At 71.0% G+C, this 55,075-nt stretch carries 54 protein-coding genes and 1 other RNA gene; 35 read left to right on the forward strand and 20 right to left on the reverse strand.

Features of this window, described 5'->3' with window-relative positions:
- Positions 1-232: 232 nt before the first annotated feature.
- Together AC0IW9_RS19655 and AC0IW9_RS19660 are read right to left on the reverse strand one after the other, a co-directional pair.
- Positions 233-1,654: a bifunctional heptose 7-phosphate kinase/heptose 1-phosphate adenyltransferase gene (locus AC0IW9_RS19655; RefSeq protein WP_471649991.1), complete on the reverse strand. Its 1,422-nt coding sequence runs from the start codon at positions 1,652-1,654 to the stop codon at positions 233-235.
- A 100-nt stretch (positions 1,655-1,754) separates the two neighbouring features.
- Complete coding sequence (locus tag AC0IW9_RS19660; protein WP_471649992.1) at positions 1,755-2,486, reverse strand: metallophosphoesterase family protein; 732 nt, start codon at positions 2,484-2,486, stop codon at positions 1,755-1,757.
- Between the two features lie 100 nt (positions 2,487-2,586).
- Between AC0IW9_RS19660 and AC0IW9_RS19665 the strand changes: the two genes are divergently transcribed.
- The 7 genes from AC0IW9_RS19665 (at position 2,587) to AC0IW9_RS19695 (ending at position 8,732) form a co-directional block, all read left to right on the forward strand.
- Positions 2,587-3,624: a hypothetical protein gene (locus tag AC0IW9_RS19665; protein ID WP_471649993.1), complete on the forward strand. Its 1,038-nt coding sequence runs from the start codon at positions 2,587-2,589 to the stop codon at positions 3,622-3,624.
- Positions 3,621-4,805: a hypothetical protein gene (locus tag AC0IW9_RS19670; RefSeq protein WP_471649994.1), complete on the forward strand. Its 1,185-nt coding sequence runs from the start codon at positions 3,621-3,623 to the stop codon at positions 4,803-4,805. The genes AC0IW9_RS19665 and AC0IW9_RS19670 overlap by 4 nt, the downstream gene beginning before the upstream one ends.
- A 46-nt stretch (positions 4,806-4,851) precedes the next feature.
- Entirely contained in the window at positions 4,852-5,604 is a 753-nt protein-coding gene (locus tag AC0IW9_RS19675; protein WP_471649995.1) for an ABC transporter ATP-binding protein, read from the forward strand.
- A complete protein-coding gene (locus AC0IW9_RS19680; RefSeq protein WP_471649996.1) occupies positions 5,601-6,404 on the forward strand; it encodes an ABC transporter permease in 804 nt (267 codons plus the stop codon). The genes AC0IW9_RS19675 and AC0IW9_RS19680 overlap by 4 nt, the downstream gene beginning before the upstream one ends.
- Positions 6,405-6,429: 25 nt before the next feature.
- A complete protein-coding gene (locus AC0IW9_RS19685) occupies positions 6,430-7,065 on the forward strand; it encodes a histidine phosphatase family protein (RefSeq protein WP_471649997.1) in 636 nt (211 codons plus the stop codon).
- Between the two features lie 87 nt (positions 7,066-7,152).
- Positions 7,153-7,962, forward strand: a complete 810-nt coding sequence (locus tag AC0IW9_RS19690) for a lipid-binding SYLF domain-containing protein (RefSeq protein ID WP_471649998.1) — start codon at positions 7,153-7,155, stop codon at positions 7,960-7,962.
- A complete protein-coding gene (locus AC0IW9_RS19695) occupies positions 7,959-8,732 on the forward strand; it encodes a lipid-binding SYLF domain-containing protein (RefSeq protein WP_471649999.1) in 774 nt (257 codons plus the stop codon). The genes AC0IW9_RS19690 and AC0IW9_RS19695 overlap by 4 nt, the downstream gene beginning before the upstream one ends.
- 8 nt (positions 8,733-8,740) lie before the next feature.
- Here the strand turns inward: AC0IW9_RS19695 and AC0IW9_RS19700 are convergent, their stop codons facing one another.
- Complete coding sequence (locus AC0IW9_RS19700) at positions 8,741-10,789, reverse strand: methyl-accepting chemotaxis protein (protein ID WP_471650000.1); 2,049 nt, start codon at positions 10,787-10,789, stop codon at positions 8,741-8,743.
- 128 nt (positions 10,790-10,917) lie between these two features.
- Between AC0IW9_RS19700 and purH the strand changes: the two genes are divergently transcribed.
- Both purH and AC0IW9_RS19710 read left to right on the forward strand, forming a co-directional pair.
- Positions 10,918-12,495 (forward strand): bifunctional phosphoribosylaminoimidazolecarboxamide formyltransferase/IMP cyclohydrolase, encoded by a 1,578-nt coding sequence (gene purH / locus AC0IW9_RS19705; protein WP_471650001.1) that lies wholly within the window; start codon positions 10,918-10,920, stop codon positions 12,493-12,495.
- Between the two features lie 10 nt (positions 12,496-12,505).
- A complete protein-coding gene (locus tag AC0IW9_RS19710) occupies positions 12,506-13,111 on the forward strand; it encodes a carbonic anhydrase (protein WP_471650002.1) in 606 nt (201 codons plus the stop codon).
- 103 nt (positions 13,112-13,214) lie between these two features.
- Here the strand turns inward: AC0IW9_RS19710 and AC0IW9_RS19715 are convergent, their stop codons facing one another.
- The 3 genes from AC0IW9_RS19715 to nudC form a co-directional block, all read right to left on the reverse strand.
- Positions 13,215-13,877 (reverse strand): phosphorylase family protein, encoded by a 663-nt coding sequence (locus tag AC0IW9_RS19715; protein ID WP_471650003.1) that lies wholly within the window; start codon positions 13,875-13,877, stop codon positions 13,215-13,217.
- 95 nt (positions 13,878-13,972) lie between these two features.
- A complete protein-coding gene (locus AC0IW9_RS19720; protein WP_471650004.1) occupies positions 13,973-14,266 on the reverse strand; it encodes a phosphoribosylamine--glycine ligase in 294 nt (97 codons plus the stop codon).
- Positions 14,263-15,201 (reverse strand): NAD(+) diphosphatase, encoded by a 939-nt coding sequence (gene nudC, locus AC0IW9_RS19725; protein WP_471650076.1) that lies wholly within the window; start codon positions 15,199-15,201, stop codon positions 14,263-14,265. The genes AC0IW9_RS19720 and nudC overlap by 4 nt, the downstream gene beginning before the upstream one ends.
- Before the next feature lie 192 nt (positions 15,202-15,393).
- On the opposite strand from nudC, the gene AC0IW9_RS19730 reads away from it, so the two are divergent.
- Positions 15,394-16,140, forward strand: coding sequence for a hypothetical protein (locus AC0IW9_RS19730; protein WP_471650005.1), 747 nt, complete (start codon positions 15,394-15,396; stop codon positions 16,138-16,140).
- Between the two features lie 37 nt (positions 16,141-16,177).
- Here AC0IW9_RS19730 and AC0IW9_RS19735 read toward each other — a convergent pair whose 3' ends face one another.
- Positions 16,178-16,597: a cupin domain-containing protein gene (locus AC0IW9_RS19735; protein ID WP_471650006.1), complete on the reverse strand. Its 420-nt coding sequence runs from the start codon at positions 16,595-16,597 to the stop codon at positions 16,178-16,180.
- A gap of 139 nt (positions 16,598-16,736) precedes the next feature.
- On the opposite strand from AC0IW9_RS19735, the gene ffs reads away from it, so the two are divergent.
- The 6 genes from ffs (at position 16,737) to AC0IW9_RS19765 (ending at position 22,823) form a co-directional block, all read left to right on the forward strand.
- Positions 16,737-16,835, forward strand: an RNA gene (ffs, locus tag AC0IW9_RS19740) — signal recognition particle sRNA small type.
- A 45-nt stretch (positions 16,836-16,880) separates the two neighbouring features.
- Positions 16,881-18,806 carry a DNA polymerase III subunit gamma/tau gene (locus AC0IW9_RS19745; RefSeq protein WP_471650007.1) on the forward strand — a complete coding sequence of 642 codons (1,926 nt, stop codon included), beginning with the start codon at positions 16,881-16,883 and terminating at the stop codon, positions 18,804-18,806.
- Positions 18,807-18,815: 9 nt separating this feature from the next.
- A complete protein-coding gene (locus AC0IW9_RS19750) occupies positions 18,816-19,151 on the forward strand; it encodes a YbaB/EbfC family nucleoid-associated protein (RefSeq protein WP_471650008.1) in 336 nt (111 codons plus the stop codon).
- A gap of 8 nt (positions 19,152-19,159) precedes the next feature.
- Positions 19,160-19,753 (forward strand): recombination mediator RecR, encoded by a 594-nt coding sequence (gene recR / locus AC0IW9_RS19755; protein WP_471650009.1) that lies wholly within the window; start codon positions 19,160-19,162, stop codon positions 19,751-19,753.
- Positions 19,754-19,864: 111 nt separating this feature from the next.
- Positions 19,865-21,697 carry a calcium-binding protein gene (locus AC0IW9_RS19760; protein WP_471650010.1) on the forward strand — a complete coding sequence of 611 codons (1,833 nt, stop codon included), beginning with the start codon at positions 19,865-19,867 and terminating at the stop codon, positions 21,695-21,697.
- Positions 21,698-21,758: 61 nt separating this feature from the next.
- On the forward strand, positions 21,759-22,823 hold the full coding sequence (locus AC0IW9_RS19765; protein WP_471650011.1) for an SAM-dependent methyltransferase: 1,065 nt from the start codon (positions 21,759-21,761) through the stop codon (positions 22,821-22,823).
- A gap of 9 nt (positions 22,824-22,832) precedes the next feature.
- Here AC0IW9_RS19765 and AC0IW9_RS19770 read toward each other — a convergent pair whose 3' ends face one another.
- The 5 genes from AC0IW9_RS19770 to AC0IW9_RS19790 form a co-directional block, all read right to left on the reverse strand.
- Positions 22,833-23,717: an FkbM family methyltransferase gene (locus AC0IW9_RS19770; protein WP_471650012.1), complete on the reverse strand. Its 885-nt coding sequence runs from the start codon at positions 23,715-23,717 to the stop codon at positions 22,833-22,835.
- Between the two features lie 258 nt (positions 23,718-23,975).
- Positions 23,976-24,155 (reverse strand): CsbD family protein, encoded by a 180-nt coding sequence (locus tag AC0IW9_RS19775; protein WP_471650013.1) that lies wholly within the window; start codon positions 24,153-24,155, stop codon positions 23,976-23,978.
- Positions 24,156-24,243: 88 nt separating this feature from the next.
- Positions 24,244-25,251, reverse strand: coding sequence for an amino acid ABC transporter substrate-binding protein (locus AC0IW9_RS19780; RefSeq protein ID WP_471650014.1), 1,008 nt, complete (start codon positions 25,249-25,251; stop codon positions 24,244-24,246).
- 12 nt (positions 25,252-25,263) lie between these two features.
- On the reverse strand, positions 25,264-26,601 hold the full coding sequence (locus AC0IW9_RS19785) for an aspartate aminotransferase family protein (RefSeq protein WP_471650015.1): 1,338 nt from the start codon (positions 26,599-26,601) through the stop codon (positions 25,264-25,266).
- Between the two features lie 15 nt (positions 26,602-26,616).
- A complete protein-coding gene (locus tag AC0IW9_RS19790; RefSeq protein WP_471650016.1) occupies positions 26,617-27,441 on the reverse strand; it encodes a MurR/RpiR family transcriptional regulator in 825 nt (274 codons plus the stop codon).
- A 94-nt stretch (positions 27,442-27,535) separates the two neighbouring features.
- On the opposite strand from AC0IW9_RS19790, the gene AC0IW9_RS19795 reads away from it, so the two are divergent.
- Both AC0IW9_RS19795 and AC0IW9_RS19800 read left to right on the forward strand, forming a co-directional pair.
- The gene (locus AC0IW9_RS19795; RefSeq protein WP_471650017.1) at positions 27,536-29,380 is read left to right on the forward strand and encodes an extracellular solute-binding protein; all 1,845 of its coding nucleotides are present in this window, start codon (positions 27,536-27,538) and stop codon (positions 29,378-29,380) included.
- Positions 29,381-29,393: 13 nt separating this feature from the next.
- Complete coding sequence (locus AC0IW9_RS19800) at positions 29,394-30,494, forward strand: microcin C ABC transporter permease YejB (RefSeq protein ID WP_471650018.1); 1,101 nt, start codon at positions 29,394-29,396, stop codon at positions 30,492-30,494.
- Here the strand turns inward: AC0IW9_RS19800 and AC0IW9_RS19805 are convergent.
- Positions 30,483-31,142 carry a GntR family transcriptional regulator gene (locus AC0IW9_RS19805; RefSeq protein WP_471650019.1) on the reverse strand — a complete coding sequence of 220 codons (660 nt, stop codon included), beginning with the start codon at positions 31,140-31,142 and terminating at the stop codon, positions 30,483-30,485. The genes AC0IW9_RS19800 and AC0IW9_RS19805 overlap by 12 nt on opposite strands.
- Positions 31,143-31,307: 165 nt before the next feature.
- Between AC0IW9_RS19805 and AC0IW9_RS19810 the strand changes: the two genes are divergently transcribed.
- The 5 genes from AC0IW9_RS19810 (at position 31,308) to AC0IW9_RS19830 (ending at position 36,075) form a co-directional block, all read left to right on the forward strand.
- Positions 31,308-31,943: a glutathione S-transferase N-terminal domain-containing protein gene (locus AC0IW9_RS19810; protein WP_471650020.1), complete on the forward strand. Its 636-nt coding sequence runs from the start codon at positions 31,308-31,310 to the stop codon at positions 31,941-31,943.
- Positions 31,944-32,061: 118 nt separating this feature from the next.
- Entirely contained in the window at positions 32,062-33,084 is a 1,023-nt protein-coding gene (locus AC0IW9_RS19815) for an ABC transporter permease (protein WP_471650021.1), read from the forward strand.
- Positions 33,081-34,688, forward strand: coding sequence for an ABC transporter ATP-binding protein (locus AC0IW9_RS19820; protein ID WP_471650022.1), 1,608 nt, complete (start codon positions 33,081-33,083; stop codon positions 34,686-34,688). The genes AC0IW9_RS19815 and AC0IW9_RS19820 overlap by 4 nt, the downstream gene beginning before the upstream one ends.
- Positions 34,685-35,140 carry a hypothetical protein gene (locus AC0IW9_RS19825; RefSeq protein WP_471650023.1) on the forward strand — a complete coding sequence of 152 codons (456 nt, stop codon included), beginning with the start codon at positions 34,685-34,687 and terminating at the stop codon, positions 35,138-35,140. The genes AC0IW9_RS19820 and AC0IW9_RS19825 overlap by 4 nt, the downstream gene beginning before the upstream one ends.
- Positions 35,141-35,142: 2 nt before the next feature.
- Positions 35,143-36,075 (forward strand): 2-hydroxyacid dehydrogenase, encoded by a 933-nt coding sequence (locus AC0IW9_RS19830; protein WP_471650024.1) that lies wholly within the window; start codon positions 35,143-35,145, stop codon positions 36,073-36,075.
- 134 nt (positions 36,076-36,209) lie between these two features.
- Here the strand turns inward: AC0IW9_RS19830 and AC0IW9_RS19835 are convergent, their stop codons facing one another.
- From AC0IW9_RS19835 to AC0IW9_RS19865, 7 genes are all read right to left on the reverse strand, one after another.
- A complete protein-coding gene (locus tag AC0IW9_RS19835; RefSeq protein WP_471650077.1) occupies positions 36,210-36,617 on the reverse strand; it encodes a MarR family transcriptional regulator in 408 nt (135 codons plus the stop codon).
- Between the two features lie 231 nt (positions 36,618-36,848).
- Positions 36,849-38,213: a leucyl aminopeptidase family protein gene (locus AC0IW9_RS19840; protein WP_471650025.1), complete on the reverse strand. Its 1,365-nt coding sequence runs from the start codon at positions 38,211-38,213 to the stop codon at positions 36,849-36,851.
- Between the two features lie 236 nt (positions 38,214-38,449).
- Complete coding sequence (locus AC0IW9_RS19845) at positions 38,450-39,583, reverse strand: rhamnan synthesis F family protein (RefSeq protein WP_471650026.1); 1,134 nt, start codon at positions 39,581-39,583, stop codon at positions 38,450-38,452.
- A 61-nt stretch (positions 39,584-39,644) separates the two neighbouring features.
- Complete coding sequence (locus AC0IW9_RS19850) at positions 39,645-40,211, reverse strand: D-glycero-alpha-D-manno-heptose-1,7-bisphosphate 7-phosphatase (protein WP_471650027.1); 567 nt, start codon at positions 40,209-40,211, stop codon at positions 39,645-39,647.
- 8 nt (positions 40,212-40,219) lie between these two features.
- Entirely contained in the window at positions 40,220-40,804 is a 585-nt protein-coding gene (locus tag AC0IW9_RS19855; RefSeq protein WP_471650028.1) for a D-sedoheptulose-7-phosphate isomerase, read from the reverse strand.
- A 91-nt stretch (positions 40,805-40,895) separates the two neighbouring features.
- Entirely contained in the window at positions 40,896-41,627 is a 732-nt protein-coding gene (locus AC0IW9_RS19860; RefSeq protein ID WP_471650029.1) for an ABC transporter ATP-binding protein, read from the reverse strand.
- 117 nt (positions 41,628-41,744) lie between these two features.
- On the reverse strand, positions 41,745-42,614 hold the full coding sequence (locus AC0IW9_RS19865; RefSeq protein ID WP_471650030.1) for an ABC transporter permease: 870 nt from the start codon (positions 42,612-42,614) through the stop codon (positions 41,745-41,747).
- A 288-nt stretch (positions 42,615-42,902) separates the two neighbouring features.
- Between AC0IW9_RS19865 and AC0IW9_RS19870 the strand changes: the two genes are divergently transcribed.
- The 12 genes from AC0IW9_RS19870 (at position 42,903) to AC0IW9_RS19925 (ending at position 54,809) form a co-directional block, all read left to right on the forward strand.
- A complete protein-coding gene (locus AC0IW9_RS19870; protein WP_471650031.1) occupies positions 42,903-44,525 on the forward strand; it encodes a transglycosylase SLT domain-containing protein in 1,623 nt (540 codons plus the stop codon).
- A 152-nt stretch (positions 44,526-44,677) separates the two neighbouring features.
- On the forward strand, positions 44,678-44,932 hold the full coding sequence (locus AC0IW9_RS19875) for a hypothetical protein (protein WP_471650032.1): 255 nt from the start codon (positions 44,678-44,680) through the stop codon (positions 44,930-44,932).
- A 141-nt stretch (positions 44,933-45,073) separates the two neighbouring features.
- Positions 45,074-47,206, forward strand: a complete 2,133-nt coding sequence (locus tag AC0IW9_RS19880; RefSeq protein WP_471650033.1) for an acetate--CoA ligase family protein — start codon at positions 45,074-45,076, stop codon at positions 47,204-47,206.
- Positions 47,206-48,063, forward strand: coding sequence for a MaoC family dehydratase (locus AC0IW9_RS19885; protein WP_471650034.1), 858 nt, complete (start codon positions 47,206-47,208; stop codon positions 48,061-48,063). The genes AC0IW9_RS19880 and AC0IW9_RS19885 overlap by 1 nt, the downstream gene beginning before the upstream one ends.
- Complete coding sequence (locus AC0IW9_RS19890; RefSeq protein ID WP_471650035.1) at positions 48,060-48,683, forward strand: 3'-5' exonuclease; 624 nt, start codon at positions 48,060-48,062, stop codon at positions 48,681-48,683. Before AC0IW9_RS19885 ends, AC0IW9_RS19890 begins: the two co-directional genes overlap by 4 nt.
- 60 nt (positions 48,684-48,743) lie before the next feature.
- Entirely contained in the window at positions 48,744-49,439 is a 696-nt protein-coding gene (locus AC0IW9_RS19895) for a 3-oxoacid CoA-transferase subunit A (RefSeq protein ID WP_471650036.1), read from the forward strand.
- 16 nt (positions 49,440-49,455) lie between these two features.
- Positions 49,456-50,094, forward strand: a complete 639-nt coding sequence (locus tag AC0IW9_RS19900) for a 3-oxoacid CoA-transferase subunit B (RefSeq protein WP_471650037.1) — start codon at positions 49,456-49,458, stop codon at positions 50,092-50,094.
- A 13-nt stretch (positions 50,095-50,107) separates the two neighbouring features.
- The gene (locus AC0IW9_RS19905; RefSeq protein ID WP_471650038.1) at positions 50,108-51,175 is read left to right on the forward strand and encodes an acyl-CoA dehydrogenase family protein; all 1,068 of its coding nucleotides are present in this window, start codon (positions 50,108-50,110) and stop codon (positions 51,173-51,175) included.
- A complete protein-coding gene (locus AC0IW9_RS19910) occupies positions 51,172-51,945 on the forward strand; it encodes an enoyl-CoA hydratase/isomerase family protein (protein WP_471650039.1) in 774 nt (257 codons plus the stop codon). Before AC0IW9_RS19905 ends, AC0IW9_RS19910 begins: the two co-directional genes overlap by 4 nt.
- A 5-nt stretch (positions 51,946-51,950) precedes the next feature.
- Positions 51,951-53,120, forward strand: coding sequence for an acyl-CoA dehydrogenase family protein (locus tag AC0IW9_RS19915; protein ID WP_471650040.1), 1,170 nt, complete (start codon positions 51,951-51,953; stop codon positions 53,118-53,120).
- Positions 53,120-54,166: a phosphotriesterase family protein gene (locus tag AC0IW9_RS19920; protein WP_471650041.1), complete on the forward strand. Its 1,047-nt coding sequence runs from the start codon at positions 53,120-53,122 to the stop codon at positions 54,164-54,166. Before AC0IW9_RS19915 ends, AC0IW9_RS19920 begins: the two co-directional genes overlap by 1 nt.
- A 121-nt stretch (positions 54,167-54,287) precedes the next feature.
- Positions 54,288-54,809, forward strand: coding sequence for a TIGR00645 family protein (locus tag AC0IW9_RS19925; protein WP_471650042.1), 522 nt, complete (start codon positions 54,288-54,290; stop codon positions 54,807-54,809).
- Positions 54,810-55,075: the final 266 nt, after the last annotated feature.

Raw genomic sequence — 55,075 nt, forward strand, 5'->3', positions numbered from 1 at the left:
CCGCGCGGCGCAGGGCTGCGGCGCGGAGGGCATGGGCGGCGGCGTGGGCTGGGCCGTGGCGCGGGGCTGGGCCAGGGCCTGGGTGCCACCCAGCGCGGCGATCAGAAGGGCCGTCATGGTGCCCCGGACGAATGCGGACATGGTCCCCCCCCATAGCGCTGCGTTCGTCCAGGGCTGTAACGCGCGACCCTGCCCTGCACAACCCTGGCGTCAGTTGCGCAAATACCGGTGGTCAGAAGCCGCGATCGGGGTCCGGCACGGCGCGGCGCACGGTGCCGCCCCATTCCTGCATGATGTCGCCGCCTGCCACCGTTTCCGGCGCGCGGCCCGGGTCCTGCACCAGCACGTCCGGCCGCAGCAGGCGGATCAGGTCCACCGCCGTTTCCGTGCCGTAGCGGATCACCAGGTCGATCGCGGGATGCTCGGCCAACTCCTGCGCCGTCTCGTCGCCATCCGCCACGCCGATCACCAGCCGGTCGCACCAGCCGCGCGCGCGCTGCACGACCTCCGGGTCGCCGGCCGCGGTGGTGGCGGCGAGGAAGCCGACGCGGTGCCCGGCCCGGCGCCAGCCTTCCACCCGTTCCGCGCCCTGCCCGCGGGAGGCGAGCTTGCGCGCCGCCAGCCGGCCGGGGGTCAGCACCTCGACGAATTCGTCTTCCCGCACCACGCCGATGCCGGACTTGCCCATGGCGATGCCGGCCGCCAGCGCGCCGAGCCGGGCCACCACGGGCAGGGTCAGCCCCACCGCCAGCCCGGCGGCGGCGACCGCGATGACGGCATCGCCGGCCCCGGCCGGGTCGATCATCTCGGCCACGTCGGCGGGCAGGTGCCGGGCGGCATCGGCCGCATCGTCGGCATTGACCAGCGTGACCCCGGCTTCCCCACGGAGGACCAGGACGGCGCCGAAGCCATGCGCGGCGCGGAGGGCATGGGCGGCGGCGGCGATTTCCGCATCGGTGTCGCAGGGCAGGCCGGTGGACAGGGCCAGCTCGGCGCAATCGGGCATGATGAGGTCGGCGCCGGCGAAGCGGGCGGGGTCGCCGCCGCGCGGGTCCACCACCACGCGGCGCCCGGCGGTGCGGGCGGCGGCGATCAGCTTGGCCGCGGTATCCCCGGCGAGCACGCCCTTGCGGTAGTCGGACAGCACCATCACCGTGGTGGCCGCCACCGCATCGGCGGCGATCCGCACCAGCCGGTCCGCCAGCCGGGGATGGATGGGCACCGCCTGCTCATGGTCCGCCCGCAGCAACTGCTGGCCGCTGGCGACGAAACGGGTCTTGGTCGTGGTCGCCCGGCCGCCCTGGACCAGCAGCCAGGGCTCGACGCCCGGCTGGCCGCCGATCAGCCCGGTCAGGTCGCTGCCGGCCTGGTCGTCGCCCACGATGGAGACGAAGGCGACCGCGGCGCCGAGCGCCGTCAGGTTGCGGACCACGTTGCCGGCGCCGCCGGGCAGCGCCACCTCGCGCTCCACCGCCAGGACGGGCACCGGGGCCTCGGGGCTGATGCGCTCGACCCGGCCATAGACATAGCGGTCGAGCATGGCATCGCCGACGACGAGGACGGTGCCACGCTTCAATTGCCGGACAGCATCCAGCAGGTCGGCTGGAATCGCGCTGGATTGGGCTGGGCGGAGATCTGGCGCAGGGCCGTGCATCGCACTGCGGTAGCGCAAGCCAGGGCATAGGCGCAAGGCGCGTGTCGGGGATTCTCATCCCCCGGCGGGAATGTCTCGCATCCGACCCGATTTTGCCGGCTCAGGCCGTGAGGAAGCGGAGCCGGTGACCCTCCAGCACGAGGCAGGTCAGCGCCCCGCCGAAGCAAGCGCCGGTGTCGATTCCGATGCGGTGCGGCCGCACCGCCGGGACCTCCGCCGGGGTATGGCCATGCACCACCACCTGCGGCAGGTCGCCCTCGAAGGACAGGAAAGGCTCGCGGATCCAGAGCAGGTCGAAGGGGTCCTGCCGGTCGTTCGGGATGCCCGGCCGCACCCCGGCATGGACGAACAGGTAGTCGCCGGCCTCGTAGTGCAGCGGGCAGTGGCGCAGCAGCTCCAGGTGCTCCTCCGGCACGGCGCTGCAGGCGGCGGGGTCGGCCGGGTCGGCGCCGTAGCTGGCGAGCGTCTCGGCGCCGCCGTTGTCCAGCCAGAAGGGCAGGGCGCCGGGGTGCGACTGCGGGTCGCAGGCATCCAGCAGCATCACCTCGTGGTTGCCCAGCAGGGTGACGCTTTCGGCGCCCGCCAGGGGCCCCACCAGGGGGGTGGACTCGAGCAGGGTCCGCAGCACTGCGGCACTGTCCGGCCCGCGGTCCACGTAGTCGCCGAGGTGGATGAGCGTGGTGCGGGCCGCCGGCGCGCGGGCGGCATCCTCCGCGATCAGCGCATGCAGCGCCGTGAGCTGGTCGATGCAGCCATGGACATCGCCGATGGCATAGATCCGCCAGCCGGGCGGCAGGGCGCCGGGGGCGAGCTGGCCCGGATGCGGCCTCATGCCCACGGCTGCCGGCATCGGTGTGGGGTTAGCTGTTCGTTCAACATCCGGCGCGACTTTAGCGGATGATTTGCCGCCCCGCACCGCGCCAGGACAGCGCATGATCGTGACCAACCCCAAACCACCGGCCCCCAAGCCACCGGCGCCGCCGGCGCTGCTGCCCATCGTCCGCCAGGCCCTGCCCGGCGCCGCCGGACGGGTGGCGCTGCGGCTGCAGCCGCAGGGGCGGCTGGCCGGGCCGCCCGCCCGCCGCCGGCTGGCCCGGGCCATCCTGCAGGATGCGGCCGAGGTCGGCGGCGGCGCCGTCTTCGACACCACCTCCGGGGAGATGCTGCTGCTGGGCGCCATGGCGGGCGCGGGACGGCGGGCGGCGGCGGCGCTCACCGCCCTGGCCGCCGATGCCCCGCCGCCGGAGCTGTTCCTGCTGCCGCGGGATTCCGGCGCGCTACTGGGCTGGGCCGCCACCACCCAGGTCGCCGCGCCTGAGGCGGTGGCGCCGCCCCCCTCCCAGGGGCTGGAAGGGCTGGAGCCCCGGCTGGATGCGCTGCCGGCGGACCGTATCCTGCGGCATCGCGGCATCATCCGCCCCGGCGCGGCGGTGCCGGCACGCGGCCGCCGCCTGCGGCTGTCCCGACCGGCGCTGGCCGCCGAGCTGGGCCCGCTGGCCGAGGACGTGGATCTGCTCGTCCATGCCGCGGACCGGCTGGCGGCGCGGCTGCTGCCGGCGCTGGCGGTCTGGGCGCGGGACATGCCGGGCTGGCGCCTGCTGCCGCTGCCCCGGCGCGGCCTGCCGCCGCCCAGCGTGGTGCCCGGGCTGTTCGGCGTGCTGCCGCTGGCCGCCGCGGCCGACCCGGCCCTGGCCGAGCGTCACCGGGCGATGGCGGCGCGCGGCTGGGGCCTGGCGCTGGAAGGGCTGGATGCCGCGGCGCTGGCCCTGGTCCGCCCCGCCGGCCTGCCGGCCGACCTGCTGCTGCTGCGCTGGTCCCCGGCGCTGGAGGATCGCGCCCCGCTCGCCGCCCTGCGGGAGATGCCGGCCGGGCGGCTGCTGCTGACCGGCTGCGACGGCGCGGCGGCGCTGGCCTTCGCCGCGCATCTGGGGGTGGCGGCGACCGGGCCGGCGGTGGAGGCGGGCGGATGACGTCCGGCACGCTGAAGCCCTTCGGCCCGACGCGCGGCCCCGGCGGCGTCCCGGCCTCGGATGCGCTGGCGCTGGCGCATTTCGTCCGGGACGCGGTGGCGGCCGGGCTGGTGCGGGACGTGCTGCACCTGCGCCTCGGCAGCATGGCCGCCGGCCTGAAGCGCGGCCACCACCAGCGTCTGGTGCGGGAAGCGCTGGAGCCGCTGTTGCGGCCGACCCGGGCGCGGGTCTTCGAGTTGCCGAATGGCGACATCCTCGCCGTCGCCCCGCCCGAGGGCCGCCACCTCCGCACCGCGGAGGAACAGCTCGCCATCCTGTTCGCCGCCGAGGAGCGGCTGCCCTTCATCCGCCGCCGCCTGCCGGAGGAAGCGGCGGCGCTGCTGGCGGCGGTGGAGGAAAGCCTCGTCCCCACCCCCGCCGTGGCCGAGGCCGCCCCGGGGGCAGGCGGGGCGGCGCCCGGGGCGGAGCCCCCGGCCGAGGCGCTGCCGCTGTCGGTCACCGATCTCGCGGCGATGGAGCGGGGCCTGGGCAATGCCAGCCTGGCCCGCTTCCTGGTCCGCCGCCCGGTCTGCAGGCTGGCGCCGGGCGATGCCGGGCCGGAGGTCGCCTGGGAGGAATGGCAGCTCGGCTGGCCCGAGCTCTGCGGCGCGCTGCTGCCGGGGGCCGACCCGGCGCTGTCCCCGGCGCTGTTCCGCCGCCTGCGCCGGCTGGTGGACCGCCGCCTGCTGACCGAGCTGGGCCGGCCGGAGGAGGCGCGGCGGCTCGGCCGGGCCGGGCTGCGGCTGACGCTGGATACCATCGCGACGCCCGAATTCCTCCGCCTCGATGCCGCGCTGGGGCCGGAGGGGCGGGCGCGGATGACGCTCGGCCTGAGTGCCGAGGATGCCCTGGCGGACCCGGAGGGCTTCCGCTTCGCCCGGGACTTCTGCCGGGCGCGCGGCTGGCGGGTCGCCCTCGATATCGCCAGCGCCGGGCTGCTGCCCGCCCTGCCGGCCGAGGCGCTGGCGACCGACCTGATCCGGTTGCGCTGGTCGCCGGCCTTGCCCGCGATGCTGGAGGCCCTGCCAGCGGACCGCGGCAGCTTGGTGCTGATGGCGGCGGATCGCGCGGCGGCGATCGGCTGGGGCTGGGAGGCCGGGATCACGCTGTTCGAGGGGCGGCTGCTGCGCCCCAGGGGATGACCACCGGGGCTGACAAAACGGCGAGGCTGACTCATATGGCGGGCACATGGAAAACCCCGCCATCCACGCCGAGGCGCTGACCAAGCGCTATGCCCCGGACGCGCCCGCTGCCGTCGACAGCCTCAGCTTCCGCATGCCGCGCGGTGCTACCTGGGGCCTGCTGGGCGGCAATGGCGCCGGCAAGACCACGACCATCGCCATGCTGCTCGGCCTGCTGGTGCCGTCCGGCGGGCGGATCACCGTGCTGGGCCACGACATGGCGCGGGACCGCTTCAGCGCCCTGGCGCGGATGAACTTCTCCTCCCCCTATATCGCCCTGCCGGCGCGGTTGAGCGTGGCGGAGAACCTGCGGGTCTATGCCCATCTGTATGACGTGCCGCAGGCCGGGCGGCGCATCGCCGAGCTGGCCGAGCAGCTGCAGTTGACGGATCTGCTGGACCGCCCGGCCGGCCAGCTTTCCGCCGGGCAGAAGACCCGCGTCGCCCTGGCCAAGTCGCTGGTGAACCGGCCGGAGCTGCTGCTGCTGGACGAGCCGACCGCCAGCCTCGACCCCGATACCGGGGATTGGGTGCGGTCCTGGCTGGAACGCTACCGGGCGGAGACCGGCTGCTCCATCCTGCTCGCCAGCCACAATATGGCGGAGGTCGAGCGGCTCTGCGGCCATGTGCTGATGCTGAAGCAGGGGCGGATGGTGGATGCGGGCAGCCCGGCCGGGCTGCTGGAGAAGTACGGCCGGGGCGACCTGGAGCAGGTCTTCCTCGACATCGCCCGCGGCCGGGCGAAGGAGCCTGCGCTATGAACCGCGCCGCGCTGCGCCGCATCTGGGGCATGATCTACCGCCACCTCGCGCTCTACCGCCGGTCCTGGCCGCGGGTGCTGGAGCTGATGTACTGGCCGGTGCTGCAGATGGTCGTCTGGGGCTTCACCACCCGCTACCTGATCGGGCTGCAGGGCAATAGCGCAGCGCTGGCGGCGGGGACGCTGCTGGGCGGCGTGCTGCTCTGGGAGGTGGCGCTGCGCAGCCAGATGGGCTTCTCGCTGTCCTTCCTCGAGGAGATCTGGTCGCGCAACCTCGGCCATGTCTTCGTCAGCCCGCTGCGGCCGCGGGAGCTGGTGCTGGCGCTGATGGGGATGAGCGTCATCCGCGTGGTGGTCGGCGTGCTGCCGGCGGTGCTGCTGGCATATCTGCTGTACGCCTTCGGGCTGTTCGCCCTGGGGCCGGTGGTGGTCGCCTTTTTCGTGGCGCTGCTGGTGATGGGCTGGGCGGTGGCGCTCGGCGTCACCGCGCTGATCCTGCGGCATGGCGCGGGGGCCGAGGCGCTGGCCTGGTCCATCCTGTTCGGACTGACGCCGATCTCCGCGGTCTTCTATCCCGTCGGCGTGCTGCCGGGCTGGCTGCAGCCGGTGGCCCTGGCCCTGCCGGCGGCGCATGTCTTCGAGGGCATGCGCGCGGCGCTGCTGGACGGGACCATCGCCTGGGGCCATCTGGCCGCGGCCTTCGCGCTGGATGCGGGCTGGATGGCGGCGATGGCCTGGGTCTTCATGCGGCAGTTCGAAAGCGCGCGGGTCAGGGGTGCCTTGTTGAGCATTGGGGAATAGCCGGGTCCGGGCTAATCCTCCCGCCATGCCCGAAACCCGCCTCCACCTGATCCGCCATGCCCTGGTCGAGCCGAAGGCCCGTACCGTCTTCTACGGCGCCATGGATGTCCCGCTGTGTGACCTCGCGCTGAAGCAGGATGCCGCGCTGTTCCGCTGGCTGGCGGCGCGGCTGCCGCGGCCGGCGACCTGGGTGACCTCCAACCTCGCCCGCACCAAGGCGACGGCCGCCGCCATCTTCGCCGCCGGCTATCCCGAGCAGCCGCTGGCGACCGAGCCGGATCTGGCGGAACAGCACCTCGGCGAGTGGCAGGGCATCGCGCATGACGCGCTGGCCGGGATGCTGCGCCATCCCGCGCATCCCTTCTGGCCGCATGCGGCGGAGGAGGAGCCGCCGGGCGGCGAGAGCTTCGCCACGGTGCAGGCCCGCGTCGGCGCGGTGCTGGACCGGCTGGCGGCGGCGCATGCCGGTGAGGATATCGTGATCGTCGCCCATGGCGGCTCGATCCGTGCCGCGCTGGCGCATGCGCTGGGGCTGACCGGGCACCAGGCGCTGGCCTTTTCCATCCGCAACCTGGGCGTGACGCGGCTGGAACGGGTCGCCGGCGACTGGCGGGTGGCCGCGGTGAACGAGGAACCCTGGAACGCACCCGATTGGGAATGATCGGGCAAGAATTTGGACAGGCCGAACCGCAGCGGTTAGTGTCCCGCCAATTCACGGGGTTGGCGGGGGGGCTTGATGCGCCATCTGATGATGTTGGGCTTGCTGCTGGGGTCGCTGGCCGGTTGCGCCGGGACGCCGCAAGGCGGCGAGGAACAGACGCTGGTGGACCGCGCCACCCTCTCCGTGCAGGAGATTTTGGGCGAGGGGCATGACCGCCTGAAGGCGGCCGACCTGCTGCGCCGGGCGCGGGCCGTCATGGTCTGCCCGCGCATCTTCCGCGCCGGCTTCTTCTTCGGCGGCGAAGGCGGCGGCTGCGTCATGGTCGGGCGGGATGCCGCCGGGTCCTGGTCCTCGCCGGCCTTCTATTCGCTCGGCAGCGGCAGCTTCGGCCTGCAGGCGGGCATCCAGGACCTGCAGATCCTGATGCTGGTGATGAACGACAAGGCGCTGAACGCCCTGCTCGACAGCCAGCTCAAGCTCGGCGCCGATGCCTCGCTCGCCTTCGCCACCTTCGGCGGCTCGGTCGAGGCTTCCACCACCGCGGCCGTCGGGGCCGATATCGTCGCCTTCGCCCGGGCGCGCGGGCTTTATGCCGGGCTGACCCTGGAAGGCTCGCTCATCTCCTCCCGCAGCGAGTGGAACCGGGGCTATTACCGGCAGGAAGTCGGGCCGCGGCAGATCGTGGTGGCGATGCAGGCGCATAATCCGGGGGCGGACCCGCTGCGTGCCGCCCTGATGCGCTATGGCGCCGGGACGGCCGCGGCTGCGGCCCCGCCGCCGATGCCGAACCAGGCGCCGGGCGTCGCGCTGGGAAGTGGGCCGGTCACTGGCGGTCCGGTAACCGGGGGCCCGGCCGCCGGGGGCGTGCAGCGCTCCACCCTGCCGCCGCTCCGGTGAGGCTGCGCCACGCCCTGCTGGGGCTGCTGCTGCTCGCCACGCCGGCTTTCGCCCAGGAACGGGAGGAGCCGCAGGCGCTGGTCGATCGCGCCACCCTCTCGGTGCAGGAGATGCTGACCGAGGGCGATGCCCAGGCGGTGGAGGATGGCCGGCGGATGCTGCGCCGCGCCCGGGCGGTGGTCGTCTGCCCGCAGATCTTCCGCGCCGGCTTCATCCTCGGCGGCCAGGGCGGCGGCTGCGTCATGCTGGGCCGGGATGCGGCCGGGTCCTGGTCGGCGCCGGCCTTCTACGGCCTCGCCTCGGCCAGCCTGGGCCTGCAGATCGGCATGCAGGACATGCAGATCCTGATGCTGATCATGAACGACGCCGCGCTCAGTGCGCTGATGGACAGCCAGTTCAAATTCGGCGCCGATGCCTCGCTCTCGGTGGCGACGATCGGGGCCGGGATCGCCGGCGCCACCACCTCGGCGGCGGGGGCGGATATCGTCGCCATCGCCCGGGCCCGCGGGCTGTTCGCCGGCGTGGCGCTGGAGGGGTCGCTGCTGACGGCCCGCAGCGGCTGGAACCGCGCCTATTACGGGCAGGAAGCCGGGCCACGGCAGATCGTGCTGGCGATGCAGGTGAACAACCCGGGCGCCGACCCGCTGCGGAGCGTGCTGATGCGTTTCGGCGGCGGCGAGCCTGCCGCGCCGCCACCGCCCGCCTATGCGCCCCCGGCCCAGACAGGGCTCCCGCCCGGCTCGCTGCCGCCGGTCGCCCGCCCGCGCTGAGGCCGGCCTCAGGCGGCCCGGATCGAGGCGAGGAATCCGTCCACCCGCGCCCGCAGCGCCTCCGATTGCGCCGACAGGGCGGTGGAGGCGGCGCGGACTTCCCCGGCCGCGGTGCCGGTGCGGCCGGCATCCTCGCTCATGCCGCTCGCGTGCTGGGCGGACTCGGTGGTGCTGGCCGCGGCCTCGGCGATGGCGCGGCCGATTTCCTGGGTCGCCGCCGCCTGCTGCGCCGCGGTTTCCGCCACCTGGGCGGTGGTCGCATTCACCGTGCCGATGATCCGGCCGATGGCGCCGACCACCTCCACGGTGCGGCTGGTCTCGGCCTGCATGGCGCTGATCTGGGCGCCGATCTCGCCGGTGGCCCGCGCCGTCTGCGCCGCCAGGGCCTTCACCTCGCTGGCGACCACGGCGAAGCCCTTGCCGGCCTCCCCGGCCCGCGCCGCCTCGATCGTCGCGTTCAGCGCCAGCAGGTTGGCCTGGCCGGCGATGTCGCTGATGAGCTTCACCACGTCGCCGATCCGGCTGGCGGCTTCCGAGAGGCCGCGCACGGTGCTGCCGGTCGCCTCGGCGGCGCTCGTCGCCTCCCGCGCGGCGCCGGCGGCGGCTTCCACCTGGCGGACCACCTCGGCGATGCTGGCCGAGAGCTCCTCCGTCGCGGAGGCGACGCTTTCGACGTTGCGGCTGGCCTCCGCCGCCGCATGGGCGACCGCATCGGCCCGGGCGCTGCCGTCCCGCGCGGTCGCCGCCATGCCCGCCGCCGTCGCATCCAATTCGCTGGAGGCGCTGGCCACCGCGCCGAGGACGCCGGCGGAATCCGCCTCGAAGCCGCGCAGCAGCGCATCGACGGTGATGGAGCGGGCCATCTGCACCTTCTGCTCGGCCTTCTGGGCGGCCTCGAGGGCCAGCCTTTCGGTCGCGCCGGCCCGCAGCGCCTCCACCGCCGCGGCCATGTCGCCCAACTCGTCCCGGCGATCGCGGCCCGGGACCGCCAGCGTCAATTCGCCGCCGGCGACGCGGCCGACGCAGTCCGTCAGTGCCCGCAGCGGCCGCACCACCCGGCGCAGCAGCAGGGCCAGCGCCGCTCCGGCGACTGCCAGGGTAGCCAGCACCGCCACCAGGCTGACGCCGAGGGCCCAGAGCGCCGTGTCGCGGCCGGCGAGGCTGCGCGCCAGCGCCACCTCCAGCGCCGTATCCCGCAGCGCGACCACCTGATTCTGGGCGGGGACATTGAAGGCGCGGTAGCTGGCCAGGCTTTCCGGCCAGTCGGCGCGGGCGCCGGCGGCATCGATGATGGCGCGCCAGCGTCGTTCCGCCTCATTGCGCAGGGAGGTCCGCTGCGCCTCCAGCCCCTGGCGCAGCGCCGGCTCCCCCAGCCCGCCGATCAGCCTTTCGGCCTCCTGCCAGCTCTGGCCGATCTGCCCGGTCAGCACCAGGGCCAAGGCATGCTGTGGCGCCGTCACCGGGTTGCCGGCCAGCCAGCCGGTCATCACCACGCTGCGCCGGCCGATCACGTCCCGCAGGCTCATCAGCTGGCTCGCCACGGCGACGGCGGCGGCCACCGCCGGCGCTTCCCCCGCCAGGTCGCGCCCGATGCGGTCGCCGGCTTCGGCGATGCGGTCCGCCATGGCGCCGCGGACCCGGCCGACCTCGTTGTAGAGGGCGGGGTCGCGCTGTGCCGGGGGCAGCGATGCCGCCGCGGCCAGCCGCTGGCCCAGCGCCGCCAGCGCCGGGATCGCCTCCTCGAAGACGGCATCCTGCTGGCCGACCGCCGCGGCACTGGCCGCGGCCTGCCGGAACTGCGCCGCCACGCCTTCCGCATTGCGCTGCAGGGCGGCGAGATCCGGCACCGGCGCATCGTAGTTCAGCAGCAGAAGGGCGACCTGGCTGACCAGGGCCGTCTGCGCCCGCTGCTGGTCGGCGATGGCCCGGGTCTTCAGGATGGTGCGGTCCGCCATCCGCATCGCCTGCCAGGCCAGCCCCACCTGCCAGGTGGCGACCGTCAGCCCCGGCAGGGCGATGGCGATGAAGGCGAGCAGGACTGTGGTGCGGATACGCATACTCGGACCCCATGGCTTGGCCCCCCATCCTGCGGCGCCGAGGTTACCGTCCGGCTAAGACCGCCGCCGCCGCATGGACGCGGGCAGCCCCGGGGGCTATGCCGCGCCCAATACGCGGAGTTCCCCCCATGACCGACATCCTCCCCATCCGCCGCGCCCTGCTCTCCGTCTCGGACAAGACCGGGCTGGTCGAGTTCGGCCGCTTCCTGGCCGGGCAGGGGGCCGAGATCCTCTCGACCGGCGGCACCGCGAAGGCGCTGCGCGACGCCGGGGTGCCGGTGAAGGACGTCAGCGAGCATACCGGCTTCCCGGAAATCCTCGACGGGCGGGTGAAGACCCTGGTGCCGCAGGTCCATGGCGGGCTGCTCGGCCGGCGGGACCTGGAGGAGCACCGGGCGCAGATGGCCGAGCATGGCATCGCCCCGATCGACCTGGTGGTGGTCAACCTCTATCCCTTCGAGGCGACGGTGGCCAAGGGTGCGTCCTTCGACGACTGCATCGAGAATATCGACATCGGCGGCCCGGCGATGATCCGCAGCGCCGCCAAGAACCACGCCCATGTGGTGGTGCTGACCGAGCCGTCGCAACTCGCCGAGGTGGTGGCCGAGGTCGAGGCCCAGGGCGGCACCAGCCTGGCGCTCCGCCGCCGCTGCGCCGCCGCCGCCTATGCCCGGACCGCCGCCTATGATGCGGCGATCGCCGGCTGGTTCGCCGGGCAGCAGGGCGAGGCCTTCCCGCCGCGCCTCGCCTTCGCCGGCATCCTGAAGCAGACCCTGCGCTACGGCGAGAACCCGCACCAGCAGGCCGGCTTCTACCTGGATGGCACGGCCCGGCGCGGCATCGCCACCGCGACCCAGGTGCAGGGCAAGGAGCTGTCCTATAACAACCTGAACGACACCGATGCGGCGGTGGAGGCCTGCGCCGAATTCGACGCGCCCGCCATCGTCATCGTCAAGCACGCCAATCCCTGCGGCATCGCCATCGGGGACGACCTGGCCGGGGCCTGGGACCGGGCGCTGCTGTGCGACCCGGTCTCGGCCTTCGGCGGCATCGTCGCGGCGAACCGGGTGCTGGATGCGGAAGCGGCGCGGCGGATCACCGCGATCTTCACCGAGGTCGTCGTCGCCCCCGATGCGGATGAGGAGGCGAAGGCGATCTTCGCCCGCAAGAAGAACCTGCGCCTGCTGCTGACCGGCGGCATGCCGGACCCGGCGGCGCCGGGGCTGACCTTCCGCAGCGTCGCCGGCGGCTTCCTGGCGCAGTCGCGCGATGCCGGGCGGATCGACCCCGCGACGCTGAAGGTGGCGACGAAGCGGGCGCCGACCGCGCAGGAGATGGCGGACCTGATCTTCGCCTTCCGGGTCTGCAAGCACGTGAAGTCGAATGCCATCGTCTATGCCAAGGACCTGGCGACGGTCGGGATTGGCGCCGGGCAGATGAACCGGGTCGAGAGCAGCCGGATCGCCGCCTGGAAGTCGGAGGCCGCGGCCAAGGCGGCCGGCCTGCCGGAGCCCCTGGCCAAGGGCAGCGTCGTCGCCTCGGATGCCTTCTTCCCCTTCGCCGATGGGCTGGAGACGGCGGCGGCGGCGGGTGCGACGGCGGTGATCCAGCCCGGCGGGTCGATGCGGGATGCGGAGGTGATCGCCGCCGCGGATGCCGCTGGACTCGCCATGGTCTTCACCGGTATGCGGCATTTCCGGCACTGAGGGCATGGCCATGGACGACCTGATCGCCGGCTACCGCCGCTTCCGCGAAGACACCTGGCCGCGCGAGAAGGCGCGGTTCGAGGCGCTGGCCGCGCTCGGGCAGAGCCCGAAGACCATGGTCATCGCCTGTTCCGACAGCCGGGTGGACCCGCAGATGATCTTCTCCGCCGCGCCGGGGGAGCTTTTCGTGGTGCGGAACGTGGCCAACCTGGTGCCGCCCTACATGCCGGACGCCGCCTTCCACGGCACCAGCGCCTGCCTGGAATTCGCGGTGCGGGTGCTGCGGGTGGAGAAGGTGGTGGTGCTGGGCCATGCGCTCTGCGGCGGCGTCCAGGCATTGCTGCGGGGTGCCCCGCCCGAGGCGCAGGACTTCGTCGTCGGCTGGATGAGCATCGCCAAGGCGGCGCGGGAGACGGCGCTGCGCTGCGACCCGGTGGACCAGCAGGAGGCCGGGGAACATGAGGCGGTGCGGATCACGCTGCGCAACCTGATGACCTTCCCCTGGGTGGCCGAGGCCGTGGCCGAAGGCCGGCTCAGCCTGCACGGCGGGCATTTCGGCGTGGCGACGGGGCGGCTGGTGGTGCTCGGGCCGGACGGGGCGTTCCGCCCGGCCTGAAGTCTTGCGGGGGCGGCCTTATTCTGCCCGGGTGACCCTCGGTTTCGCCGGGGACCGTGATGCCACCGGGCTTCGCCAGCTTCTGGAACCTGCAGAAAGGCGGCTAGATCGCCGGCAGGAAGCCCGGCCCGGCCCGCTGGACGGCGCCGCCGAGGGCTTCCAGCGCCGCCTTGGCCCGCCGCGCCACCACCAGCAGCGCCGGCAGTTCCCGCGGCTGGCGCAGCAGCGCCATGGCCACGCGGCCGGCGGCCGGGCGGCCATCCGCGGTCAGGCCCACGGCGGCGGATTTCGGCAGCACTTCCTCGGCGGTATCCGCGACCGCCCGCAGCGCGGCGAAGGGCAGCCGGAGCGAGGTGGCGAAGGCCGCCGCCGCCTCGGTTTCGAGATCGACCACCAGCGCCCCGGTCGCGGCCCGCAGCAGGCGCTTGCCGGCCGGTTCCCCGACGACGGCGCTGGCCCCGGCCACCATGCCGAGCCGCGCGCCGCAGCGCCGCGCCAGCAGCGCCGACCAGACCGGGTCGGCGGCATAGGCGCCGCCCGGGCCACGCACGCGCGTCGCCACCACCAGGTCCCCGGTGATCAGGGCCGGGTCGAGCCCGCCGGCGATGCCGAAGCTGAGCACGCCGGTCACGCCCGGCGGTACGTCCCGCAACAGGGCGCGCAACCGCGCCGGGTCGCCGCCGCTGACGATCACCCGCATGCCACGGGGCAGCAGGGCCGCTTCCGACCGCATGCCGACCACGGCCAGGACCGAAGACGCGTTCATCACCGGCGTCATCCTCATGGTGCGCCGCAGTATAGACCGGGGTTGCGCCCGGCTGCACGCCCGCTCGCGCGAAATCGCGAGAAGGCGTTCACGGTCTAGCGGGGTTGCACCGTCTGCACCCCGCCGGGCAGCGCCAGCCCGCGGGCACGCAGGCAATCCAGGTAGGCGCGGTTGAGCACCACCCGCTCCTCCCGGTTGAGCCGGTCCTCGTTGTAGCTGTTCATCGGCATCCGCTGCCGGTCCAGCGCCTTCATGCCGGGGGAGGTCTGGGCCTCGGCCCGGCATTCCCGCTGCTCCGGGGTCAGCGGCTCCTCGGTCGCGGCGGTGCGGGGGCCGAAGAAGCCGCAGCCGGCGAGCGGCAGCAGGGCCAGCAGCAGCAGGGATCTCATCCTTGCGCGAGCCAGTCTTCGATCAGCCGCCGGGCGATGCTGTCGCCGCGGGGCAGGGCGAAGCCATGCGCCTCGGGGTTCTGCATCTCGGCCCGGGTGAACCAGCGGGCGTCGCGCAGCTCCTCCGGGTCGATGGTGATCTCCTCCGACAGGGCCTCCCCGTAGAAGCCGAGCATGATGGAGGAGGGGAAGGGCCAGGGCTGGGAGGAATGGTAGACCACCTCGCCCACGTCGATCCCGGCTTCCTCCTTCACCTCGCGGCGGACCGCCTCCTCCAGCGTCTCGCCGGGTTCCACGAAGCCGGCGAGGGTCGAGTACATGACGGTGTTGGGGAAGCGGGTGGAATGGCCGAGCAGCACGCTGTCGCCGCGCACCACCAGCATGATCACGGCCGGGTCGGTGCGGGGGAAGTGCTGCGCCTTGCAGGCGGTGCAGGCCATGGCGTGGCCGGCCGAGCGCGGCTCGCAGGGGGCGCCGCAGACGCCGCAGAAGCGGTGCTTGGTCCGCCAGTGCATCAGCCCGCGGGCATGGGCGAGGACGCTGGCCTCCCCCGGCGGCAGCAGGCCGGCGACGGCGCGGAGGTCGGTGAAGGCGCCCATCCCCTCCGGCAGCAGCGGCAGCGGATCGGCGGCCTCGGAGCAATCCACCGCGAAGACCGGGCGGCCTTCCCACAGCCCGAGGAAGCCCCAGGGTCCGCCGGATGGGCCGCCCGACATGCGGACGGCTTCCGCCGCGGCGCCGGTCAGCAGCACGGCTTCGGGGGCGCCCTCCGCCACTCCCCGCATCAGGCTGCGGCTGCGCCAGACCGGGGCGAACAAGGTCTCCGGGTCGGCCAGGGCGGCTTCGATGAAGGCGAGGTCCTCGCGGCGGTTGGCGGCGCGGTCGAGGGGGCTGCCGGAATAGGCATTCGGGCGGCTGGCGGGGATTGAGAGCATCGCGGTGGACCGTGCCATGCGGGGGCGGCAGCGGCAACCGGGGCGCGCTTGCCCGCCCTGCGGGATAGCCAACTCCCGGCGGCGTCTTCGCGGCAGGTTCCATGCAATTACGCATGCATCTAGCAGCGGCCATCGTCTTGATCTGGCCGACCGTCTTCACGCACAAGGAAGATGGACGATTAGGCGGGTCGAATGCACACCTGGAAAGCGTTCTGCGAATTCGTTACCGCCATCCTGCGTCACTGGACCACCCTTTTGACCGGTACGCTGCTAATGGCGGGAGTAGGGATTTACGAGCACAACGCCGGAACGTCTTTATCGTGGTTCATATATGCCTGGGGCATCGCGCTGACATTTGTAACCGCGTGCTTTCTGGCATTTAAAGATCAGTATAGACGTGCAGAGGATCTGCAATATTCTCTCACCAACGCTAGTGGCCCCCTCGACAGAGTCAGTGCCAATACGAGCCACCAAGCCATAAGTATCGAATATGAGCGCCTGGAGCCGTTTGAGCGACGTACGGTGTTCCCGGCGGGAAACGCGAGATTTGAAGTCTATGTTCGAATTAAGAACAGTGGAAATGGGTTTTTATCAGAATGCATAGTCAGTCTAGTAGATGTGCATCCGACCCCAAAAAATAGCATCTACACCATCCTTACACCCCTCAGCACTTTGCAGAAAGGGGAGCATCGGTATGCGCTTGTCGCTGGATTCAACGAAAAACGGCTCAACGAGCAAATGATATACAACGATGTAGTGACGTTCGCATTCGCAACTGGTGGACTTCATGGCGGCTTTACCACCCTACCGCCACCACCCAAGGAAGCGCCTGCTATTCTCACAATTGAGGTTAAGGCACTGGAGTGTCGGACGGAGCGCAAACAGCTAAAATTATGGGTCGAAGCAGATCGGCGCCTTTGTATGGCGGTAATTTCCTAAGCTCGGCGTCGTCTGAAACGTTTACTGATTTTATGGATCAGTGGATGGGGTCAAGGAAGGGCGTTCCCGGGTCCGCGACATAGAAGATCACCAGCCGCAGGGTCTCGGTCGGGCTGCGGTTGTAGCCGGTCATGCGGACCTGCGGCGGCTCCACCAGGGATTGCCCGGCGCGCACCGTCACCGGCGGCTGGCCTTCCAGTTCCAGGGTGAAGGCGCCTTCCAGGATCAGCACGGTGACCGGGAAGCGGTGGGTGTGGAAAACCGTCTGCTGGCCGGGGGCGATGGTGGCGGTCAGCACCTGCACCTCCTGCGTTTCGCCCCGCGGCATGCCGGTGACCGACTGGCGCAATATCAGGTTGGGCCTGGCTGGCTCAGGTCTGGCCGGCTCCTGTGCGGCCGCGGGCAGGCCGGCCAGCAGGGCACCGAGGACGAGGCTGCGGCATGCGAGGCGGGGCATGGTCGTTCTCCCTGTCACCGCGGCAGGATGCGGGACCGGGCCGGCCGGGGCCAAGGCAAAACCCCGGCAATTCGCCGCGCCGGGCGCTTTCCGCGGCCTGGGTTGTACGAAGCCCCCCGAGCCATGATATGGTGCCCTCGGAAGGTCGGTGGTGGACGGGCTCCCCGCCAACCCGGTCAGGTCCGGAAGGAAGCAGCCGTAACGGGTTCTCGCCCGGGTCGCTTGCCGGCCTTCCACCCCATTTCGGCCCGGCGGGCCATCTGCACAGGATCCCGCCGCGCGGATGTCCTCCACCCTCTTCGGCCCCGACGACGCACCCGATGAGGCAGCCCTGCCGGAGCCGCCGGCGCCCGAAGGCCCCGGCCTGTTCGGCGATGCGCCGCCGCTGGCCCCGGTTGCTCCACAAGCTGTCGCCCCGCCCGGACCGCCGCCGGTGGCCGCCGTACCCGCCGCCACGCCCTACCGGGTGCTGGCCCGCAAGTACCGGCCGAGCAATTTCGAGGAGCTGATCGGCCAGGACGCGCTGGTTCGCACCCTGCGCAATGCCTTCGCGCAGAACCGGGTGGCGCATGCCTTCATGCTCACCGGCGTCCGCGGCGTCGGCAAGACCACCACCGCCCGCATCATCGCCCGCGCCCTGAACTGCATCGGCCCGGACGGCACCGGCGGCCCGACGCCGGAGCCCTGCGGCGTCTGCCCGGAATGCCTGGCGATCCTGGCCGACCGCCACCCGGATGTGCAGGAGCTCGACGCCGCCTCCAACAACGGCATCGACGACGTGCGGGAGCTGCGCGAGCGGCTGCGCTACCGCCCGGCCCAGGGCCGCTTCAAGGTCATCATCCTGGACGAGGTCCACATGATGTCCACGGCCGCCTTCAACGCCCTGCTGAAGACGCTGGAGGAGCCGCCGGCCCAGGTGAAATTCATGCTGGCGACGACCGAGCTGCGCAAGGTCCCGGCCACCATCCTCAGCCGCTGCCAGACCTTCCACCTGAAGCGCGTGCCGCAGGCGGAACTGCGGGCGCATTTCACCCGCATCGCCGGGCTGGAGGCGGTGACGATCGAGCCCGAGGCGCTGGCCATGCTGGCGCGCGCCGCCGATGGCTCGGTCCGCGACGGGCTCTCGCTGCTCGACCAGGCGATCGCCCTCGGCGGGCCGGACAATGCCGTCACCACGGAGGCGGTGCGGGACATGCTCGGCCTCGCCGACCGGGCGATGGTGCTCGAGCTGATGGAAGCGCTCATGGCGGGCGATACCGCGACGGCGCTCGGCCTGCTGGAACGCGCGCATGAGCGTGGCGCCGACCCGGCCGTCGTGCTGCAGGACCTGCTGGAGCTGACCCATACCCTGACCCGGCTGCGCAGCGTGCCGAGCCTGAAGGACGACCCTTCCCTCACCGAGGGCGAGCGGACCCGCGGCGCGGCGCTGGCGGAGAAGCTTTCCGTCCCGGTGCTCGGCCGGGCCTGGCAGATGCTGCTGAAGGGCCTGGGCGAGGTGAATGAATCGCCCGACCGCCGGGCCGCGACGGAGATGGTCCTCATCCGCCTGGCGCATGTGGCGGAGCTGCCGACGCCGGGCGACCTGGTGAAGCGGCTGCTGGACGGCAGCGCCACGCCTGCCGCCCGGCCGCCGGGTTCGGCGCCGAACGGCGGTGGCGGTGGCGGGATGCGGGCCATGGCCAATGGCGGCGCCGTCATGGTGGATGCGGTGGCCGGCCAGGCGCAACCGCAGCATTGGCGCGACGTCGTCGCCCTCGCCTCCGGCCGCCGCGCGATGCTGCATGCGCATCTGCTCCATAGCGTGCACCCGGTGAAGGTCACGCCGGGACGGATCGAGCTGCGGGTCATCCCCGGCGCGCCACGCGACCTGGCGGCCGAGCTCTCCGCCCTGCTGGCGGAGCAGACCGGCAGCCGCTGGACCATCTCGCTGAGCAACGCGGAGGGCGAGCCGACCCTGGCGCAGCAGGGCCGCACCGCGGACAGCGAACGCCGCGGCCTCGCCGCCTCCCACCCGCTGGTGCAGGCGGTGCTGGCCGCCTTCCCCGGCACCACCATCGAAGCCGTCCGCGATGCCGGCGCCGATGCCTATGGCCTGACCGATGCCGGCCCCGCCGCGGCGCCGGCCGAGCCCGAGGATGCCGCCGCCATCTCGGACGAGAGCGAACCCGCCGACTACGACGATGTTCCACCCCCCGATGAAGACCGATAGGGAGCCCCGATGAAGAACCTCGGCAACATGCTGAAGCAGGCCCAGCAGATGCAGTCCAAGATGGCCGAGATGCAGGCCAAGCTGGATGCCGCCACCATGGATGGCGCCGCCGGCGGCGGGATGGTGAAGATCACGCTCTCGGGCAAGGGCGACCTGAAGCGCGTCACCATCGACCCCAGCCTGATGGTCGCCGACGACCGCGAGGTGCTGGAGGACCTGCTGGTCGCCGCCCATGCCGATGCCAAGGCCAAGGTCGAGGCGATGATGGCCGAGGAGATGGGCAAGGCGACCGCCGGCCTGAACATCCCCGGCGGGCTGCCCGGCGGCTTCAAGCTGCCGTTCTGACGCCGCCCATGGCGGAGGACCCGATCGAGCATCTGGTCGGGTTGCTGTCGCGGCTGCCCGGCCTCGGCCGGCGCAGCGCCCGGCGGGCCGCGCTGAAGATGCTGATGCAGCCGGAGAAGGCGATGCTGCCGCTGGCCGATGCGCTGCGCGCCGCGGCCGATGCGGTGCAGCCCTGCGGCGTCTGCGGCAACCTTTCGGCGCAGAATCCCTGCGGCATCTGCGCCGACCCGCGGCGCGACCACGGGCTGATCTGCGTGGTCGAGGGCGTGTCGGAGCTTTGGGCGCTGGAGCGCGCGCATGCGCATCGCGGCCTGTACCACGTGCTCGGCGGGACGCTCTCGGCCCTCGGCGGCGTGGGGCCGGAGGATCTCGCGGTGCAGCCGCTGCTGGCCCGGATCGAGGCCGGGGCGGTGGAGGAGGTGATCCTCGCGCTGCCCGCCACGGTCGATGGCGCGACGACGGCGCATTACCTTTCGGACCGGCTGGCCGCCAGCGGCGTGCAGGTGACCCGGCTGGCGCAGGGCGTGCCCATGGGCGGCGCGCTGGATGTGCTGGACGAGGGTACGCTGGCGGCGGCGCTGAAGGCCCGCCGGCGGGTCTGAAGGCATCGGCCGGGGGCCGCCAGATTCACATGGACGCTGTGGCACTATCCATTTATTGACCGGACAAGACTATAATTCGGTCCAGTGCAAGCCCTTGTGAAGGAACTAGGCATGGTCATCGTCGGGACCGCCGGTAACGATAGTCTCGCAGGCGATGCGGCCGATGATGTCATCTCTGGCCTTATTGGCAACGATACGCTGCTGGGCGGTGGCGGGGATGACAACATCTTCGGCGGCGAGGGCAATGACTCGCTGGCGGGCCAATCCGGCAACGACCTGATCTTCGACACCAGCGGCAGCGATACCCTGTCCGGCGGCGACGGCGACGACACCATCTTCGGTGCGGCCTTCGGCGTCATCGACGGCGGGATCGGCAATGATTCCATCACCGCCTCGGGCCAGGGCAATACCATTGCCGGCGGCGCCGGCGATGACGTCATCACCGTCGGCATCGCCAATGTCGTCACCACCGGCAGCGGCATCGACACGATCATCCTGCCGGGGTCCATTACCTCTTCCAACGACGGCAACGCCGTCGTCGTCACGGATTTCACCGCCGGCGCTTCGGGCGACCAGCTCGATTTCCGGCAGTTGCTCGCCGGGTCCAACAGCATCGGCTACAACGGCGGCAATCCCTTCGGCGCGCTCGGCTACCTGCGGCTGCATCAGGTCGGGGCCGATACCGTCGTCGACTGGGACAGCAACGGCGGCGGCGACAATTTCCTGCCGGTCCTGAAGCTGCTCGGCGTCACGGCCGGCACCCTCACCGCGGCCAATCTCGGCTTCGACCCGAGTGGCGGCAGCACGCCCCAGGGCCAGGTCTTCTTCGGCGCCGGCACCGATGCGACGGTGACCGGCGGCCTCGGCAACGACACCCTGTTCGGGACTGACGGCAACGACCGGCTGGACGGCGGCGTCGGTGCCGATTTCATGCTCGGCGGGCTCGGCAACGACACCTACGTCGTCAGTTCCAGCAACGAGAACGTCTTCGAAGCCGCCAATGCCGGCACCGATACCGTGGTCACCTCGGTCAGCTTCACCCTGCCCAACGACGTCGAGGCCCTGATCCTCGTCTCCGGCGGCGGGCCGATGGCCGGCACCGGCAATGCGCTCGGCAACGTCATCACCGGCAACGAGGCCGGCAACACGCTGGACGGCCAAGGCGGCAACGATATCCTGTCCGGCGGCGGCGAGACCGATTTCCTCTATGGCGGCGACGGCAACGACCTGCTGCAGGGCGACAGCGGCAACGACGTGCTGATCGGCCAGGCCGGCAATGATACGCTGGACGGCGGCAACAATCCCGGCAACCTGGGCGATGTCCTGCTCGGCGGCGCCGGCGACGATACCTACCTCGTCGACAGTGCGCTCGACCTGGTCGATGAGGGCAACCTGCCGGTCTATGCCGGCTTCGGCTTCGGCGGCACCGATACCATCGTCTCCACCGCCAATTTCTTCTGGGACCTTTACTCCATCGGCGAAAGGCTGGTGATCGCCGAGGGCGCCTCCGATCCCGGCGGGGCCGGCACCACCGCCGTCGGCTCGGTCTTCAGCAACGAGATGATCGGCAACAGCGGCACCAATATCCTGTTCGGCCGCGGCGGCGCCGATACCTACCGGGCCGGCGACGGCATCGACTACATCTCGCTCTCGACCCTCGGCGTGCCGGATGCGCCGGGCTATGTCGCCAACGGGCCGAATACGGTGATCGTGGATCCGCGCCAAACCGGCCCGGTCTCCTACGACATCGTCTTCGACTTCGAGACCGGCAAGGACCACATCGACATCACCGCCTACCACGTCGCCTCGGCGGCGGCGGTGCTGGCCCGCGGGGTCGATGACGGCCAGGGCAATAGCTACTTCGCGCTGGGGGACGGGCTCGACTTCGTCTATCTCATCGGCGTGCAGAAATCCGCGGTGACCGCCGCCGATTTCATCATCTGAACGCAGGCGTCGAAGCACGCGATGCCCCGGCCGCCGGCATCCGCCTAGGAAAGGGTATCCCGTGCAGCCGTCACCGGCACCGAACCCCGCGCCGTTGAGCCGGGACGCCGTTCTCTGGGCCTTCCGCATGTTCATCGGCCGCGACCCGGCGGATGAGGCGGAGATCGCCTTCCATCAGCGAAACGCCGATCTCGACACGCTCCGCCGCTGCTTCGCCGAAACCCGGGAGTTCATCGAATTCCAGCGCCGGTCGAAGCCCGAGGACTATCGCGCGCCGCTGTTCCTGCTGCAGCCGCCGGCCGATCCGCTGGTCCCCTGGCGCTTCCAGCCGCCGGAGCTCGCCGCGCCGGTGTCGCAGCTCTGCACGCAAGGCCAGTTCGACGAGCCGATCTTCGCCGAGCTCTGCGCGATGCTGGACATCATCCCCAACCCGCATCGCAAGGTCTGGGAATTCTGCTACGTCGTCGCCGTCATGCGGGTGGCCGGGCTGATGCGGCCCGGCATCCGGGCGCTCGGCTTCGGCGTCGGCCAGGAACCGATCCCGGCGCTGCTGGCGCGGTCCGGCGTCGCCGTCGTGGCGACGGATGCGCCGGATACCGTGGTCCATCTGCAGGGCTGGGCCTCGACCGGCCAGCATGCCGCCGGGCTCGAGGCGCTGGACCGCCCCGCCATCCTGCCTTTCGCCGAGTTGCAGGCGCTGGTCGAATTCCGCCCCGTCGACATGAATGCCATCCCGGAGACGCTGCGCGGCTTCGACGTCTGCTGGTCGTCCTGCGCCTTCGAGCATCTCGGCTCCATCGCGCTCGGGCTGCGGTTCTTCGAGGAAAGCCTCGAGACGCTGAAGCCCGGCGGCATCGCCGTGCATACGACAGAGTTCAACCTGTCCTCGGATACCGAGACCTTCGACACCGCGGGGCTCTGCCTGTTCCGGAAGCGGGACATGGAGGCGATGCTGGGCCGGCTGGCCGCGGCCGGCCACAAGGTCTGGCCGCTCAACCTGCATCCGGGCTCCGCCGCGGTGGATGCCCATATCGACCTGCCGCCCTATGCCCTGCCGCATCTCAAGCTGGCGCTCGGGCAGTATGTCACCACCTCCATCGGCCTGGTGGTGCAGAAGGCGGGCTGACGCCGGCCCCTATTCCCGGCTGGCGAAGTCGAAGGGATCGCGGCTCGACAGGTAGAGCATCGTGTCCTCGGAGGAGGCCAGGATCGCCTCCGGCTCGGCCGGGCGGATCACCGCGTCGAAGCCCAGTTGGCGCAGCGGGAACAGCGCGCCGATCTCCTGCAGCATCCGCTGCGGGTCCTGGCAACGGAGCGCGTTGAACTCCAGCAGGATCTGCACCTCCGGGCTGTCGCGGATGGTCTGCTGGAGACCTCCCCAGACCGCCTCCTCGGCGCCTTCGACATCGATCTTGATGAAATCGATCGGGCCGATCGCCAGGTCGTCGAGCGCCGTGGTCTCGACGGTCATCTCCATCATGCCGGCCCGCGTCTGCTTGCCCGGCAGGGCAGGCAGCAGGGCGCCATTCTTCGGGTCGGTCATCGAGACGGCGAAATGCAGGGATTCATTGCTGCGGGCAGTGACCGCCCGGGCATGGCAGCGGGTGCGCTGGGTGAAGCCGTTGATGTCGATGTTGCGCTGCAGAAGCTCGCACAGCCGCGGATTGGGCTCGAAGGACGCAACCTGACCGGTCGGTCCCACCAGATCGGCCATCAGCACGCTGTAGTAGCCCAGGTTGGCGCCGACATCGACGACGGTCTGGCCCGGCTTGATGTTCCGCCACATGAAATCGCTGACCCAGTATTCCCAGTAGCCATCGAGCATCAGATGCGGCGCCAGGCCGCGGTCCCGGCAATCGACGTAGAATTTGTAGCGGCCGAGGATGCGGCACAATATCGTATGTTGCTCGACAGGAATGGTGTGGCAACGGCGGCGGATGGCGGCTTCCAATCGGGTTCGGTCACGGGATTTGCTGAAGTCCTCGATGTTCAGCAGATCCAGGCCATCCTCAACCGACATGAATAACTCCGTTACGCGCGCGCTTTCAACATAAGCGCGATTATCGGACGGCACTAGCACCCATTCCCCAGGCCGAAGCGTCTGGAAGCCGGTGCGGCACCTGTTGTTTTCGTAATGAACAAGCGGTGCCGGGTGCTTGTTCCGCAACTGGTCGGCCTCGGCAAGCTTTTGCAGCCAGCCATGTGTTGCTGGCACCGATACGAAAAAGGCGCCCCGGCTTTCACCGGAGCGCCTCTTCCTCAGCCAGCCTGGGCCAGCTTAGTCGGTCGCGTCGCGGACCTTGTCCTTCGCGCCGCCGACGGCGTTCTGGACCTTGCCCTCGGCCTTGTCGGCCTTGCCTTCGGCCTGGAGCGCCGCATCGCCGGTCACCTTGCCGGCGACATCCTTCACGGAGCCCTTGATCTGCTTGCCGATGCCTTCGATCCGGTCCTTGTCCATGGCCCTGTGTCTCCTTCGCTCACCACACTATGCGGCGGCGTTGGAGTTAGAACGCGAGCCTAAGGAAAAAGGTTCCGTTGCGTTTTTTTCACCGAAACGGGATGGCGTACATCAGCCCGCCGCCGGTCCACAACCCATTGAGACCACGACGCAATTTCAGGGAGCTGCCCTGCCCGACATTGCGCTCGAAGACCTCGCCATAATTGCCCACCGCGCGGATGGCAGCGAGGGCCCAGCGGTTGTCGAGCCCGAGCCGGCTGCCGAATTCGCCGCCCGTTCCCAGCAACCGCTGGATGGTCGGATTGGCACCCGCTGCCTGGGCCTCGGCATTGGCCGCGGTCACGCCGAGCTCCTCCGCCTCGACCAGCGCGTAATGCGTCCACATCACGATGTTCGACCACTGGTCGTCGCCGTTGCGGGTGAAGGGGCCGAGCGGCTCCTTGCTGATCGTCTCCTCCAGCACGCGATAGGCGGCGGGGTCGCGGGCGCCGGTCAGGGCGCCGGCGAGGGCGGAGGCATCCTGCGTCATGGCGTCGCAGCGGCCGGCGTAGAAGGCCTCGTACATCGTGTCGACGCGCTCGAAGACGACGGGGCTGAACTTGATGTTGCGGGCGCGGAAGACGTCGTTGAGGTTCAGCTCATGCGTGGTGCCCTGCGCCACGCAGATGGTCGCGCCGTCCAGCTCCTGCACCTTGGTCACGTTGGCGTCGCGGCGGATGGCGAAGCCCTGGCCGTCGTAGAAATTCACCGGCCCCTGGTTCAGCCCCAGCGAGGCGTCGCGCAGGAAGGTCTGGGTGCTGTTGCGGAACAGCACGTCGATCTCGCCGGTCTGCAGCGCGGTGAAGCGGGCCTGCGCGGTCAGCGGCACGAAGCGCACCTTGGTCGCATCGCCCAGCACCGCCGCGGCGACGGCCTTGCAGTAGTCGACGTCGAGGCCGCGATACTCGCCCCGGCTATCGGGCGAGGAGAAGCCGGCGAAGCCCTGGCTGACGCCGCAGTTGAGGGTGCCGCGCTGCTTCACGGCGGCGAGGGTCTGCGCGTTGGCGCCGGCCATGCTTGCCACGGCGAATGCCGCGGCCAGGATCCAGGTCTTCACGGTCGTTTCCCCTTATGCATTCACGCTGGCCAGGGCGGCATCGACCGCCGCGCCGAACCGTTCGACGATGGTCTCGATCTGCGCCGCCGTGGCGATGTAGGGCGGCGCCAATATCGCATGGTCGCCCTGGCGTCCATCGATGGTGCCGCCCATCGGGTAGCAGGCGAGCCCCCGCGCGAAGGCTTCCTGCTTCACCCGCTCGTTCAATTTCAGCGCCGGGTCGAAGGGCGCCTTGCTGGCGCGGTCGGTGACGAATTCCACCGCCCAGAACAGCCCGCGGCCGCGGATGTCGCCGATGTTGCGGTGGTTGCCGAAGCGCTCCACCAGCCGCTGCTCCAGCAGCGCGCCCTGGGCCTGGACGTTGTCCAGCAGCTTCTCCCCCTTTATCACCCGCTGCACCGCGACGGCGGCGGCGCAGGCGACGGGATGCGCCTGGTAGGTATGGCCATGCATGAAGGCGCCGCTGCCGCCGTTCAGCCCGGCCACCACGCGGCCATGCACCAGGATGCCGCCGATCGGCTGGTAGCCGCCGCCGAGGCCCTTGGCGACGATCTGGATATCCGGGGAGACGCCTTCCTGTTCCCAGGTATGCAGGGTGCCGCAGCGGCCCATGCCGCTCATCACCTCATCGAGTATGAGCAGCGCGCCGTGCCGGTCGCAGACCGCCTTCATCGCCGGAAAATAGCCGGGCAGGGCGGTGACGCAGCCGAGCGTCGCGCCGACCACCGTCTCCGCCATGAAGGCGATGACGGTATCCGGGCCGAGCCGCTGGAATTCCGCCTCCAGCTCCTCCGCCAGCCGGGCGACGTATTGCGCGTCGCTCTCCGTGCCCTCCCGGTCGCGGTAGGCATAGCAGGGCGAGACATGGCTGAAGGCGGGGGAGAGCAGCGGCGCATAGGGCGCGCGGCGCATCGCATTGCCGCCGGCCGACAGCGCGCCGAGGGTGTTGCCGTGGTAGCTCTGCCGCCGGGCGATGAAGCGGGTGCGCTGCGGCTGGCCGACCTCGAGGAAGTACTGCCGGGCCATCTTGATGGCAGCCTCGTTGCCCTCCGAGCCGGAGGAGCAGAAATAGGCATGCGTCAGCCCGCCCGGCGCATGGCCGACCATGATGTCGGCCAGCTCCTCGGCGCTCTCGCAGGAGAACAGCGCGGTATGCGCATAGGCCAGCTTGTCGAGCTGCGCCTTGATCGCCTCGATGACCTTGGGATGGCCATGGCCGAGGCAGGCGACGGCGGCGCCGCCGGAGCCGTCGATGATCTCCCGCCCGGCCTGGTCATAGAGGTAGATGCCCTCGCCGCGCACCGCGAGGGGCGGGTCGGCGCGCAGGCTGCGATGGACAAGGTGGCTCATCTTCGGTCCTCCGGTTTAGCAGGTGGGCGGTTCGGTCCAATAGGCACCCAGGGTGGCGAGGCGGGCCTCGCTCTCCCGCAGTCGTTCCAGCGCGGCGGCGCCGCCGGCGGCGAAGACGGCGGCGGCCAGCGCCTGGGCCAGCGCCACGCCGGCCGTCAGGCTGGGGAAGAAGGCCGGGGTCGCGGTGGCGAAGCCCAGCAGGTGGTCGGCGCCCGCGGCGATCGGCGCCGTGGGACTGTCGGCCAGGATGACCAGCACCAGCCCGGCATCCCGCGCCGCCGCTTGCGTCGCCAGCGCGGCGCGCGAGTAGGGGGCGAAGCCGACCAGCGCCAGCGCCTCCCCCGGCCGCATGGCGCCGAGGTCGAGGTCGAGCGCGGCATCGCCGACCAGCACCGTCTCCGGCCGGAACAGCCGGAGCTGGTAGTGCAGCAGCGTGGCGACGGCCCGGCAGGACCGGAAGCCGGCGACATGGATGCGCGGCGCCCGGTGCAGCGCCGCCGCGGCGGCCTGCAGCGCGGCTTCCGGCAACCCGGCCAGCGCCGCGATATTGGCCGCCTCCGCCGCCTGGATGGCACCCAGCCCGCCGCCGGGACCGCGGCTGGAATAGGGCGCGGGGCGCCGCTGCTCCTCGATCGCCGCCGCCCGCAGCGCGTCCCAGCCGGGGAAGCCCAGCGCCTGGGCCAGGCGGGTGAAGGTCGCCGGGCTGGCGCCCGCCTCGGCGGCGAGCGCCCGCATGGACCGGGTCGCCGCATCGAAGGGCCGGTCGGAGATATGCCGTCCCGCCGCCGCCAGTTGCGGCGGCAGGCCGGGCAGCGCGGCGCGGAGGCGGTCGGCGAGCATGATCCAAACGTTTCATGAAAGCGGGCTGCGTGCAACGACTGTTTCGGCGCGGCTAATTCTTGTCCCTCGCCCGGCGAACCCCCATCCTGCGGCCATGGATCGCCGCACCCTTCTGGCCTCGGGCCTCGCCCTTCCCTTCCTCCGGCCCGCCGCCGCGCAGGTCGCGGCCGCGCCCTTGCGCAGCCACGCGCTGTCGCTGCTGGGGGAGCCGGCGCTGCCGGCGGATTTCACCCATTTCCCTTGGGTGAACCCTTCGGCGCCGAAGGGCGGCGAGATCGTGCTCACCGGGCTCGGCAGCTACGACAGCTTCAATGGCTACGTGCTGCGCGGCACGCCGGCGGTCGGCCTCACCAACCTCTACGACACGCTGCTGAAGAACAGCACCGACGAGGCGAGCACCGAATACTGCCACCTGGCCGCCGCCATCGAGCAGCCGGCCGACCGCATGGGCGTGAGTTTCGAGCTGCGCCCCGAGGCCCGCTTCCACGACGGCCGCCCGGTGACGGCGGCGGATGTGGTCTGGACCTTCAACATCCTCCGCCAGCACGGCCGGCCCTTCTACCGCGCCTATTGGGCCGATGTGGCGGAGGTGGTGGCCGAGGGGCCGCACCGCGCCACCTTCCGCTTCAAGACGAATGAGAACCGCGAGCTGGCGCTGATCCTCGGCCAGATGCCGGTGCTGCCGCAGCATTGGTGGGAGGGGCGGGACTTCGCCCGGCCGCTGCTGGAGGCGCCGCTGGGCTCGGGCCCCTACAAGCTGGAGCGCTTCGAGAGCGGCCGCAGCCTGACCTATCGCCGTGTGCCGGACTACTGGGCCGCGGCGCTGCCGACGGCCAAGGGCACCTCCAACTTCGACACCATGCGCTACGAGTATTTCCGCGACACCACCGTGGCGCTGGAGGCCTTCAAGGCCGGGCAGATCGACTTCCGCACCGAGAACATCGCCAAGGACTGGGCGACCGCCTACGACTTCCCCGCGGTGCAGCGCGGGTTGGTGAAGCGCGACGAGATCCGGCACGAGATCCCGACCGGCATGCAGGCCTTCGCCATGAACCTGCGTCGCCCGCTGTTCCAGGATGCCCGCGTGCGCCGCGCGCTGATCGAGGTCTTCGACTTCGAGTGGATGAACGCCAACCTGTTCTACGGCAGCTATGCGCGCACCACCTCCTACTTCTCCAACTCCGAGCTGGCCTCCTCGGGCGTGCCGGAGGGGCGGGAGCTGGAGATCCTGCAGGCCTACAAGGGCAAGGTCCCGGACAGGCTCTTCACCGAGCCCTATGCTCTGCCGGTCACCGATGGCTCCGGCAACAACCGGGAGGGGCTGCGCCGCGCGCTGGCGCTGCTGCGGGAGGCCGGCTGGACGGTGAAGGATCGCAAGCTGGTCAATGCCCAGGGCCAGGGCTTCGCCTTCGAGATCCTGCTGAACGGCGCCAGCTTCGAGCGCGTCGCCCTGCCCTATGTGCAGGTGCTGCAGCGCCTCGGCATGGAGCCGCGCGTGCGGACCATCGACCCGGCGCAGTACCAGGTGCGGATCGACGCCTTCGACTACGACATGACGGTGGATGGCCAGGGCCAGTCGCTGTCGCCGGGCAACGAGCAGCGGGACTTCTGGACCAGCGCCAAGGCGCAGGAGAACGGCAGCCAGAACGTCGCCGGCATCGCCAACCCGGTGGTGGACGCGCTGGTCGAGCTGGTGATCGGCGCGCCGGACCGGGCGGAGCTGGTGGCCCGCACCCGGGCGCTGGACCGCGTGCTGCTCTGGGGCGACTACATGATCCCGCAGTGGCATAGCCGCACCTTCCGCGTGGCTTATTGGGACAAGTTCGGCCGGCCGCCGCGCAACCCGAAATACGCCCTGGCGCTGGACAGCTGGTGGGTGGAGCGGGCGCGCGAGGGCAGCGTCGAGCAGGGCAAGCGCGAAGCGAAGCCCCCCCAGTGACGGGAAGCCTGTAGTGGGGGCCTATCTCCTTCGCCGCCTGTTGCTGGTGGTGCCGACCCTGCTCGGCATCATCCTGATCAATTTCGCCGTGGTGCAATTCGCCCCGGGCGGCCCGGTGGACCAGATGCTGGCGGAGCTGAAGGGCGAGGCCGGCAGCAGCCTCGGCCGCATCTCCGGCGAGGGCCAGGGCGAGACCCGCGGCCCGCCGCGCAACGAGAACAGCAGCAATACCACCGGCTATCGCGGCGCCCGCGGGCTGGACCCCGCCATCGTGCGGGAGATCGAGAAGGCCTTCGGCTTCGACAAGCCCTGGCCGGACCGGCTGGCGGAGATGCTGGCCGGCTATACCCGCTTCGACCTGGGCCGCAGCCTGTTCCGCGACCGGCCGGTGGTGGATCTGATCGTCGAGAAGATGCCGGTCTCGGTCTCGCTCGGGCTGTGGTCGACGCTGATCATCTATCTCGTGTCCATCCCCTTGGGCATCCGCAAGGCGGTGCGGGACGGCAGCCGCTTCGACGTGGCGACCAGCGCGGTGGTGCTGGTGGGCTATGCGATCCCCGGCTTCCTGTTCGCCATCCTGCTGGTGGTGCTGTTCGCGGGCGGCAGCTTCGTGCAGTGGTTCCCGCTGCGCGGATTGCTCTCGCCGGGGATGGAGAATGCCGGGTTCGTCGCGCGGGCCGCCGACTATGCCTGGCACATGGTGCTGCCGACCATCGCCCTGGTCATCGGCGGCTTCGCCGGGCTGACGATGCTGACCAAGAACTCCTTCCTTGAAGAGATCAACAAAAACTACGTCACCACCGCCCGGGCCAAGGGCGCCGGGGAGCAGCGGGTGCTCTACGGGCATGTCTTCCGCAACGCGATGCTGCTGATCATCGCCGGCTTCCCCGCCGCCTTCATCGGCATCCTCTTCACCGGGGCGCTGCTGGTCGAGATCATCTTCTCGCTCGACGGGCTCGGCCTGCTGGGCTTCGAGGCGGCGATCCGGCGCGACTATCCGGTGATGTTCGGCACGCTGTACATCTTCACCCTGCTCGGGCTGGTGATGCAGATCGTCGGCGACTTCGCCTATACCCTGGTCGATCCGCGGATCGACTTCGAGTCACGCCGGTAGCGGCTTCAGCGAGAGCACCTTGCCGGAGGCGACGGCATGGTGCTGCGCCAGCGCGAAGGCCGCCGCCACGTCGCCCGTCGCCACCGCCTGCAGGATCTGGTCATGCTCGTCCCAGAAGGGGCCAAGCTTGGTCGGCTCCCCGGCCAGCAGCATGATCGAGCGGCGGACATGGTGCCAGTTCATCCGTGCCGTCGCCGCGATCAGCGCATTGCCGCCCAGCTCGTAGATGAAGTTGTGGAAGGCGAAATCGGCATCGGCCATGGCGCGCAGGTCGCCCTCCGCCACCGCCGCCCGGCCATCGCGGATGATGCCTTCGCCGCGGGCACGGTCGGCCGCCGTCGCGTTGCGCGCCGCGCCCACCGCCGCCGCGCCGTCCAGCGCCGCCCGCATCTCATAGAGCTGCCGGGCGAATTCGCGGTCGAGCGGCGCCACCACCAGCCCGCGCCGCCCCGTCTCCACCACGAAGCCGTCCTTGCGGAGCTGCTGCAGCGCCAGATGCACCGGCTGGCGCGAGGTGCCGAGCCGCAGCGCCAGCTCATCCTGGATCAGCCGCGCCGCCGGCGGCAGCGCGCCGTCGCAGATGGCGTCGCGCAGGCTTTCGTAGACGGTTTCGGTCATCTGCGGCGTGGGCGCGACCTTGGGCAGCACGGCTTGACGAGCTCCATTGCTGATCGGCATCATATCGATACACGGTGTTCGGTATACGAAATTTCATTCGTACGCCGGTACCGTTAGCGAAGCCGATCCATTTCTACGCCCGGCATGACCGCACCACCAGCCCGCCCTGCCGCCGGGCAACGGGAGAAAGCCGCCATGCTGCAGCTCATCAGCGCCACGCCAAGCCCCTATGCCCGCAAGGTCCGCATCGCCCTTGCCGAGAAGGGCATCCCCTTCGAATTGATCACCGAAGTCCCCTGGGACAGCACCACCGCCACGCCGCAGTACAATCCGCTGGAGAAGCTGCCGGTGCTGATCTTCGAGGATGGCAGCAGCGCCTATGAAAGCCGCTACATCCTGGAGGTGATCGAGGCCCGGTGGCCCGAGCCGCGCCTGCTGCCGCCGGATGTCGACGGCATCCTGGCCGCCCGCAAGGTGGAGGTCATCGCCGATGGCGTCTGCGATGCCTGCGTCCTGCTGTTCTGGGAAGGCCACCGCGCGCCGGAGCACCAAAGCGCCGAATGGATCGCCCGGCAGCGCCGCAAGGTGGATGGCGGGCTGCGCGCCCTGGCCGAGATCGCCGGCGACCGCGAATGGATGGTCGGGGACCGCTTCGGCCTGGCCGAGATCGCCACCGGCACCCTGCTCCGCTACCTCGACGTGCGCTTCCCCGCGCATCCCTGGCGCCGGGACCACCCCAACCTGGTGGCGCTGAGCGCACGGCTCGAGGCACGGCCCTCCTTCGCCCATAGCGTGCCGGTGCCGCAGACCATTACCGACAAGGTGGTGTGAGACCGGCCCGGACCATCCTCGTCCGGACCGTTCCCGCCTGGCAAACCCCTTCCTGCCGCTTCCCCGCGCCTGATAGACTGGCGGGGATGACAGGCGCCTGACCCACCGCATGACCCCGATGACCCAACGCCGGCTGGCGAATTTCCGCGCCAACCGCCGCGGCTGGTGGTCCCTCTGGATCTTCACCGCCCTCTTCCTCGTCACCCTCTTCGCAGAATTCATCGCCAACGACCGGCCGCTGGTGGCCCGCGTCGATGGCCGCTGGCTGGTGCCGGTGCTGACGGATTACGCCGAGAGCGACATCCTGGCCGATGGCCTGCCGACCGAGGTCGACTGGCACGATCCGGAGTTCATGCGGGAGGTGACGGAGCGCGGCTGGCTGGTCTGGCCGGCCATCCCCTATGCCTATGCGACGGTCGTGCGCGACCTCGGCCGGCCGGCGCCCTCGCCGCCCTCGGCGAAGAACTGGCTGGGCACCGACGACCAGTCGCGCGACGTGCTGGCGCGGGTGATCTATGGCTTCCGCATCTCGGTGCTGTTCGGCTTCACCCTGACCCTGGCCAGTTCCTTCCTCGGTGTCGCCGCGGGGGCGGTGCAGGGCTTCTACGGCGGGCTCACGGACCTGCTGTTCCAGCGCTTCATCGAGATCTGGTCCGGCATGCCCCAACTCTTTCTCCTCATCATCCTCGCCAGCATCATCCAGCCCAGCTTCTGGATCCTGCTGGTCTTCCTGCTGCTGTTCTCCTGGATGGGCCTCACCGGCGTGGTGCGCGCCGAGTTCCTGCGCGGCCGCAACCTCGACTACGTCCGCGCCGCGCGGGCGCTCGGCGTCTCCGACACGCGGCTGATGGCGCGGCACATCCTGCCGAATGCCATGGTGGCGACGCTCACCTTCCTGCCCTTCATCCTCTCCGGCAGCGTCACCATCCTGGCCAGCCTCGACTTCCTCGGCTTCGGCCTGCCGCCCGGCTCGCCCTCGCTCGGGGAGCTGCTGTCGCAGGGCAAGAACAACCTCCAGGCGCCCTGGCTGGCCTTCACCGGCTTCATCGTCCTCGGCGGGGTGCTGACGCTGCTGATCTTCGTCGGCGAGGCGGTGCGCGATGCCTTCGACCCGCGCAAGCTGCCGGGGGGCGGCCGGTGACGCTGCTTTCGGTCGAGCATCTCACCGTCGCCTTCGCCGGGCGGGCGGTGGTGCGGGACCTGTCCTTCCACCTCGATGCCGGGGAGACCCTGGCGCTGGTCGGCGAATCCGGCAGCGGCAAATCGGTCTCGGCGCTGGCCTCGCTGCGCCTGCTGCCGCCCGCCGCCCGCATCGCGCCGGAGAGCCGTATCAGCCTCGACGGCACCGAGGTGCTGGCGGCCGACGAGGATGCGCTGAAGCGGCTGCGCGGCGGCACCGCCGGCATGGTCTTCCAGGAACCGATGACCTCGCTGAACCCGCTGCACAGCATCGGCCGGCAGGTGGCGGAGGCGATCACCCTGCATGAGCCGATCTCCGGCGCGCCGCTCAGGGCCCGCATCCTCGACCTGCTGCGCCAGGCCGGGCTGCCGCGCGCCGAGGAACGGCTGGGCGCCTATCCGCACCAGCTCTCGGGCGGCCAGCGCCAGCGGGTGATGATCGCCGCGGCGCTGGCCTGCTCCCCGAAGCTGCTGATCGCGGACGAGCCGACCACCGCGCTCGACGTCACCATCCAGGCGCAGATCCTCGAGCTGCTGGCGGAGCTGAAGCAGCGCCACGGCATGGCCCTGCTGCTGATCACCCACGACCTGCAGATCGTCCGCCGCCACGCCGACCGCGTGGTGGTGATGAAGGACGGCGTGGCGGTGGAGCAGGGCCGCACGGCCGAGGTCTTCGCCGCCCCGGCGCATCCCTATACCCGCATGCTGATCGCTACCGAGCCGCGCGGCCGCCCGGCGCCGGTCCCGGCGGAGGCGCCGGTGGTGCTGCAGGGCCAGGGGGTGCAGGTGCATTTCCCCATCCGGCGCGGGCTGCTGCGGCGGACGGTGGGGCATGTGAAGGCGGTGGACGGCGTTTCGCTGACCATCCGGGAAGGCGAGACGGTCGGGCTGGTCGGCGAATCCGGCAGCGGCAAGACGACGCTCGGCCTGGCATTGCTGCGGCTCGAATCCAGCGCGGGCGGCATCCTCTTCGAGGGGCGCGACATCCAGCCGCTGTCCCGCGCCGCGCTGCGGCCGCTGCGGCGGCGGATGCAGATCGTCTTCCAGGACCCCTATGGCTCGCTCTCGCCGCGGCTTTCCGCCGGGGAGATCATCGGCGAGGGGCTGGAGGTGCATGAGCCGGGCCTGACCTTGGCCGCCCGCGCCGCCGCCGTGGCCCAGGCGCTGGAGGAGGTCGGGCTCGACCCCGCCGCCGCCGGCCGCTACCCGCATGAGTTCAGCGGCGGCCAGCGCCAGCGCATCGCCATCGCCCGCGCCCTGGTCCTCAAGCCCCGGCTGGTGGTGCTGGACGAGCCGACCAGCGCGCTCGACGTCTCGGTCCAGGCCCAGGTGGTCGAGCTGCTGCGGGCGCTGCAGGCGAAGCACCGCCTCGCCTATCTCTTCATCAGCCACGACCTGCGGGTGGTCCGGGCGCTCGCGCACCGGATCATCGTCCTGAAGGACGGCAAGGTGGTGGAGGAAGGCGAGGCCGAGCCGCTTACCGCCGCGCCCACCCAGCCCTATACCCGCGCCCTGATGGCCGCAGCCTTCGACCTGCGCGCCGAGACGGGGAGCGAGCGCGGGTGACGGAGCTGGAGCGGTTGCGGGCGTTGCTGGATGCCGACAAGGTCAAGCTCGGCGTCCATATCCGCAAGATGAACACGCCGGGCAGCCCGGTGTACCGGAGCTTCGAGAATGTGGCCCCGGCGGCGGCCATCCTCGTCGGCTCCTTCGGCAGCACCATGCTGGTGCATTTCTACCTCGGCGCCGCGGTGCTGGCGGCCGGCTGCTGGTGGTGGCTGGGCAAGCACATGCCGCGGGTGAAGGACGGGGTCTTCGACCGCACCGCCGCCATGGTCCTGGCCGATGACCGGACCTTCCAGATGTGGTGGGCGCAGGGCGTGCTCAGCCTCTATGCCAAGCTGCCGGGCGGCGAGGAACGCGCCGCCACCGGCCGCAACGACTGGCGGGCCTGGGTCCGTGCCCTGCCCGATGAGATCGAGACCCTGCCGCACGATCGCCGGCACCAGGGAGAATAGCCATGGCCATCCTGCTTTCCACCAAGGCCTCCACCATGGAAGCCTGGCGCGACGCCCTGCTCGAGGTCGACCCGAGCCTCGAGGTCCGGCTGTTTCCGGAGGCGGGCGACCCGGCCGATATCGAGGCCGCGGTCTGCTGGACCGCGCACGACATGGCCGAGCTGCGCCGCTACCCCAACCTGAAGCTCATCGTCTCCATGGGCGCGGGCGTGGACCACCTGATGCGCCCGCCCGGGCCGCCGCCCGGCATCCCGGTGGCGCGGCTGGTCGATACCCGGCTCACCCAGGGCATGACCGAATGGGTGCTGCTGAACGTGCTGCGCTTCCACCGCCAGGACCCGGATTACCGGGCGCAGCAGGCCGGCAGGATCTGGAACGAATTGCCGGCCCCGGACACGGCGGAGCGCCGCATCGGCATCCTCGGCCTGGGCGAGCTGGGCGGCGACGCCGCCCGCAAGCTGCAGGCCCTCGGCTTTCCGGTTATGGGATGGTCACGGCGGCCGAAGGAATTTCCGGGGGTCGAGACCCATCACGGGGCGGAAGGACTGGCGGCGATGCTGGCCCGCAGCGACATCCTGATCTGCCTGCTGCCGCTGACGCCGGATACGCGCGACGTGCTGGATGCGCGGAGCCTCGCCCTGCTGCCGCGCGGTGCCTATCTGCTGAATGCCGCCCGCGGCGGCCATGTGGTGCAGGCGGACCTGCTCGCCGCGCTGGACTCCGGCCAGCTGGCCGGTGCCGCCCTGGATGTCTTCGAACCCGAGCCGCTGCCGCCGGACCATCCGCTCTGGGCGCATCCGAAGGTCGTGCTGACGCCGCATGCGGCAAGCATCACCATCCCGCGTAGCGCGGCACCGCAGGTGGTGGAGAATATTCATCGCGCCCGCCAGGGATCGCCCCTGTTGAATCGCGTGGATTTCGGCGCGGGCTACTGACGCCTGTCCTGGTGAAGCCCGGACTGGACGGATGCGCCGAGCCGGCGAAGATCACCGGTTCGCACCGCGGGTGGCGGCAAGGGCAGGCACCTGGGTGAAGCCACCCCCGTGCCGCCCTGGCCGCCGCGCCCGGTTCAGCCGGCCTTGCGGTTTTCCCGCGCGGGCTCGGCATTCGCCGCTTCCGGCGCCGGCATCTCATGCACGGTGGTCTCGGCCTCGGACATGATCTGGCGCATGTCGCGGAGGAAGGCCGTGCCCTTCAGCGTGCGCTGCACGATGACGCTGCGGCGGTCCATCGGGTCCACCTTGCGGCGGGCGAGATCGAGTTCGCCGAGCCGGTCCAGCGCGCGCGTGATCGCCGGCTTGGAAACATTCAGCTCCGCCGCCAGGCCGCGCACGGTATGCGGGCCGTCGGTCAGGTAGACCGTCAGGAATACGCCAAGTTGCCGCGCCGACAGATCGGGCCCGTCGCGTCGGACGAGCGCGACAACCGTGTCCCGCAGAATGCCGACCAATTGGTCGGGGTTGCTCTGTACCGCCATATCTCCAATCCCCTCGCCCATCCGGGCCATGAACCTGGTGACGACAAGAGCTTGCCCTTCGGGGCTTCCCTCATCGGACCGGGATAGACACGTCATCAGGCACTGCATTCGGCTAACGCGTCGTGTAGTTGTCAGAGCCGTGCGTACCGAAAAGTTTCCCCATCATCTCGTTTTCGTTATCGGCCCAGCTGCTTTCCGGTATCGAAGCCGGTTCGGCAGAGCACCGAGTGCTCAGGCGAATATCCTGGCGATGCCCCCAGCCAGGGCGCGCATCGCCTGCGCCTCTCCTCCCTCAGGCCGACCCGGCCGGTTCGCATCGTTCCAGGCGTAGATGTCGAGATGCGCCCAACGGGTCGACTTCGGCACGAAGCGCTGCAGGAACAACGCGGCGACGATGGACCCGGCCATGGGTCGTGCCGAAACGTTGTTCATGTCGCAGTGCGGACTGTCGAGCCACGACTCGTAAGCGCTGTGCAACGGCATGCGCCACATCGGATCGTCGGCGAGACATCCCGCGTCGAGTAGCGTTTGCGCGAGCGCATCGTCCGGCGTGAAGAGCGCCGGAAGATCGGGACCGAGCGCGACGCGGGCAGCCCCGGTCAGGGTCGCGCAGTCGATCAGCAGCGCCGGCGCCTGTTCCCCCGCATAGGTCAGCAGGTCGCACAGCACGAGCCGTCCCTCGGCATCGGTATTGCCGACCTCCACGGTCAGCCCGGCCCGGGTGCGCAGCACGTCCATCGGCCGGAAGGCCTCGGCCGAGACCGCGTTCTCCACTGCCCCGATGAGCACCACCAGCCGCACTGGCAGCTTGGCGCGCATCACCATCTCGGCGGTGCCCAGCACGATCGCCGCGCCGCCCATGTCCTTCTTCATGCGCAGCATGCCGGCGGAGGATTTGAGGTCCAGGCCGCCGGTATCGAAGCAGACCCCCTTGCCGCAGAGCGCGACCAGCGGTGCCCCCGGCTCCCCCCATTCCAGCACGGCGACGCGCGGCGCCCGGGCCGCGGCGGCGCCGCGGCCGACCGCGGCCAGCGCCGGGAAGCCCTGGTCCAGCGCCTCACCGGCGATGATGCTGCAGCGGCCGCCATGGGCCGCCGCGAGGGCCTGCGCCGCCTCGGCCAGCTCCGCCGGGCCCAGCAGGTTGGCGGGGGAATTGATCAGGTCGCGGGCGCGCCAGGCGGCCTCGGCGGCGGCGATCGCGGCGTCCGTCCCGGCCGGTGGCAGCAGCAGCGCCGGCGCCCGCTTCGCCGGCTTGAAGCGGCGGTAGCGATAGGCGCCCAGGCACCAGCCCAGCACCGCCGGCGCCGCCAGGGATTCATCCGCGAGCTGCCAGGCGGTACCGGCCGGCAGGCTCTGCGACAGGCCGCCGAAGCTCCAGGGGGTGGGCGGGCCATCCCCGAGCCCCAGCACCGCGCCGACGATCCCGCCATGTCCCGGCAGCAGCACCACCTCCTGCGCCCGGCCGGAGAAGCCGCTCGCCGTCAGGTAGCCCGCCGCATCCGTGGGCAGCCGCCGCAGCAGCGCATCCAGCCCCGCGGGGCCGGTGCAATGCAAATGCGAAGCCTTCACATCTGCTGCGGCAAGGCAATCCATCATGGCGCTGTGGTCCGGGACAGTGGGCCCGCGAGGGAGCTGGGCTGGGTGCAACCCAGGGGCGCAACCAAGTTGCCAAACTGCCCCGCTTATCGAGCGCTGTCCAGGGAGTTGCGACAATTCGTATTGTAACCAAACCGATTCTCGGTACGCCGCCGATTAGAAAAGATCGAATTCGCAACAAGATGCGATGTCGACCCTTTGCCGATCGTTACGATGCGGCGCCTTCCGGGCTGCGGCTAGCGAGGGGTTTCCCGTAGGATCGCCAGATGCTGCCGGATCATCGCCTCCGGGCAGGGCGTGTCCGGCGGCAGCAGCGCCGGCCAGTCCTCCACCCCGGGCAGCCGGCCCGGGTTGCGCCGCACCAGTTCCGTCTTCAGGAAGGGGAAGCCGAGCCGCCGCACCAGTGCCAGCCAGAGGTGATGCGCCGGGTTCAGCGGCTGGTCGCGCAGCCGGGCCGCCCGCGACTCGGGCGACAGCGCCTCGAGGTCGCGCAGCAGGGGATGGGAGGCCGCGAGCTGCGCCCGTTCCGCCGCATCCGCCAGGGTCGCCGCCACCAGCCGGCCATAGCCGAACAGCGCCGCGACGCGGTGGCCGCGGCCGCGCATCCAGCGGGCGAAGCGCAGCTCCCCCCGCTGCACCACCAGCCACTTCGAATGGCTCACCTGCATCGCCGCCAGGAAGTGCAGCATGTCGGCGACGGGGGCCGGGCCGCGGGCGAGCAGGAAGTAGCTCTGCAGATGCGGCCCGCCCTGGATGCTCTCGGTCAGCCCGAAGAGCCCGTCGCCGCCGTCCCGCAGCGCCGCCAGCAGCGGCCCCAGCGGGCGGATCGGTCCCAGCACGCTGTCGTTGGCCAGCAGCAGCTCCGTGGCCCCCGACCAGCGTGTCGCCGCCTCCGCCGCCAGGTCGCGCCAGGCGCCGAAATCCAGGCCGAAGTTGCGCCGCTGCGCCACCAGCGCCGCGTGCTGCCGCACCGCCTGCCAATCCGCCTCCGGCAGGGACGGCGCATTGCTGATGAAGACCACGGCGAAGCCGGCCGCGGTGAGCCCCGCCACCTGCGCCAGCACCATGGGCGAGACGCGGCCCGAGGCGGCGTAGTGCACATACAAGGCGACGCTGCGCGCCCCCGGCCGCGGATCCGCCCCCGCGTCCAGCCGCAGCACGGCGGCGGGTCCGGGGAAGCGCCGGCGCCAGGCATCGCGCGGCAGCGCCGAGGCGACTTCCCATCCCACCTCCGCCACCCGTCGCGCCAGCCGCCGCCAGGTGCCGGCGGTGCTGTAGCCATGCACCGCGCGGCGCAGCCCCGGTGGCTGTTCGGTGAGCTCGGTGAGGCGATAGGGCTCGGGAGGCAGGACGGCTGGGGAAGGGGGCATGGCGCGGCTTCTTGCGGCCATGACACGGCCCTGTCCAGGCTGCGGCCGGGCCCGCCTCGGGTCACCGCGGCCGGCCGGGTCCGCCTCCGGCCAGCCAGGATGCCGCCGCGGCGACGCTGGGCAGCAGCAGCGTCCCCGGCGGGGCCGCCGCCGCTTCCGCCGGATCGCCGCCCACCAGGATGCGCGTGCCGACCCCCGCCCGCAGCCCGGCCAGCGCATCGCTCGCCCGGTCCCCGACCAGGACCGAGGCGGCCAGCGCCAGCCCATGCGCCGCCGCGGCATCCAGCAGCATCCCCGGCCCCGGCTTGCGCCGCGGATTGTCCCGCCGGTAGGGCCCGAGCCCTTCCCGCGGATGGTCCGGGCAGAATTCCACGGCGAGGAGCGGCGCGCCCTGCTCGGCGAATGCGTCCCGCATCCAGTCCATCAGCCGGTGGAAGTCGGCTTCCGTGTAGAGGCCGCGGCCGATGCCGGACTGGTTGGTGACGACTACGATCGGCATCCCCCGCGCCGCCGCGGCACGGCCCAGGTCGAAGATGCCGGGGAGGAACTCCACCTGCTCCACCTGATGGACATAGCCGTGGTCGCGGTTGATCACCCCGTCACGGTCGAGGAAGAGCGCCGGGCGCATCCCGTGGCTCAGGCCGGGCGCGGGAACATCCGGCTTTCGATCGTGGCGCAGATGATGTGCCCGGCCACCTCATGCGCCTCCTGCACCTGCGGGGTGACGCCGCTCGGGACGCGCAGGCAGTGGTCGGCCAGCTCCGCCAGCGGCCCGCCGCCCTCCCCGGTGAAGCCCGCGACCGACATGCCGAGCGCCTTCGCCGCCCGCGCCGCCGCCAGGACATTGCCCGACCGGCCGGAGGTGGAGATGGCGAAGAGCATGTCGCCAGGCCGCCCCAGCGCCTCCACCTGGCGGGCGAAGCCGTAGTCGTAGCCGTAGTCGTTGCCGACGGCGGTGAGGATGGAGCTGTCGGTGGTGAGCGCGATCGCGGCTAGGCCGGGCCGGTCGTACATGAAGCGCGCCACCAGCTCCCCGGCCCAGTGCTGGGCATCCGCGGCGCTGCCGCCATTGCCGCAGAACAGCAGCTTGCCGCCGGCGCGCAGGCTGCCGACGGCGGTGTCGATGATCGCCTCGATGGTCGCGCAGGCCGCGGCATCGGCCGCCATGCGTTCCAGCACCGCGGCAGACCGCAGGATCGCCGCCTGGACCGTCTCGCTCATCTCATCGCTCCATCGCCCTGCCTGCCGCCCGAGGCCGCCATTGCTTACCCCAGCGGCGCGATCCTGTCGCTGCCGCGGGACGCGCCTGCCGTCAGGCGGGTCCCAGCACGTCCTGGACGGTTCCGTCGGCGACGATCCTGCCGGCGTCGAGCTTGATGGCGCGGGTGCACCACTGGCGGACGATGCTCATGTCGTGGGTGGCCAGCACCATGACCTCGGCCTTGGTGACGAGGCCCTCGATCTTGGCCCGGGCGCGGTCGAGGAAGTCGGCGTCGCCGGCCATGAACCACTCGTCCATCAGCAGCACCTCCGGGTCCATCACCGTCGCCATGGCGAAGGACAGCCGCACGCTCATCCCGGCGGAGTAGGTCCGGACCGGCACGTCGAGGAACTCGGCCAGGCCGGAGAAGGCGCCGACCTCCTCGGCGAGGTCGGTGCTCTGGGCCTCGTCCAGGCCGCGGAACAGGCCGCGCAGGATGATGTTCTCCCGCCCCGTGGCGTTGGCGTCCATCCCCGCGCTCGGGTCGATCAGCGCGCCGATGGTGCCGGCGACCTCGAGCCGGCCGGCGACCGGCTCGTAGACCCCGGCCAGGGTCCGCAGCAGCGTGGTCTTGCCGGCGCCGTTGTGGCCGACGAGGGCGACGCGTTCCCCGGCCTTAATGTGGAAGTCGAGGTCGCGCAGCGCGGCGACGACGATCCGGCTGGCCTCGTCCTGGCGCAGCCGCAGCGGCGAGTTGGCGAGGATGCGCTTCTTCAGGGAGCGGGCGCCGATGTGGTAGAGCGGGAACTCGATCGAGACCGCCTCGGCCAGGATATGGGGCATCGTCAGCTTTCTCTTGCGGCACGCCCTGGCGTGCCGAGGCCGCGAAGGCGGCCCGCCGCCGGTGCGGCGTAGCCAAGGGAGCGGCGCGACCGCCCGGCGATTGAGGGCATCGGACCGCTACACCCAGAAGGCGATGCGGCCGCGGAAGCGGATGAAGAAGGCCAGCGCCGCCCCCACCATGATCGCCGTGTAGGCCAGGGCCGAGACCCAGACCAGGATCGGCGCGCCGCCCTCGACCAGCGGCCCGCGGACCGTCTCCATGAGGGCGTAGAAGGGGTTCAGCGGCAGCCAGGCGCGGCCCGGGCCCAGCAGCTCGGGCTTCCACAGCACCGGCGAGAGGAAGAAGGCGAGCTGCATCACGCTGCCGATGATCGGGGGGATGTCGCGGAAGCGGGCGCAGAGCATGCCGAGCAGCAGCGCCAGGGCGCAGGCATTGATGCCGAGCAGCGCCAGCCCGGGGATGGCCAGCAGCGCCTCCCAGCCCGGCCAGGCGCCGGTGGCGAGGAAGACCAGCAGGATGATGGGCAGGTTGTGGGCGGCGATGATGGCGTTGCGGTGGACGCAGCGCATGGCATGGACGGAATAGGGCAGCGGCATCTGGCGGATGATGCCCTCGGCGCTGGTCAGGCTGGTGCAGGCGTCGCTGACGACCTGGCTGATGGTGTTCCAGATGATCAGCGAGACGGCGAGGAAGGGCAGGTAGGTCGCCAGCTCCATCTTGAAGAGCGAGGAGTAGAGCAGGCCGAGGCCGCCGATCATGACCGCGGTCGACAGCGTCAGCCAGAAGGGGCCGAGGACCGAGCCGCGGTAGCGGTTGCGGATGTCGAGGCTGCCGAGGGCGACCGAGAGCCGCCAGCGCCGGGCGCCGGTGGCGATATCGGCCAGCGCCACCGCCCGCCGCCGTGGCAGGGCGGCATCGAAGACGTAACGCGTCTCGGGACGCACCTCGGGCAGGCGCGGGGAAGGGTCCAGGGCGTGGTCCAGCATGGCCGCGCCTATAGACCCTGGCGAAGGCGGGGGCCAGCGCCGCTTGGCTCGTTTGCCGAACCACCATAAATTGCAACGGGCAAGTCCCTGTCTCCGCACAGTATTGCGATAACAAAGCGGTCTTGCCTGCGGCCATGGCGAGCGTGTAGGGCTAAACCCATCAGGACGTTCGTCGTCCGCCTGGTTTTCGGGGCAGCCTGGGGTCCATTGCCATGGGGATGGCAGCGGATCCGATGGGGGGCAGGCTTCGGTTACCCGGTAGTCCAAGACCCGGTGGAGCGAATGGGGATGCCCGAAGGGACCAGGACATTGCGTGGGATCGACCGCGACGCACCAGCTCGGCTGGTGCGACCGGCGCTTGCCCTCTCGATGTTGGCCATGCTGGCCGCTTGCGGCCAGCAGGCCACGACGTCACGACAGCCGTCCACGCATGCGGCGGTGACGCATGGCAGCTACAACCGTCCGGCCAGCTACAGCCCGCCCGGACCGGCGGGGGACCCCTGGGGTCCCTATATCCGCCAGGCCTCCCGCCGCTTCGACGTGCCGGAGCGCTGGGTGCGGGAAGTGATGCGCCAGGAATCCGGCGGCCGCACCGGCGCCACCAGCCCGGTCGGCGCCATGGGGCTGATGCAGGTCATGCCCGGCACCTACCGCGAATTGCAGTCGCGCTACGGGCTCGGCGACGACCCCTACCACCCCTACGACAGCATCATGGCCGGCACCGCCTATATCCGGGAGATGTACGACCTCTATGGCTCGCCGGCCTTCCTGGCGGCCTATAACGCCGGTCCGCGGCGGCTCGAGGACTATCTCTGGAACAGCAAGGGCCTGCCGGCGGAGACGCGCAACTACGTCGCCCGCATCGGCCCGAACATCGTCGCCCATCACCCGACCCGTCGCGTCGCGCCGGAGATCTATGCCGCGGCGGAAATCCCGCTGAGCATCCCGGCCGGCCCGCGCCGGATGGATGGCGCGACCATGCTGGCCCTGCGGGAACAGCGGAACGCCCAGCAGCCCGGCATCCAGGTGGCGCAACTGCCGGCCGGCCCGGTGGTGCGGATGGACCCCATCCCGGACGGCAGCACCTCGACCTCGCTCGCCCAGTATGGCGATGGGGCCCAGCCTGCCTCCTTCCAGCCGGCGCCCTACCAGTCGTCGCAGCCCTATGTTCCGGCCCCGGCCGCGGCCCCCGTCCGGCTCGCCTCGCTGGATGATGGCCCGGTGGTGCGGATGGATCCCATTCCGGACGGCAGCACCAGCGAGGGTGCCGCCCGGCTGCTCGAATCGGAAAGCCGGGCCGCCGCGGCCCAGTCTTCCTATGCGCCGCCGCCGGCCTATGCCCCGCCGCCGGCCCTGGCTGCCCCGCCCCTGGCCGCCCCACACAGCGCCCCGGCACCGCAGCTCGCCGCCGCCCGCCCGGCGCGGCCGAGTGTCCTCGCCGCCGCCCATGCGGCGCCGACCGCCAGCCAGACCCTCGCCGCCCTGCGCGCCGCTCAGCAGCAGCCGGCGCCCAGCCAGGCGAGCTTCGCCGGCCTGACACAGCCGCCGGCCCGCGGCGGCTTCGGCCTGCTCGGCACCGCCCAGGCCGGCAGCCTGCCGAATGCGCTGCGGGCCAATCCGGGCCGGATGCCGGTCCAGGCGACCCTGGCCAGCTCGCCGGCCCCGTCCGGTGCCTGGGCCGTCCAGGTCGGGGCCTTCGCCAGCGAGAACCTGGCCCGCGGCGCGGCGAATTCGGCGCGCGAGGCCGGTGGCCCCGCCGCCCGGGTCATGGTCCAGCCGGTCGCCACCGGCCGCACCAAGCTGTTTCGCGCCCGCGTCACCGGCCTGTCCCAGCCTGCCGCCCAGGCGGTCTGCGACCGGCTCCGCCGCAACGGCGCCTGCATGGTGCTTTCGCCCGACGCCCAGGGCTGATCAGGCCGGGACTGATCGCACCAGGGCTGATCGCGCGGGTAAGACCCTGGACCGGCGCAACCTGCGCGGGTCCAGGGTGTTCAGGGACCTTCCGAAACCCGCGCGCATGCCGCAGGCTCTGGCCTGCCGATCCGCGCCAGGGAGCCATACGGATGCCGCGCCTCGAGTCCCCCGCCGAAGCCCTGTTCCCCCTGCCGCTTTTCCCGGAGGCCTTGTGCCCCCGGGATGCTCTGCGTTTCGGCGGCGACGGGGACGAGGACGATGAAGACCTCGACGAGGACCTCGATGAAGACGAGGACGAGGACCTCGACGAGGATGAGGACGAAGACGAGGACGACGAGGACCTCGACGACGAGGATCTCGACGACCTCGACGAGGATGAGGAAGAGGACGACGAGGACGCCTGAGGCCCGCCTTCATCAGGCAGGCCTGACCCTGGTGGCCTGACCGTTCCACCTGCGGCCCGGCGGATCGCACGCCTGCCCCCCTTGCTGTCATGCCCTGCCTCCCGCAGGGTGCGCCGGCCAAAATTGAGGGGAAATGTGCCAATGTCCGCCGCTGTGGTGCCGTCCGGTCTTTCGGGTTTCGCGTCGCTCGACCCCCTGGTGCGGCCCCGGTCCGTCGCCGTCATCGGCGCCTCCGACGAGCCTGCCCGCATCGGCGGCCGGCCCATCGCCTACATGAAGGAACGCGGCTTCGCCGGGGCGATCTACCCGGTGAACCCGAAGCGCGCGAGCGTGCAGGGCCTGCAGGCCTACCCCAGCATCGACGCGCTGCCGGAAGCCCCGGATGTGGCCATCATCGCCGTCCCCGCCGCGCTGGCCATCGCCGCGCTGGACGACCTCGGCCGCAAGGGCTGCCGCGCCGTCATCTGCTTCACCGCCGGCTTCGCCGAGATGGACGATGCCGGCGCCCTGGCGCAGGTCGAGATGACCGCGGTCGCCCGCAAGCACGGCATCCGCCTGCTCGGGCCGAACTGCCTCGGCGTCTTCAACGATGCCATCCGCTTCTACGGCACCTTCACCGCCAGCTTCGAGAAGGGCTGGCCGGTCCCCGGGCGGATCGGCATCGCCAGCCAGTCCGGCGCCTATGGCACGCATATCTTCTCGGCCGCGCTCGACCGCGGCATCGGCACCCAGGTCTGCATCACGACGGGCAACGAGGCCGAGGTGGCGCTGGGCGACGTGCTCGGCTGGATGGCCCAGGCGCCGGAAGTGGACGTGATCTGCGCCTATGCCGAGGGCATCCGCGAGAGCGAGCAGTTCATCGCGGCGCTCGACCTGGCCCGGCGCAACCGCAAGCCCATCGTCATGATGAAGGTCGGCCGCAGCCAGCTCGGCGGCGCCGCCGCCAAGTCCCATACGGCGTCCATCGCCGGCGACGATGCGGTGACCCAGGCGGTGCTGGACGAATACGGCGTGGTCCGGGCGCGGACGACGGAGGAGATGTTGGACATCGCCTATGCCGCGACGCGCCGCATCTACCCGGCGAAGAATACGCTGGGCGTGCTGACCGTCTCGGGCGGCGCCGGCGTGCTGATCTCGGATGCCGCGGAGGCGGCCGGCGTGGCGATGCCGCCGATGCCGGAGGAGGCGCAGGCCAAGCTGCGGGCGCTGATCCCCTTCTGCGCGCCGCGCAACCCGGTCGACTGCACCGCCCAGGTCACCAACGACCTGAAGCTGATCAGCACCTTCGCCGAATCGGTCGCGTCCGACGGCGGCTATACCTCCATCCTGTCCTTCTGGTCGCAGACCGCGGCCGGCCGCAGCCTCGGCCCCAAGCTGCATGAGATCTCGAAGGAGCTGCGGCAGAAGTATCCGGACCGGCTCTGGGTCATGTCCATGCTCGCCCCGAACAAGGTGCGGGACTACGAGGCCAATGGCTGGCTGGTCTTCGAGGATCCGTCGCGCGCCGTCGTGGCGATCGAGGCCATGGGCCGCTTCGGCGCCGCCTTCGCCCGGGCCGAGACGCCGCGCGCCGCGGTGCCGCTGCCCGCGGTGACCCTGCCGGCGACCACGCCGAGCGAGGCCGTGGCCAAGGCGCTGCTCGCCGCCGCCGGCGTCCCCGCCGTGCCGGAGCACGCGGCGTCCGACAGCGAAGCGGCGGTCGCCGCGGCGGAGGCGATCGGCTACCCGGTCGTGCTGAAGATCCTCAGCCCCGACATTGTCCATAAAAGCGAGATCGGCGGCGTGCTGCTCGATGTCGCGGATGCGGATGCGGTCCGCCACGGCTTCGGCCTGCTGCTCGACCGCGCCCGCCAGCATGCCCCGGCGGCGAAGATCGAGGGCGTGCTGGTGGCGAAGCAGATCAAGGGGGCGGTGGAGATGGCGCTCGGCGTCTTCCGCGACCCGGTCTTCGGCCCGGTGGCGATGGTCGGCCTCGGCGGCATCTTCATCGAGATCCTGAAGGACGTCTCCTTCAGCCGCTGCCCCTTCGACACCACCGAGGCGGAGCGGATGATCCGCTCGCTGCGCGGCTTCCCGCTGCTGGATGGCGCCCGCGGGCGGCCCAAGGCGGATGTCGCGGCGCTGGCCAAGGCGCTCTCCGCGCTCTCGGCCTTCGCCGCCGCCGCCGGGCCGAATCTCGCCGGGGTCGACGTCAACCCGCTGCTGGTCCTGCCGGAAGGCCAGGGCTGCTACGCCGCCGATGCGGTGATCGAGCTGGAAGGGAGCGCACACTGATGGCCATCGACTATGACCACCTGCTGAACTACCCGATCCCCGAGGTCACCCAGACCCTGCGCTGGCAGGATGTGGCGCTGTACAATTTCTCCATCGGCCTGGGTCAGGACCCGATGGACGAGAAGCAGCTCGACTTCGTCTACGAGCCGCGGCTGAAGACCATGCCCTCGATGCCGGTGGTGCTGGGCTCGCCCGGCTTCTGGTCGCGCAACGAGGATACCGGCATCGTCTGGCAGCAGATCCTGCACGGCGAGCAGGGCCTCATCCTGCACAAGCCGCTGCCGACCGAGGGCACCGTCATCGGCCGCAGCCGCATCACCGGCATCGTCGACCGCGGCGAGGGCAAGGGTGCGCTGATGTACTCCGAACGCGCCGTCGTCGATGCCGCCACCGGGGAGACGCTGGCGACCTGCACCAGCACCAGCTTCCTCCGCGGCAACGGCGGCTTCGGCGGCCCGACCGGCCCGGTGAAGCAGCCGCACCCCGAGCCGACCCGCGCCCCGGACGTGACGCTGGACCTGGAGACGAGGCCGGAGCAGGCGCTGGTCTACCGGCTGAACAGCGACCTCAACCCGCTGCACATCGACCCGGAGATCGCCAAGGGCGCCGGCTTCCCGCGGCCGATCCTGCACGGGCTCTGCACCTTCGGCACCGTCTGCCACGCCCTGCTCCGCAGCCTCTGCGACTACGACGTGGCGAAGTTCGGCCGGATGGACCTGCGCTTCTCCTCCCCGGTCTTCCCCGGCGAGACCATCCGCACCGAGATCTGGCACGAGGAGGGCGGCGCCGCCTTCCGCGCCCGGGTGGTCGAGCGGGACAAGGTCGTCGTCAGCAACGGGCTGTTCCGCTTCGCATGAGCGGCAGGGCGAAGCCGCGCGAGCCGGCGCCGCCCTGGGTCGCCCAGCCCTGGAGCGCCGGGCCGGTGGTGGTCTTCGATACCGAGACCACCGGCTGCACGGTCCATGACCGCGTGGTCTCGCTCGGCGCCGTCCGGCTGGATGCGGGGCTGGAGCCGGAGGCGACGCTGCACCTGGCCTTCGCCCCCGGCATGCCCTGCCACTGGGGCGCGACCCGGGTGCATGGCATGTCGGACGCCTTCCTCGCCCGGCACCCGCCCTTCGCCGCCCATGCCGCGGAGGTGGCGGCGTTCTTCGCCGGTGCCCTCGGCTGCGCCCATAACCTCGCCTTCGACCGCCGGATGCTGGGCACCGAATTCGCCCGCATCGGCCTGCCCCGCCCCTGGGAGGCGGAGCTCTGCACCATGCGGACCTGGCGCCGCGCCTTCCCCGGCCAGCGCGCCGGGCTGAACCCGGCCAGCGCCGCCTGCGGCTTCTCCCGCGGAGGCAGCCTGCACGGGGCGCTGGAGGATGCCTGGCTGGCGGTGCAGCTGCTGCGGCGGCTGCACGACATGCCACCGGTGCCGATGCGGCTGCATGGCATCACCAATGGCCCTGAAGACGCCGAGATGGCGGCGTGACGGGGCTGGACCACGGCCCCTCGCGGCGCTAACCCAATCCACCCTTCGGGAGGGACAGGAATGATCAACAAGGTCGTGCAGTCGGTGGCCGAGGCGCTCTCCGGCGTGAAGGATGGCTCCACCGTGCTGATCGGTGGCTTCGGCAGCGTCGGCCAGCCCGACGTGCTGATCGAGGGGCTGATCGAGCAGGGGGCCAGCAACCTCGTCGCCGTGCTGAACAATGCCGGCACCGGCCGGGTCGGCGTTGCCCGGCTGATGGAGCTCGGCCGCGTTCGCAAGATCATCTGCTCCTTCCCCCGCAGCAGCGACCCGGTGGTCTTCGAGACGCTGTACCGCGAGGGCCGGATCGAGCTGGAGATCGTCCCGCAGGGCACGCTGGCCGAGCGCATCCGCGCTGCCGGCGCCGGCATCCCGGCCTTCTTCACCGCGACGGCGGCCGGCACCCTGCTGGCCCGCGGCAAGGAGACCCGCGAGTTCAACGGCAAGCCCTATGTCATGGAACAGGCGCTGAAGGGCGACGTGGCGCTGGTGGAGGCCTGGGAGGGCGATCGCTGGGGCAACCTCGTCTACCGGGGCTCGGGCGCCAACTTCAACCCGGTCATGGCCATGGGCGCGGAGCTCACCATCGCCCAGGTGCAGCACATCCGCGAGCTTGGCGCGCTGCACCCGCACATGATCATGACCCCCGGCGTCTACGTGAACCGCGTGGTCCAGGTGGACCGCGGCGGCGACTGGCTGAAGCCCGAGAAAGCCTGAGGAGAGGAGGACCGTCATGCCCTTCACCCGTGACCAGATGGCTGCCCGCCTCGCCGACGACGTGCCGGAAGGCTGGTGCGTCAACCTCGGCATCGGCATCCCGACCATGGTGGCGAACCACGTCCCGCCGACCCGCGAAGTGATCTTCCAGTCCGAGAACGGCGTCATCGGCATGGGCCCGGCGCCGGCGAAGGGCGAGGAAGACCCCTGGCTGATCAATGCCGGCAAGCAGCTCATCACCCTCGCCAAGGGCGCCAGCTTCGTCGGCCATGCCGACAGCTTCGCGATGATCCGCGGCGGCCATATCGACCTCTGCGTGCTCGGCGGCTTCGAAGTGGCCGAGAACGGCGACCTCGCCAACTGGGCGACGTCGGAGAACGACACGGCGCCGGCCGTGGGCGGCGCCATGGACCTGGCGGCCGGGGCCAAGCGGCTCTGGGTCATCATGGAGCACACCACCAAGGACGGCCGACCGAAGATCGTCGAGCGCTGCGGCTATCCGCTGACCGGCCTCGCCTGCGTCAACCGCGTCTATACCAACCTGGCGGTGCTGGATGTGGTCGAGGGCCGCGGCTTCGTGGTCCGCGACCTCGCCCCGGGCGTGACGCTGGAAGAAGTCCAGGCCAAGACCGGCGCCACCCTGCATACCAACTGAGGAACTGCGCCTGATGAGTGCCGCGCTCGAGGACGACGCCAGGGCGGAATCCATCCGCATGATCCGCGACAGCGCCGCCGCCGTGGCCCCGCCCGGCGGCGACCTGTCCCGCATCCGCGGGTTGCGCTTCCAGGCCCCCGGCCATGACCCCGCCACCTTCCGCCAGATGGGCGAGATGGGCTGGATCGGCCTGCGCGTGCCGGAGGCGAAAGGCGGCGCCGGCCTCGGCCTGGGCGAGGCCTGCGCCCTGGCGGAGGAACTCGGCGCCGCGCTGGTGCCCGAGCCGCTGATCCCCGCCATGCTCTCGGCCAGCCTGCTCGCCGCCGTCGGCGGCGGCCCGCTGGAGGCGCTGCTGGCCGGCACCGCCCTGCCGCTGGTCGCTTGGCAGGAGCGGGCGGATACGCTGGAGGTGCCCGGCACCCCCGACGCGCCGCGCAAATTCCTGGTGAATGCCGCCGCGGCGACCAGCTTCCTGCTGCCGGTGCGCGAGGCCAGCCGCATCGCGCTGTACGAGCAGGTCGGCGGCGCCCTGCAGGTCGAGCCGACCCAGGACGGCGGGACCTTCGGCACCCTGGCGCCGGACCTCGCCGGCGCCACCCGCATCGCCGACGACATCGGCGATGCCCTGGCGCTCGCGCTGGACGAGGCGGCGCTGCTGACCGGCGCCACCCTGCTCGGCGGCATGGAACGCGCCTTTGCGATGACCATCGACTACCTGAAGACCCGCAGCCAGTTCGGCCGGATCATCGGCACCTTCCAGGCGCTGCAGCACAAGGCCGCCGACGTGAAGATGCAGATCGCGCTCACCCGCGCCAGCATCGAGGCCGCCGCTGCCACGCTGGATGAGGGCGCCACCGGCGACCTCCGCCGCGCCACCGTCTCCCGCGCCAAGGCCCGCGCCGCCGAGGGTGCCATGGTCGTCACCCGCCAGTGCATCCAGTTGCATGGCGGCATCGGCTACACGGATGACTATGACGTCGGCCTGTACCTGCGGAAGGCGATGGTCATGGCCAACCAGTACGGCAGCGCCACGCTGCACCGCCGCCGCTTCATGGCGACCAGCCCGGAGACGGACGAATGAGCGAGCCCATCATCCGTCTCCTCACCGAGCGCGACGGCGGCGTGCTGATCCTGACCATGGACCAGCCGGCCCGGCGCAACGCGCTGGCCATGCCGATCCGCTTCGCGCTGATCGAGGCGCTGCGCGCCGCGCAAGGCGACAAGACCGTCCGCGCCGTCGTCCTCACCGGCGCGGGTGGGCATTTCTGCTCCGGCGGCGACATCTCCGGCATGGATGTCTCGACCGCGCTCGACGGGCGGGAGCGGATGCGGCTCTCGCACGAGCTGGTCCGGCTGATGGTGCTGGGATCGAAGCCGGTGGTCGCGGCGATCGAGGGCTTCTGCGTCGGCGCCGGGCTCTCGCTCGCCTGCGCCTCGGATACCATCGTCGCGGCGGAGGATGCCCGGCTCGGCGCCGGCTTTGGCAAGATCGGGCTGATGGCCGACCTCGGCCTGCCGCACACGCTGCCGATGCGCGTCGGCCAGGGCAAGGCGCGCCAGATCCTGCTGTACCATGGCCAGATGACCGCGACCGAGGCCGAGCGCATCGGCCTGGTCGACCATGTCGTGCCCAAGGGCCACGCCCTTGCCACCGCGCTGGAGAAGGCCAAGTTCCTGGCGGAACAGGCCCCCGCGCCGATGGCGTTGACCAAGCAGATGCTGGGCGAAGGCCTCGACCGTGCGCTGGAGCAGGAACGCCATTTCCAGGCGACCCTCTTCCTCACCGCCGATTTCAACGAGGGCCGCGCCGCCTTCCTCGGCAAGCGCGCGCCAGGCTTCACCGGGAGCTGACAATCATGGACGCCCTCCGCATCCCCGCCCCGACCGAGCTCGACAGCCTGGAGGAGGAGCACTTCCGCCAGGTCGTCCGCGCCTTCCTGCACGAGAACTACCCGGAAGAGCTGCGCAACCCGCCGAAGCGCCTGCACTGGAGCGAGAACAAGCCCTGGTACATGACCTTGGCCGACAAGGGCTGGCTCTGCCCCGGCTGGCCCAAGGAGCACGGCGGGCTCGGCCTGTCCCCGGCCAAGCAGATCATCCTGACCGAGGAATACGAGCGCTACGGCGTGGCGCGGACCAACGACCATGGCATCGTCATGCTCGGCCCGCTGGTCATCAAGTACGGCACCGCGGCGCAGCAGCAATTCTTCCTGCCGAAGATCCTCACCGGCGAGCACATCTGGTGCCAGGGCTATTCCGAGCCCGGCGCCGGCTCCGACCTCGCCGCGCTGCGGACCGAGGCGGTGCCGGACGGCGACGACTACGTCGTCAACGGCCAGAAGATCTGGACCACGCTGGCGACCGACGCCAACTGGATCTTCCTCCTCGTCCGGACCGACAAGAATGCGAAGAAGCAGGAGGGGATCTCCTTCCTGCTGGTCGACATGAAGACGCCCGGCATCACCGTGCGTCCCATCATCAACCTCGAGCTGCATGACGAGTTCTGCGAGGTCTTCTTCGACAATGTCCGGGTGCCCAAGGCCAACCTGGTCGGGCAGCTCAACAAGGGCTGGGACATGGCCAAGGCCCTGCTCAGCTTCGAGCGCATCTTCCTCGGCTCGCCCCGCCAGTCCGGCTACGCGCTCTCGCGTCTCCGCATCCTCGCCGAGCGCATGGGCGTCTTCGAGGACGCCGAATTCCAGGACTGCTACACCCGCCTGCGGCTGGAGCTGGAGGACCTGAAGGCGCTGTATGGCACCTTCGTCGCCAAACTGAAGCGCGGCGAGAGCCTCGGCCCGGATGTGTCGATGCTCAAGATCATCCAGACCGAGTTATTCCAGCGCATCACCGATACCATGCTGGAGATCGCCGGCGAGAACGCGGGGCTGCTGGAGCCGATGGAGGGCAACCGCAACCTCCACCCGACCGGCCAGTTCATCCAGGCCCGGCCGGCCACCATCTACGGCGGCTCGAACGAGATCCAGCGCAACATCCTCTCGAAGAACGTGCTGGGGCTGCCGGGTTGATGCGCCTCACCCGCGACGCGCTGCGCGGCAAGGCGCAGACCGTCCTGGGGCCGATCGACCCGGGCGAGCTCGGCCCGACCCTGATGCATGAGCACCTGATCTGGGACATCCGCTCCCCCGCCATGCGGGCGGAGCCGGACCAGGGGCCCGAGATCACGCTCTGCAACTGCTTCGCCATCAACTACGGCCGCAAGCGCAAGGTCCCCGGCAACCTGCGCTTCCGGCACGAACCGACCGCGGCCGGCGAGTTGGCCGCGCTGCGCGCCGCCGGCGGCCGCACCCTGGTCGAGCTCAGCAGCGGCGGGCTTGACCCCGACCCGCCCGCCCTGGCCCGGCTGGCGGCGGAGACCGGGGTGCATATCGTCATGGGCTGCGGCCACTACGTCCATGAATACCAGGACCCGGCCAATGCCACCCGCACCCCGGACGACTTCGCCGCGGAGATGATCGACCAGATCCAGCTTGGCGCCTGGGGCAGCGAAGTCCGCGCCGGGATCATCGGCGAGATCGGCTGCCAAGCGCCCTGGACCGCGCAGGAGAAGCGGGTGATGGCCGGCGCCGTGCTGGCCATGGCGGAGACCGGCGCGGCGCTGAACGTCCATCCCGGTCGCGACCCGGACCAGCCGCAGGAAGCCGCCGACTTCATCCGCGCCGCGGGCGCCGATGCCTCCCGCGTCATCATCAGCCACATCGACCGCACCATCTTCGACGAGACGCGGCTGCTGCGGCTGGCCGACAGCGGCGTGGTGGTCGAATTCGACCTCTTCGGGCAGGAGGCCTCCTACTACGGCCTGTCCGACATCGACATGCCGAACGATGCCGTCCGGCTGCGGATGATCCGGGCACTGATCGCCCGCGGCCATCTGGATCGCGTCGTGATCAGCCACGACATCTGCTACCGCACCCGCCTCACCCGCTGGGGCGGCCATGGCTATGGCCATATCTTCGAGAACGTGGTGCCGATGATGGCCGCGCGTAGCTTCACCCAGGCCGAGATCGCTGCCATCACCATCGGCAACCCGCGGCGGCTGCTGACCTTCGTCTGAAACATCAACGCACTTGGAATGACTGGCGCTTTCGCCTATCCAGCGATCCTGCAAACCTAACAGGATCGTCATGTCCGCAAGTCCTGAGACCGCAGGCCGGAGCCGTCAGCCCCTCGGCCTGATGCCCGCGCTGATCTTCGGCTCGCGCTGGCTGCAGCTGCCGCTCTACCTCGGGCTGGTCGTCGCCCAGTGCATCTACGTGCTGCTCTTCATGAAGGAGCTGTGGCACCTCGTCAGCCATGCCGGCTCCTTCGGGGAGCAGGACATCATGCTGATCGTCCTCGGCCTGATCGACGTGGTGATGATCTCGAACCTGCTCATCATGGTGATCGTCGGCGGCTACGAGACCTTCGTCTCACGCCTCAACCTGAAGGGCCATCCGGATGAGCCGGAGTGGCTGAGCCACGTCAATGCCGGCGTGCTGAAGATCAAGCTGGCGATGGCGATCATCGGCATCTCCTCCATCCACCTGCTGCGGACCTTCATCGCGGCCAGCAACCTCGGGACGGAACGCAGCACGACGACGGAGGCCGGCATCATGTGGCAGGCCATCATCCACGCGCTCTTCATCCTGTCGGCGATCGGCATCGCCTATGTGGACCGGATGTCGCAGGGGCCCGGCGGCAAGCCGGTGCACCACTAAAGGCGACGCAGGCCGTGACGATGCGCAGGGCGGCCTGCCGCACCGCCCATCGTCACGGCCTGCGCCGGCCAGGCCGGATTCAGCGGAGGCCGAAGAAGCCCAGCACGGCGACGACAACGACGACGAGACCAACGATATAGATGATGTTGTTCATGGAAGGATGCTCCTGTCAGCGGCGGCTTAACGTCGCCCCGGGAGGACCGTTCCCGCTGCGGCGCGGTCCCTTTTCCGGGTGGAGCTTGCGCCGGGCCGAATCAGGGCGCTGA

This window comes from Belnapia sp. AC561 (genome assembly GCF_979252845.1).

Coding starts and splice junctions, on each gene's coding strand:
- AC0IW9_RS19880 (WP_471650033.1), top strand. CDS start 45,074: ATGTCCGCCGCTGTGGTGCCGTCCGGTCTTTCGGGTTTCGCGTCGCTC.
- AC0IW9_RS19785 (WP_471650015.1), bottom strand. CDS start 26,601: ATGAGCCACCTTGTCCATCGCAGCCTGCGCGCCGACCCGCCCCTCGCG.
- AC0IW9_RS19735 (WP_471650006.1), bottom strand. CDS start 16,597: ATGCCCCGCCTCGCATGCCGCAGCCTCGTCCTCGGTGCCCTGCTGGCC.
- AC0IW9_RS19770 (WP_471650012.1), bottom strand. CDS start 23,717: ATGTCGGTTGAGGATGGCCTGGATCTGCTGAACATCGAGGACTTCAGC.
- AC0IW9_RS19680 (WP_471649996.1), top strand. CDS start 5,601: ATGAACCGCGCCGCGCTGCGCCGCATCTGGGGCATGATCTACCGCCAC.
- AC0IW9_RS19865 (WP_471650030.1), bottom strand. CDS start 42,614: ATGCTGGACCACGCCCTGGACCCTTCCCCGCGCCTGCCCGAGGTGCGT.
- AC0IW9_RS19855 (WP_471650028.1), bottom strand. CDS start 40,804: ATGAGCGAGACGGTCCAGGCGGCGATCCTGCGGTCTGCCGCGGTGCTG.
- AC0IW9_RS19830 (WP_471650024.1), top strand. CDS start 35,143: ATGGCCATCCTGCTTTCCACCAAGGCCTCCACCATGGAAGCCTGGCGC.
- AC0IW9_RS19885 (WP_471650034.1), top strand. CDS start 47,206: ATGGCCATCGACTATGACCACCTGCTGAACTACCCGATCCCCGAGGTC.
- AC0IW9_RS19840 (WP_471650025.1), bottom strand. CDS start 38,213: ATGATGGATTGCCTTGCCGCAGCAGATGTGAAGGCTTCGCATTTGCAT.
- nudC (WP_471650076.1), bottom strand. CDS start 15,201: ATGCTCTCAATCCCCGCCAGCCGCCCGAATGCCTATTCCGGCAGCCCC.
- AC0IW9_RS19790 (WP_471650016.1), bottom strand. CDS start 27,441: ATGCTCGCCGACCGCCTCCGCGCCGCGCTGCCCGGCCTGCCGCCGCAA.
- AC0IW9_RS19700 (WP_471650000.1), bottom strand. CDS start 10,789: ATGCGTATCCGCACCACAGTCCTGCTCGCCTTCATCGCCATCGCCCTG.
- AC0IW9_RS19905 (WP_471650038.1), top strand. CDS start 50,108: ATGAGTGCCGCGCTCGAGGACGACGCCAGGGCGGAATCCATCCGCATG.
- AC0IW9_RS19675 (WP_471649995.1), top strand. CDS start 4,852: ATGGAAAACCCCGCCATCCACGCCGAGGCGCTGACCAAGCGCTATGCC.
- AC0IW9_RS19925 (WP_471650042.1), top strand. CDS start 54,288: ATGCCCGCGCTGATCTTCGGCTCGCGCTGGCTGCAGCTGCCGCTCTAC.
- AC0IW9_RS19910 (WP_471650039.1), top strand. CDS start 51,172: ATGAGCGAGCCCATCATCCGTCTCCTCACCGAGCGCGACGGCGGCGTG.
- AC0IW9_RS19850 (WP_471650027.1), bottom strand. CDS start 40,211: ATGCGCCCGGCGCTCTTCCTCGACCGTGACGGGGTGATCAACCGCGAC.
- AC0IW9_RS19685 (WP_471649997.1), top strand. CDS start 6,430: ATGCCCGAAACCCGCCTCCACCTGATCCGCCATGCCCTGGTCGAGCCG.
- AC0IW9_RS19895 (WP_471650036.1), top strand. CDS start 48,744: ATGATCAACAAGGTCGTGCAGTCGGTGGCCGAGGCGCTCTCCGGCGTG.
- AC0IW9_RS19900 (WP_471650037.1), top strand. CDS start 49,456: ATGCCCTTCACCCGTGACCAGATGGCTGCCCGCCTCGCCGACGACGTG.
- AC0IW9_RS19835 (WP_471650077.1), bottom strand. CDS start 36,617: ATGGCGGTACAGAGCAACCCCGACCAATTGGTCGGCATTCTGCGGGAC.
- AC0IW9_RS19860 (WP_471650029.1), bottom strand. CDS start 41,627: ATGCCCCATATCCTGGCCGAGGCGGTCTCGATCGAGTTCCCGCTCTAC.
- AC0IW9_RS19715 (WP_471650003.1), bottom strand. CDS start 13,877: ATGAACGCGTCTTCGGTCCTGGCCGTGGTCGGCATGCGGTCGGAAGCG.
- AC0IW9_RS19775 (WP_471650013.1), bottom strand. CDS start 24,155: ATGGACAAGGACCGGATCGAAGGCATCGGCAAGCAGATCAAGGGCTCC.
- AC0IW9_RS19655 (WP_471649991.1), bottom strand. CDS start 1,654: ATGCACGGCCCTGCGCCAGATCTCCGCCCAGCCCAATCCAGCGCGATT.
- purH (WP_471650001.1), top strand. CDS start 10,918: ATGACCGACATCCTCCCCATCCGCCGCGCCCTGCTCTCCGTCTCGGAC.
- AC0IW9_RS19875 (WP_471650032.1), top strand. CDS start 44,678: ATGCCGCGCCTCGAGTCCCCCGCCGAAGCCCTGTTCCCCCTGCCGCTT.
- AC0IW9_RS19870 (WP_471650031.1), top strand. CDS start 42,903: ATGCCCGAAGGGACCAGGACATTGCGTGGGATCGACCGCGACGCACCA.
- AC0IW9_RS19890 (WP_471650035.1), top strand. CDS start 48,060: ATGAGCGGCAGGGCGAAGCCGCGCGAGCCGGCGCCGCCCTGGGTCGCC.
- AC0IW9_RS19750 (WP_471650008.1), top strand. CDS start 18,816: ATGAAGAACCTCGGCAACATGCTGAAGCAGGCCCAGCAGATGCAGTCC.
- AC0IW9_RS19815 (WP_471650021.1), top strand. CDS start 32,062: ATGACCCAACGCCGGCTGGCGAATTTCCGCGCCAACCGCCGCGGCTGG.
- AC0IW9_RS19920 (WP_471650041.1), top strand. CDS start 53,120: ATGCGCCTCACCCGCGACGCGCTGCGCGGCAAGGCGCAGACCGTCCTG.
- AC0IW9_RS19760 (WP_471650010.1), top strand. CDS start 19,865: ATGGTCATCGTCGGGACCGCCGGTAACGATAGTCTCGCAGGCGATGCG.
- AC0IW9_RS19915 (WP_471650040.1), top strand. CDS start 51,951: ATGGACGCCCTCCGCATCCCCGCCCCGACCGAGCTCGACAGCCTGGAG.
- AC0IW9_RS19670 (WP_471649994.1), top strand. CDS start 3,621: ATGACGTCCGGCACGCTGAAGCCCTTCGGCCCGACGCGCGGCCCCGGC.
- recR (WP_471650009.1), top strand. CDS start 19,160: ATGGCGGAGGACCCGATCGAGCATCTGGTCGGGTTGCTGTCGCGGCTG.
- AC0IW9_RS19810 (WP_471650020.1), top strand. CDS start 31,308: ATGCTGCAGCTCATCAGCGCCACGCCAAGCCCCTATGCCCGCAAGGTC.
- AC0IW9_RS19710 (WP_471650002.1), top strand. CDS start 12,506: ATGGACGACCTGATCGCCGGCTACCGCCGCTTCCGCGAAGACACCTGG.
- AC0IW9_RS19665 (WP_471649993.1), top strand. CDS start 2,587: ATGATCGTGACCAACCCCAAACCACCGGCCCCCAAGCCACCGGCGCCG.
- AC0IW9_RS19845 (WP_471650026.1), bottom strand. CDS start 39,583: ATGCCCCCTTCCCCAGCCGTCCTGCCTCCCGAGCCCTATCGCCTCACC.
- AC0IW9_RS19795 (WP_471650017.1), top strand. CDS start 27,536: ATGGATCGCCGCACCCTTCTGGCCTCGGGCCTCGCCCTTCCCTTCCTC.
- AC0IW9_RS19720 (WP_471650004.1), bottom strand. CDS start 14,266: ATGAGATCCCTGCTGCTGCTGGCCCTGCTGCCGCTCGCCGGCTGCGGC.
- AC0IW9_RS19745 (WP_471650007.1), top strand. CDS start 16,881: ATGTCCTCCACCCTCTTCGGCCCCGACGACGCACCCGATGAGGCAGCC.
- AC0IW9_RS19690 (WP_471649998.1), top strand. CDS start 7,153: ATGATGTTGGGCTTGCTGCTGGGGTCGCTGGCCGGTTGCGCCGGGACG.
- AC0IW9_RS19730 (WP_471650005.1), top strand. CDS start 15,394: ATGCACACCTGGAAAGCGTTCTGCGAATTCGTTACCGCCATCCTGCGT.
- AC0IW9_RS19660 (WP_471649992.1), bottom strand. CDS start 2,486: ATGAGGCCGCATCCGGGCCAGCTCGCCCCCGGCGCCCTGCCGCCCGGC.